Source organism: Fodinibius sp. Rm-B-1B1-1 (assembly GCF_038594945.1).
Taxonomy (GTDB): Bacteria; Bacteroidota; Rhodothermia; order Balneolales; family Balneolaceae; genus Fodinibius; species Fodinibius alkaliphilus.
This window is the reverse complement of record NZ_JBCFYD010000002.1, coordinates 1326446-1384116: the sequence shown is the minus strand read 5'-3', so window position 1 is coordinate 1384116 and position 57671 is coordinate 1326446. Positions and strand designations below refer to the sequence as shown.

The following is a 57671-nucleotide window of genomic DNA, read 5'->3' as shown; positions in this document are numbered from 1 at the left end:
GAACGCGGAGTTCCGCTTTCCACTGTTTGCAGCTATACTACCCGGACCTATTCCCATTTTGCCACTGTATAACCTAACAGGAGTCGCTTTCTGGGATGCCGGTATGGCTTGGGGACAGGATGTAGTCTTTGAATATCGTAATCAAGCTGGAAATCGTGACGAAGAGGTACTCAATGAGAGTGACCTTGATTTTCGGGTGAGTAAAAGAACACAACGTCAAGTTGATACAGGGAATGGCACATTTAATGTCCCGGCTAATGATGGTGATATCTTAATGGGAGCGGGATTTGGTCTGCGAACAATTTTGTTTGGATTTCCGCTTCGTTACGATGTAGGTTGGCCATACTATCGTGGCGGATTTGACAGCGATCCTATCCACTATATAACCATTGGCTTAGATTTTTAGAATGCTCATTTGTTAGATGGGATAAAAGGTCTCCGGCATGTAGGTGTTGGAGACTTTTTGTTTAGATATGTCGTTACTTTATGATTCGATCTACTTTCAATAGTCGATCAAAATGTCGGTCAGGATCATTAAAATAGATGAAGGTGAAATATATTTGTCGGCTTGATAAAAATCCTTGATCGAGGTTCAGATCATCAATCCGGTTGTTATCAACAATAACATATTTATAAGCATAAGAGCCCTGCTTGATGAGTGCGTTACCTTTCCATAACTGCTCCGTATTGTCATAATCCATTTTGTTTTGCTCATTAAGTATCCAGTTGTTGAAGTCTCCAACTACGTAGATATCCGATGAGTGAGGAATACTATCAACAGTCTCCAGTTGAAATTTGACTTGGGCATATTGGTTGTTGTGCCCATCACTCGGTCCCTTTTGAAATAAATCTGATCTTTCGAAACGTGGATTAAAATCGAGATTTTGCACATCTCTCCGTAAAGTGATTTTGGGTGGTATGGTGTCGGGTTGATATTCTATAATTTGCCGCCCATCTGCTGTAAAATCTTGAAGGTTAAGATGCTTGAATTCATAGTTTCCGATAAAAGCATTTTCGTCTTCGATATATCCCCTGAGTTCACCGGGGGTAATCGTATCAAGGGATTTTACAATTTTTGTTTGTCCCCAAAATTGATTGTGCGCAAACGACATTCCCAAATCAAATTGCGGATATTCTACAAAGCCAGGATAACGGTAGGTGCTAAATAGTTGGTTAAGAGGACGTCCATCACGTCGTTGGGTAAATTGCTGTTTAATCTCTGTTTTAATTGCCCCCTCATCTTCAGTGACAAAAAAGGGCATTGAAAATAGAAGCGTATTATCATCAGTAGAACGGACTTCCAGTAGAAAATTTCCACTTACTGCTGGACGCAGTTCATTATTAGGGAAAGAAAATTGCACATGATGATACGAAGGGCGTTGCCCGAAACTTGCTTGCGAAGATGTTATAGTTGTCTCAGAAAAACTGTCGAGATAGGTGTTAGGGCCAATGCTGCTTTGCTGCCAGTCCTGATCATAATGAACAACCGTGACTCGAAACTGACGATTTTGGCTTCCCAGATAATCAAAAGAAAGTTCCAGCTGTTGTTTTGAGTTCAACCGAATGATGGGGGCTTGTCCGGGTTGCCCTTTGGGATGTAGTTGAATGCTTTGGATGTCATTTGGAGATGCCTTCTGCTGGGGGAGGGAAAATGCTCCCTCAAGAGGTTTAGTTTGGGATGTTTTTTTATGATTCTGAGATGTATTGGAAGGGGCACAACCTCCCAAAATAATCCCCAAAATGATGAGTATAGATATCTTATTGCAGATATGATCCTTTAAAAACAAAGTGGGCCGGACCTTCGAGTTTAATATTACGGTATGTCTTATTGTTAACATCAAAAGCAAAGTGAACATTTAGGGTGCCTCCTTTTGTATCTACAGAGTATTTCCCTGCTGTCGAAGTATTGTTTTGCAGATGATGCCAGACAAGGGCCGAGGCAATGGCACCGGTGCCACAGGCCAGTGTTAAATCTTCAACACCACGCTCATACGTTTGAAGGTGAAGAGCAGTATCGTGGGCTCCATAGATAAAATTTACATTAGTCCCTTTTGGAGCAAAGTGTTTATGGTACCGCAAATGACGTCCCTGCTGAACAAGAGTTTTCTCCTCTTCTAACTCCTGCTTTTCTACGGGAAGAACCAAATGCTGAGTGCCGGTATGAATAGCGTATAATTGCTCGTCATCAAGCGTTAGCTCCTCAACCGACGCTTCCATAGGGAAGGCAACAGAAACGGTATCCTCAGCTAAAATATGAGCCTCATAAATGTTGTCATGTACATTAAAGGTATGCTTGTCAGCAAAGCCCAAGGACTGTGCAAATAATGCCATGCACCTTGCACCGTTGCCGCACATTCCGGCATCGCTGCCGTCGGGATTTCGGTAGAACATGGTATAGTCAACCTCTTTTCGCTCTGAGGGAAACAACGCCAGAATACCGTCTGATCCCACACCAAACCTTCGATCACAAATGTCGGGAGCCAGGGCAATAAGCTGATCTTTAGTATAGGTTTTTGAACGGTTATCGATAACCACAAAGTCGTTGCCAGCGGCCTGCATTTTTGTGAAGAATATGTCGTGTCCGGAATTATTCATCATTCAGAAAAAGCGGGTAAGTGTTTCCATGAATTATTTTTGCTGATAACGGGATCGCTGTCTCTCATCAAGTGAGAGAATCGGAGGGCCAAGACGGTAAAGATAAGCTTGGGCTGTACGTTTTGATACACCATAGGTTTACATTCGTTAACCTGTTCAATCATATCTTCAAGCCGGGCGTCCGCAAGCGTTTCGCAAAACTTCTTGATGACATCAATTTGATCGGCATTGGTAATGAGCTCTTTCTTTTGTGTTGACCGGTAAACAAGCAAGTCGCGGAGAAAGACCTCCATGACATTTAAAATCGCAATTTGTCCTTCAAGATTCTGCTCACTCTGCCAATCTTGTGCTGTTTCAGTAATATTAACCGCATCTTGCATATAAGCGTATCTCAGATATTCAATAATAGCTTCTCGCGTGCTTTTTAAGGTATCCACATCAAAAAAGCGCGTCATAGCATAATTGCCGCCCGAAACCCGCGCTAAATAGGAGGCTTCGTTTTCGGGCACATCGTCATGTTCGATTAATGCTCGTTTGATTTCGTCTGTTTTGAGTGGCGACAACTGAATGTGTTGGCATCGTGAAATAATTGTTGGTAACAGCGCCTCGGTATGATCAGTTGTAAGTAAAAAGATGAGATCTTCTGCGGGTTCTTCTAACAGTTTTAGAAAAGAGTTGGCAGCTTCTTTTTTCATGTTTTCAATGCCGGTCATTATAACAACCGTTTTTTGCCCTTCGTTAGGCTTATAGTAAGCCGTTGGACGAATTTCTTCCCGGAAGTAATCGATGGGATAAAAAGCGCGTTTATTTTTGGTGCTTTCTTCATTGGTCAGTGAGGGACGCAGGCTAAAATCAACAATTTCGTAGGGATCTTCACGCAGGAGTTCTAACCGTTCGCGCAGTTCTTCCACCGAAACATTGGTAGGTACCGGTAAAAATACGTGGATATCGGGATGGGTAAACCAGGTGGATTTTTTTGAAAATGCTTGACTACCGAGATTCGTAAGATGATCAACACCATTAATAAGCTCGGCAAAAGCAAGGGCAAAGGCCGTTTTACCAATGCCAGAAGGTCCCGAAAAGAGATAAGCATGACTTATGCGTCCCGAGTGGGTGATACGTTCGATTTGCTCACGCGCAAAAGATTGGCCTACGAGCCGTCGATCACCAAAGCTAAACGAAAGATCTTTATAGTCGATCATAATACATTATTCTTCAAAGATATAATCAAAAAGTAAAATTCCTGCAGTGATGGTTACACCTGCATACCCCACCAGTGCCCAAAAGTCGTTGAGGTAATTATCGGTAAAGCCATCAATTAAGGCTGCTTTTGTGGTTCGCACAAGAATCAGAATCAACGGAAAAAGCAATGGGATACTTAGTACCGAAAAGATAGCACCCTTACGGTCGGCCTGCGAAACAATAGCCCCCAGCATGGTAGATACCGCCGACAAGCCAGCTGTTCCAAAAAGCAAAACGAGCACAAAAGCTGTAGCATCTGCCAAAGGCATCCCCAGTAAAAAGATGTATAGAAAAAAGGTGACGATGTTTACCGATAAGGTAAAGAGAAAATTGTAGCACAGCTTGCCGAGGAAAACCTCCGAAGCGTTACAATGAAGTCGCAAAAGGTCAAAGGTTTTACGGTCGGTTTCCATTACAAAAGAACGCGAGAGACTTGAGAGTGCGGCAAAAAGTATCACAATCCAAACCAGTGCGCTTTTGGGGGTGGGAGCCAGCTGCTCGGCATTAAGGGCAAACAGGATGAGCAGCAGCGCGGCACTCACGAATGCCAAAACGGTATTTATGGCATATCTCGACCGGAGTTCGGTTTGTAAATCCTTGGCTAAAATTGTCGTTATTCCTTGTAAAAAATCCATCAGCAAAGTTTACAAAATTTGTTCCCAAGAATTAAACTGAAATTCCAAATACGAGTCGAAAAATTGATGCTGTAATTAAGTTGTAACAGATGAAAAACGATGAGTATATTTGAACTGCATATGAAATAACTAATTTAGATTTTTTCGCATGAATATTTTCAGCTTGTTGAACGAGAAAACGGTGTTGCCCAACTTAGAAGCCAAAGATAAAGCTGAGATATTGAACAGGATGATTTCTTCATTAGAACATTTAGTATCGGATGGAGAACTTGATGAAATTAGAGAGGCTGTTTTTGAGCGAGAACGAATAATGTCTACGGGCGTTGGAAAAGGATTGGCGATTCCACACGGTAAAGCATCAGGTATAAATCAAACATATGCGGCTTTTGCTATTCTGAAAGAACCCGTTGAATATGAAGCCATTGACAGTGAGCCAGTGAATATGGTTTTTCTCTTGGTGGGACCGCAGGCCAGTAATAGTTTACACATCAAAATGCTTAGCCGGATTTCTCGACTCATGAATAATACCGAATTTCGGGAGCGCCTGCGAGAGTGTTCTACGGCTGAAGAAATTATTGAACAGTTTAAAAAAGAAGAACACGTTACGCTAAACGGCTAATATGTTAAGTAATTAAATAAGGGTTATGCCTCAAAGGTTATCTACGTGGTTGAGCATAGGTGTATTTGTTGCGCTATTGCTATTAGGCGGCTCGGTCCGAGGGCAGCAAATAATTTATTCCCCTGAGGTTGTTAATACGATTGAAAACAGTCGCGCCAGCGATGCCTTTTGGTCGGTGATTGTTCGGGATACAACCGGGAAAGTTTTGGAGGGATATAATTTTGAAAAAATGGTTCGGCCCGCCTCGAACTTAAAGCTGTTAACTTCTGCTACCATTTTAGATGAGTTGGGCCCTAACTATCGTTTTCGTACCAAAATGTATGGGCTGGGGCAACAAAAAGGAGATACCTGGCATGGAGATATTGTGATTCGTGGGGTGGGAGATCCTTCGATTAGTGGACGTTTTTACAGGGAAGATCGTTTTCATGTTTTTGATAAGTTTTTTTCTGCGCTCTATGAGCGCGGTATCCGGAAAATTGAGGGTAACCTCATAGGTAATGATTCTTACTTTGATGAGCATCCTTATCCGAAAGGGTGGAGCTGGGAAGATCTCTCATTTTATTATGGCGTGGAAATAAATGCGCTATCATTTAATAATAATGCCGTTGATTTAACGGTCTATGCCAATGGAGAGGTCGGGGAAAAGCCGGAAATTGAGTGGTTCCCTTTTGATACTGAGTATGTGAACTTTGAAAACGACCAGGTGATAACCCCAGCGGATACGGAATATGATGAGTTTTATCGCCGTATTCCCGGCACCAATACTATCATGTTGGGTAGTAAGCTTCCAAAGGGATATGTGGAAAAAGAGTCGCTCTCTATTAAAGAGGCTTCGCTATTTTTTCTGGATACGTTTAAGAAGTATCTGGAAGACGGTTCTATTGAGCTTGACGGACGAATTATTGTTGATGAAAAATCACGAAACTGGGAGACTGAAAAGTACAAGGTATTACATGAGCATGTATCGGTATCGTTAGATTCGTTATTGGGTCAACTCAATAAAGAAAGTGATAACTTTTACGCTGAAATGTTGTTAAAAACAGCAGCTGCTGAGCATTTTAACACCGCTGGTAGCACTGAACTTGGGTTAACCCTGGTGAAAGATTTTGCTGATTCTATGCAGATGGATACCACGAAAGTTGAGATAGCCGATGCTTCGGGGATGTCATCTTCAACATTGCTGAAAATGGAAAATATTAGTCAATTATTGGTTGGGATGAGATCACATCCCCACTTTGATACGTATAAAAAAAGTTTGCCGGTTGCCGGAAAGGATGGGTCGCTGGAACATCGATTTCGGAATTCTCCTCTCCGAGAAAATGTCATCGGTAAAACAGGATATGTTTCCGGGGTGCGTAGCTTGAGTGGTTATATGAAAGGTATATCTGGCCAGCCGCTTGTTTTTTCGGTGGTTACAAATAACTACACGCAGAAAACTTCTTATATTGATTCTATTCACGAGCAAATTTTGGAAAATATTTACGTTAAGTATTAACCGCTGATGTCCGAAAAAAAACCTACAATTTTAATTACGGATGATGAACAGAGTATCCGTAATTCACTGCGCGATATTCTTGAGTTTGAGGATTATAACGTTCTTGAAGCTGAGAACGGGGAAAAGGTTTTTAGCATATTGAAGGATCATCGTATCGATTTGATGTTATTGGATATCAAGATGCGGGGTATGGACGGCATGGAAATATTGTCAAAGCTGAAAAGCGAGCAGTATCATTTTCCCGTGATTATGATTTCTGGGCATGGTAACATCGAAATTGCAGTGGAGGCTACGAAAAAAGGAGCGTTCGATTTTATTGAAAAGCCGCCGGATCTAAATAGACTGTTGGTGAGCGTTCGTAATGCGTTGGATCAGCATCGGTTAACGGAAGAAAACAAAAGCATTAAATCACGGCTACCTGATGTACCTGATATTATTGGAGAAAGTGATGCTATTAAAAAGATTAAGAAAACCATCGATAAGGTGGCGCAAACCAGTTCGCGGGTGATGATCACCGGTGAAAACGGAACAGGAAAAGAGCTGGTGGCACGCTGGGTTCACGAGAAAAGTGATCGCAGCAGTGGTACTTTTGTAGATGTAAACTGTGCAGCTATTCCTGCCGACCTGCTGGAAAGCGAGCTTTTTGGCCATGAAAAAGGATCGTTTACGGGGGCTACAAGTCAACGAATTGGGAAGTTTGAGCAAGCTGATGGAGGCACCCTCTTTTTGGATGAGGTGGGAGATATGAGTCCCGATGCCCAGGCAAAAGTGCTCCGTGCCCTTCAGGAAAATGCCATCGTTCGCGTAGGAGGTACCCAAAAGATTTCTGTAGATGTCCGTGTTGTATCAGCAACCAACAAAGATTTGCTGGAAGAAATTGAAACGGGTGGTTTTCGTGAGGATCTGTATCATCGGTTAAATGTGATTCCTATTCATGTACCCCCATTGCGAAAGCGGCGCGATGATATCCCGTTACTTGCCAAGGATTGGCTTGAACGATTGGCTCAAAAAGACATTATGTTTTCGGGAATCAGTTTTACTGATGAGGCCTTGGAAGAGCTTAAAAAACAAAACTGGTCGGGGAATGTTCGTGAGCTTCAAAATGGAATTGAGCGTTTGGGATTATTGGCTGAAGATTCCACTATCACCCAAGATGATGTGCAATCGCTGACACTTTCAGGTAAGAAGAAAGGAGATGCCATCGAAGAATTAGTTGATGACATGGATACGTTTCAGGGATTCAAAGAGTCGGCCGAACGAGTGTTTTTAATCCGTAAGCTGGAAGAAAATGACTGGAATATCTCACAAACGGCCCAAGCCATCGATATTCAGCGGAGTCATATGTATAACAAAATGAAAAAGTACAATATTGAACGTTGAAAATACGCAATACGAAATACGCATCAACTAAAGGTGCGTATCTCGTATTTCGTATGATTTAGACTGCTAATATTAGATATAAAAAGTACTTAGAATGTCAGCAAAGATTATAGACGGAAAAAAAGTTGCTCAGCTAACACGTGATGAGGTTCGCCAGGATGTAGAAGACTGGACAGAAGCGGGCCATCGTCCACCATTTCTACAGGTTGTTTTGGTGGGTAATAACCCTGCTTCAGATGTGTATGTGGGAGCGAAAACGCGAGCCTGTAAAGAGGTGGGGATCGAAACGGATACTATGCGGTTGCCGGATACGATTTCAGGCAAAGAGCTGAAAACTACTATAAATAAATTAAATGAAGATGATTCGGTAGATGGTATTTTGGTTCAGCTGCCACTTCCCAATCACCTGTCAGCGCACGATGTTATTGAATCTATTGATTTTCGTAAAGATGTAGATGGATTTCACCCGATGAATGTTGGCCGGTTAACGGTGGGACAACCCAGTTTTCGCTCGTGTACACCGGCAGGAATTCTCGAGTTATTAAAGCACTATAGCATCCCCACAAAAGGAAAACATGCCGTAGTAGTTGGAGCCAGCAATATTGTGGGGCGACCTATTTCTATTCTGTTGAACAAAGAGAGTGGTGAACAGGGTAAAACCACGACGACTGTTTGCCATAAGTATACAAAGGATCTTACCAAGCATACGATCGGGGCGGATATTTTAGTGGTTGCAGCTGGCCAGCCAGAGTTTATAAAAGGAGAGATGGTTAAAGAAGGAGTTGTGGTAATTGACGTGGGTATCAATCGGGTGGCTGATGAAACCAAAGATAAAGGTTACAGCTTGGTGGGAGATTGTGACTTTGAAAGTGTGAAAGAAAAAGCCAGCTGGATTACGCCCGTGCCTGGTGGTGTAGGGCCAATGACGGTTGCTATGTTGATGAAAAATACCCTGCTTGCTGCCAAGAAGTCGATTTATCCGGAATAAAAAAAGATCCATCCGAAGTTATTGTTGCCGGATGGATCCTTCTTGGGATATCAAACCAATTTGTTTAAAAGGGTATTGCTTTTAAAGACACTTCTTGGGGTTATCGGGATCTATGACACAGGCATCAGAGGTCAGGCTTCGACTAAACTGCAAGTCTCTGTCTAATTCCTCGAGAAATGTTTTGATCTCCTCAGGAGATGAGCAATGCTTGTGGCCATCACTCAGTATCGGCAAGTCATCAGTAGAGATATTTTCGGGTAGGGAATCGGAATTATATTCATCTATATCAACAACTTTGTGGGCTACGACCATCTCCTGTAGTTTGTTTTCTACCCAGTTTGTAAAAGTATCCGACTTTTGGTGATAAAGCGTAAACATAACTCGATGTTTTAGTGACGTCGAATTTTATAACGCCTCAAAGCTGATGGCCGTTCCGCCACCCGGAGCCATCCAGAGTTCAAGCGTAGTACCAGCTGTCACTTCCTGGGTCTTTATTTGATAATCGGTGGGATTATCCTGCCAGTGAGCATTTTCTCCATCATGATAGATGATAGCCTCGTATGTTTTGCCATCATCAAGGAAATCCAGGGAAACTTTCTTTGTACGTTCCTCTTCATCGGTAATAGCTCCTAAAAACCAGTTATCTGTTCTTTTTTCTTTCCGCGTAGTCACTACATAATCACCAATTTGAGCGTCCAGAATGTGTGAGGTATCCCAGTCTACAGGTACCTCATGAATAAACTGAAACATGGGATGAAATTCTCCATCATCAGTCAGGTAGTTTTCGGGAAGATCGGCCGCCATCTGCATGGGGCTGTAGAGCACAACATACAGTGCCAACTGGTTAGCTAAGGTCGACTTTACTTGTTCGTCATCTGAATATTCATCAAATGTGATATCAAAAATGCCGGGTGTGTAATCAATAGGCCCTCCCAGAACACGAGTAAATGGTAGAATAGTGGTATGCCCGGGAGGCATGCCTTCGCTCCAGGCATTATATTCCATACCACGAACGCCTTCACGGGTCATCATATTGGGATAGGTCCGTCGTAGCCCGGTTGCCTTGATAGGTTCGTGAGCATTGACGCCAATTTGGTACTTCGCTGCTTTTTCCACCACGTTACGATAATGGCGAACCATCCATTGTCCGTGGTGATATTCTCCCTTGGGGATTACGCCGCCGGCATAGCCTGTTTTCACGTGATGGATGCCCAGATCTTGATATAGTTGAAAAGCAGTATCAAGCCGGGTTTCGTAGTGGGCAGCTTGTCCCGATGTTTCGTGATGACCAACCAAGGCTACATTATTTTCTTGGGCGTAATCGGCTACTTCCTGCAGATCGAAATCAGGGTAGGGGGTAGTGAAATCGAAAAAGCCCAGCGAATCAGTTCCCCAGTATTCCCAGCCGGTATTCCAGCCCTCGATGAGCAGTCCACGGATTTCAGCCCGGTTATTGAAATCTATATAACGTTTAGCATTTTCGGTGGTAGCTCCATGGGCTGATCTTCCCGGATTGTCAAAAGATCCTTCTGCAGCTTCTTCCATACCCCAGGCTGATTTTTCGATATGCATTTCCCACCAAATTCCAGTGTACTTCATGGGTTCTATCCAGGAAGTATTTTTAAGTTTATTGGGGTTGTTTAGATTTTGAAGGATGAATGACTCAGCCAGATCACCAGCGCTTTTGCTAACTTGAATAGTACGCCAGGGCGTATTAAAAGGGGCTTTAGTTTTGACTTTCGTGCCATCAGCCCAGGGTACGAGTTCACTTTTTAACTTTAAATCTCCAGTTACACCAAGGGTCATACCCGCATAGTCGGTGAGATTTGCTTCGTGGAAACTAAGGTAAACCCCATCAGCCGTTTTCATGGTGAGGGGAGTATTAGCTGCGTTAAAGTTATCAATCTGGCGATCCACACGTTCATTTTCACTGGCGAATTCAGAGGCATCAATCGCGCTTACTTTTGACTGCTTGTAATTGTATTCGTAGCTATCGTAGTCGGCGGGAATCCACCAGCTGGTGTGGTCGCCGGTAAGGGCAAACTCAGTTTTTTCATCCATAATGAACAAGCTATCGCCCATAGATTCTTGTTCGGGAACTTCATAGCGGAACCCGATCCCATCATCAAAAACTCGAAATCGTACATTGATAGTACGGTTGGTATTGCCTGTTTCTTCAAGTGAGATCAGCAACTCATTATACTGATTCCGGACTTCCTCTTGCTCGCCCCACACCGGCTGCCACGTTTCATCAAACGACCGGCTTTCAATATTTGTGATCCGTAGGCTGTCATTTAACGGGAGTGCATCTCTGAATTCAAATCCCAGGCCAGAAGTGTCAATAATTTGGGCCCCCTCGTATTGTGCGGCGTATTGTGGGGTTCCCGAATCTGATAGCGAGAATGTCACCAAAAGATTTCCATTAGGGGAAGAGACGGTTGACAGGTCTTCCATATTACAGGCCATGAATAAAAATAAGCTAATAATTGTGAATGAAAGCGCTTTCAAATATTGCATAAGTAAGTTATTGGTGTACTAAATTATTGGCGGCTCTTAAAATTCATGGTTTTAGATTAAAAAACAACTGACTTATGAAAGGTCATGCAGTGCTTCCTCGAGGTATTGAAATCTTCTCAAAAGTGGGGTGACATAACGGTGTCACTGTTAGTTATTAGGTTTGAACTGAACATCAACTAAACAAAAGAATTCACCATGAATACTGCGATAAAAACAACGAATAAACGTCTGGATACCAATTTAGAGCCTGTTCTTCGAAAAGTCCTCAAAGAGGCTGAAAAAGAGCACCGTGAACTCCAGGATATGTTTAAGCTGATGGGATGGGGGGATATTCCTGATGCGCTGAAGATGGAAATCAAAGATGATGTGTCAGCAATGGTTGATGAATTAAAAGGGCAATATTCCAGCTGCGATCCTCATGTAGAACGTCGTCGTCAGCGCGTGGTTCATTGGGTCGAAAGTTATCGTGATGGCATTTGCTCGCTAGATACCGCTATTGAAGCACTGCATATAAAGTCGTTGTGAAATTTTAGGAGAGGCGCTTGGCTGCAAGCGGATGTGAGTGACCTTACTTAGCATTTTTTTAAGAAATTCTGTTAAGCAGGTCGCTCACATTTTTTTTATCTTTGCCCAAACCGGAACCACAATACTTGCAGACCTTTTCTACAATGGAAAATTCCTCTCCTTTTGACCGCATTTCACGACAAGGGTTAACCTATGATGATTTACTTTTGGTACCTGCCCACTCAGAGGTTGTACCCCGTAATGTGGATACCAGTGTGCAACTTACCCCAGAATTAACACTTAATGTGCCCATAATTAGTGCGGCTATGGATACTGTTTCGGAGTATCGATTGGCTATTGCTTTGGCACGCGAAGGTGGTATTGCGATGCTACACAAAAATATGTCGATTGCCGATCAGGCTGATCAGGTTCGCATGGTGAAGCGTAGTGAGAGTGGTATGATTGTAGATCCGGTGACGCTGGGGAAAGACGAAACCGTGCGTAAAGCACGTGGTTTGATGAAAAAGCACAAGATTGGCGGCATTCCCATTGTAAAAGACGATAACACGCTGATTGGTATTGTGACCAATCGTGATCTGCGTTTTGAGCACTATGTGGATAAGAAACTCAGTACAATTATGACGACTGAGAATCTTATTACGGCGCGAGAGGGAACGACGCTGGATGAGGCCGAAAAGCTGTTGCAACAGCACAAGGTCGAGAAACTGCCCATTGTTGATGATGATATGAAGCTGGTGGGACTGATTACCTTCAAGGATATCGAGAAGAAGATGAATTTCCCCAACGCTTGCAAAGATGATATGGGGCGTTTGCGTGTGGGTGCGGCTGTAGGGGTGACAGCGGATACCCTTGACCGCGTAGAAGCATTGGTAAATTCCGGAGTTGATGTTATTACCATTGATACGGCTCACGGCCATTCGCAAGGAGTGTTAGAAATGGTGAAAGAGGTGAAGAGCACTTATCCCGACTTGAATCTTATCGCGGGTAATATCGCTACGAAATCAGCGGCTGAGGCTCTTGTTGATGCGGGGGCCGATATTCTCAAGGTTGGAGTTGGTCCGGGTTCTATCTGTACCACGCGCGTAGTTACGGGGGTTGGAGTTCCGCAGATGAGTGCGGTGATGGAAGTCGCCGAATATGCGCACGAAGCTGGAGTAAGTGTTATTGCTGATGGTGGAATTAAACAGACTGGCGATATTCCTAAAGCCCTGGCCGGTGGGGCACATGCGGTGATGATGGGATCAATGTTTGCTGGTGTGGATGAGGCACCCGGTGAAACGGTAATTTATGAATCCCGGAAATATAAGTCATACCGCGGAATGGGAAGCTTGGGAGCGATGGAGCAAGGCTCTAAGGATCGTTATTTCCAGGATGTAGAGGATAATATCAATAAGCTTGTTCCTGAAGGTATTGAAGGACGCGTGCCGTATAAGGGATATTTAAGCGAAGTAGTGCATCAGATGGCTGGCGGATTGCGTGCTGCGATGGGTTATTGCGGAGCGCCGGATATCTCATCACTACAGAAGGCTGAATTTGTCCAAATTTCGGCGGCGGCTTATAAAGAAAGTCATCCGCATACTGTACAAATAACCAAAGAAGCTCCAAATTATTCAGTGAGCTAAGAAGTTTTTACGAAAGTACTGAGTTATCACTTACGGGCATTAACTAAAATGCTGACCCCTACAACTAAGAATATCAGGTGAGGGAGGGTGGCGGCTAACATGGGAGAGATAGTCCCTTGGCCGCCAAAAGGTTCAATAACTTTCATCATCACCAGGTAGAGGAAGCTGACAGCCAGTCCGGCTGCGATATAAAAGCCTTTGCCACCTTTTCGTCGTACTGAGGCAAGTGCAAAGCCTACAATAGAGACGATGATTATAGAGAAGGGATAGGCATAGCGTCCGTAAAGCTGCACCTTTGGGAGCTCAACGCCGCCAGCACCGCTGCGTTCAATGGCTGCAATATAGTTTTGCGCTTCGGGATAGGTAAGTTGATAGATATCAGAAGTTTTTCGGGTTAGATCACGGGGATAAATATTTAGTGTTGTGTCCATCGAGTCGATATGAACTTCTTTGTATCCCATCTCATTAAACGTTTGCTTCGTAACGTTTTCAAACTTCCAATGCTCTTGTTCTTTTTGCCAAATCATGCGTTGTATGAAAAGCTTTTCAGAGATGCTGTCACCCTCAAATTTTACTACGTCTACACGGTATCCTGTTTGTTTACTGGTATTGAAATAATTGATTTTAAAGATGGAATTTTCTGATTCCTGACGAAAAATACGATTCGTATCTACTTTGTCTGATTTTCCACTAAGATATTCCTGTTCGAAAGCAATACGGGTTTCATTGGTATTAGGAATTACAAATGCATCCAAATAACTCATCGTAGCGGTCATCAAAAAAGCAAAGGCCAGGTAGGGTGCCATAAGGCGATAAAGGCTGATACCAGCTGCTTTTAGGGCCGTAATTTCGAGCCGTTCAGCCATTTGTCCTGTTAAATAGAGGCAGGCAATAAATACAGCGACAGGAATAATCAACCGTATAATTTCGGGGATATAATTGAGATAGTAGACACCAAATACTTGAACAAAGGTGGCACCTTTGTCGGTAAAATCTTCGCTGTTTTCAGAGAAGTCGATGACGATAAAAATGAAGATCAGTACCGCCATCACAAAGAGGGTGATGGTTAGCATTCTAAAAAATATGTAGCGATCAATCTTTTTAGTCACTGCTGTTCCAAAGCTTTGAAAGTTGAAAAGGGGTGCTAATGCTGATGACCAATATGAGGCCTACCAAGCCAAGCACAATATCAGATATCCACATACCGGTAAAGGGAGAAATAAACAGACGATCGGCCATTTTTTCGCCTTGGATTATGGAAATCCAGTAGAATGTTAAAAAGACGGTACCGATGAGGGCTGCATATCCAAGATTCCCCTTTTTAGTATACATGCCTATAGGGGCACCCAGCAGCACGAAAACAATACATGCTATGGGTATAGAAAACTTTTTATGGATTTCAACGAGGTACTGCGCAATTTTTTCAAGTCGCCACTGAGTGTCTTGCGTAATATCTTCGACGAATGATTTATAATTGCGCAGCTTCATTAAAGCTATATCGTGTAATCGTTGCTGCTCATTTTTTGATTGAAGATGTTGCAGTGCTAAATAGGTACTGTAATAGGGGATGTCTGTGGTATCAACACGATTTCGGTTGAGATGCGGTTCCCTTTTTTTACCAGTATTTTGATTGCTAAGTGTGGGATAAATATAGCGGTTATTCTCAATAATCTGCTCTCTTTGGTTTTCAATCTGATTACGCAAAGAGTCAACAACACTGCTCATCGCTTGGATATTCATGGTCCGGTCGTTGCGGGAGCGGTCGGCCGGATTAGAGCGAGAAAATGCCAGATCAGATAAATCAAAACTAATGCGATAGCGGTCAAATTTCGTTTCTTCGAAGACATCAATAAGTTTTCCCTTTTGACGTCGGTCAAGTTTTCGGAGTACTGATCCGTTATTGAGAAAAAGGGTAAGAGTTTGGCCATCCTGTTCACTTTCGAGCCGTCCGTTTTGGGCTTTTATATAGGCTTCTTTTCGGTCACGGGTAGGATGTTGATAAATAGTGACGTTATGCAGGGAATCAGACTCATTGGTAATTTTTTTGACTAAGAATGTATAATTGTCGATCCCCTCATAAAATTCATTTTCCTTGAGATCAAAGCCTGGTTTTTTAAGTCGGATATCAATGAAAAGTGATCGCGCACGTTGATTAGCATCTGGCAAGATGTCATTTGAAAACCACATCAGAAAAATGGAAAGCAAAACGGCCGATACCAGTACTGGGCTAATAATTTGGATAGGATTTACACCCGCTGCCCGCAAAGCGGTTAGTTCGTTTAGCTCTGTTATTTTCCCAAAAGCCATCAAAGAGGCCACTAACACAGCCATGGGGACTGCAAGCACTACCATTGAGGCTAAGTTGGTCACAATAAGTTCTAAAATCACCCCCAGGGGCAGTCCTTTACCGATCAGCATATCGATATAGAGAATGAGAAACTGCATCAGCAGCAAAAACATGAGGGTGCAAAAACAAAATACGAAGGGCCCTACATGCCGCTTAAGAATATCTAATTGTAATTTATTGGGAAGTAATCGCATATTGTTTATTTGTTGATCAGCCTAAAATTAGGCCTATATGGGTTCTTTACAAAATGGATATTTATTATGAGGACAAACCCAGAGTTTATACTTTTATGAAAAGTGGGAATCTATTATAATGCTGCGGAGCGTAAGGGAAATAATCATTTCAAAAAAAGGAGCTGTATATAGCATATTGCTACTATAGTTAGTTGATAGATGTAATACATTAATTTATTCTGCAACGGTTTCGTGCAGCTCAAACTATCCAATTTTTGTACGTTTTTTTTATTTATTTGTCTGCCCATTATTTTGGCAGTCCCTGAGTATGGTATGGCCCAAATTCAAGCCGATTCGGTTGGCAGAACGGAGTCCCGACCGGATACATTAGCCAAAGTATATCCGTTGCCTGCTGTCTCGTACCCATTTCTCAATATGCCGCCCAAGCTTTTTTATATCCCACTTCAGCAAGAGCAGACCTATGTGCAGCGCGATTCGTTGGGCACCTATAGCAGTCAGCGGTTTTTGTATGAGATGCCAGTGGCTTCAAGTTATGTAATGGATTTTGAGGAATATGCTGAAGAGTCGAAGCGCCGTCATTTGAAAAACAATTGGCAGCTTTTGATCCAAGAACAAGAGTCTCGAAGTCAGCAGCGTGAGGGGTTGCTTGACTTTAACTTGGATATCCCGGGGGGAGAAGAATCAGCCTTTACAACGATTTTTGGGAAACCGGAAGTGAATCTCCGGATCAACGGAACAGCTAACATGAACGTAGGGGCATCGATACAGACAACCGAAAATCCTGAAATTCCCGAGGATCAGCGCCGACAGATTGATCCTACTTTTGAGCAAAATCTGAAGCTGAATATTCAGGGGACTATTGGGGATAAACTGTCGATACAAACCGACTGGGATACTGAGCGCGATTTTGATTTTATGAACCGCCTTAGCATTGTGTATGATGGTTATGACGATGAGATTTTGCAGCGCCTGGAATTGGGGAATGTCTCAATGCAGACGGGCAATTCGCTGGTGCGTGGGGGGAGTGCGCTTTTTGGAATTAAATCGGTTGCACAGATTGGGTCATTGAAGTTGACGTCGGTCTTATCTCAACAAGAGGGTGACAACCAAACAGAAACAATTACGGGTGGAGCACAGGAGCGGGAAATTTCCATTCGTCCGGGAGATTATGAATCCGATCGGCACTTTTTTCTGGACTTCTTTACGCGACAGGAATTCGAGGATAATGTTTCTAATCCTCAGCAGCAGGGGCAGGCCTTACAGCTTACTGAGATAAATGTGTGGGTGCTACGTGAAGCTTCGCAATCGCAGGAAGGGGAACGACAGGCTATAGCCTTGGGCGAACTTGGGGTCGTGCAAAATCCGGACAGCACCTATTTGCCACCTGACGAAGAGCAGGACCGTTTTGATGAGGCTACTCTCGACCAGTATCGCGATCCGGCCGAGGGGGTTTCAGCCGGTAGTTTTGGCGTTAGTTCGTCTTCTTTTGTTGAGGGATATTTTGTTCCATTGCAAGAGGGGGCAGATTACCAATTGAACAGGAATCTCGGGTATTTGTCTATAAAACGGAATTTGGGATCGCGGCAGGCGTTAGCGGTATCATTCAAATATCGCAATCCCCAGACGGGGGGAACGATAAGCGTAGGAGATGTGAGTCAGGGTGGTAACGAACGCATTTATTTAAAACTATTGCGTCCTCAAACGGTGACAACAAGCAATATTTTGTGGGAACTGATGATGAAAAATGTATACTCGCTGGGGGCCAATAATTTGACGCAAGATGGATTGGATTTGGATATAAAGTATACCGAGCAGAATGTACCGAGTAGCTCATTACCCCAACGCGACGCTATTTTATTGCAGGATTTGGGACTTGATCGTGTTGACCAGCAAGGGGCGCTCAACCCTGACAATAAAATCGATTTTAGCACTTCGGTATTGGAACCTTCAACAGGGACAATCATCTTTCCGTATTTGGAACCCTTCGGGGATCGCATTCAAACGCTGCTTTCCGAAACCGGGCTTGATCAAACGAGGATTAATGATCTTACGTTTGATGAGCTTTACGATGAGAAAAAGGTAAATGCCAATCAAAGTTCAAAGAATAGTTTTTATAGAATTGAGGGTACCTCAAAGGGGAGTATTTCATCGAGTTATTCACTTGGATATTCGTTGGTGGAAGGATCAGTTAAGGTTTTTGCTAACGGTCGGGAACTGCAGGAGGGGACTGATTATGCTGTGGATTATTCGATCGGGAGTATTACGATTTTAAATGAGCAGTATCTGCGCCAGGGACAGGAGATCAAAATTGAATATGAAAACAATCAGCTCACTCAAATTGGGAAAAAGAGTTTTACAGGACTTAGGGCAGAGTACGAGTTTACTGATAATATTACGTTGGGCAGCACTTATTTTAATTTGAAAGAGCGTCCACTGCAAGATAAAATTCGTATTGGCGATGAACCGGTGAACAATTCCGTTGTTGGGGTCGATGCCAATGCCTATTTCGATGCGCCTTGGCTAACGCGTCTTATTGATCAGGTGCCCTTACTGCAAACCAAGGAAAATTCAAATTTTTCGTTGAGCGGTGAATTTGCTCATCTGCGTCCCGATGTATCGCAGACCAGTGCAGTAAATGATGCCATTGAACAGAATCGTCTCTTTGAGGACGAGCGAAATGGGTTGTCGTTTATTGATGATTTTGAGGGTTCGGATATTGGACTCAGTTTTATGAACCCATCACGCTGGAATTTAGCGGCTGCACCGGCTGCCGTACCGGGTTACGGGCCTGATGAGGTGTTTTTTGAAGATAATCCGCCTGAAAATCCCTCAACTAATATTGCCGATAAAATTGCCCGCTCTGATTTGCGAGGTACTTTTGCCTGGTATGCTATCCCTCAAAATATTGATCAAATTTTGGGTGGCGTTAACTTTACGCCCGAAACGGAACAGGTGAAAGTTACGGATGTATTTCCCAATCGCGATGTGTTGACTGAGGAGAATTTTATCAACACGCTGGATGTCCATTTTGATCCTACCCAGCGCGGGCCGTATAACTATAATGAAAATCTCCGAACGTTGCTCGAAGATGAGCCCGAGCGTACCTGGAGTGGGATGACGACAACACTCCCTTCTGGGCAAGAAGATTTGACGCAAAATAATATTGAGTTTCTTGAATTTTGGGTGCAGTCGGTATTACCAAATGGTCGTACTCCTACAGCGCAAGACCTACAAGATTATGACGGCAAAATGTATATCGATATTGGTGTTGTTTCGGAAGATGTAGTACCAAACTTCAAAACCAATACTGAGGATGGGTTGGTTCGTCGGCCGCAGGATTTGCAGGAAGATAATATTAGTGGTCAGTCACGGTCATATATTCCATCCCCACTGCCTTCACCAGAGGGACAGTTTGCAAATGATACGCGAGAGCTATCGGATGTGGGACTGGATGGTGCGCCTAACGAAGGGGGGATCGATAATAAGAATGAGCAGAACTTATTCTCTGAATTTATTGATGCGATGGCCTCAGCCTATGGTGCAGGGACTGAAAATTATCGGGACATTGTCGATGATCCATCGAATGATGATTATGTGTATTACGGTGAGAGCGAGGTAGCGGGCCAAGAGCTTCAGGAACGGTTTTCTCGGATGTATGGTTACCACGATGGGAATACTCCTCCCAATGAGGGTGATAAGCAGGCGGTAACGAACAAGCCCGATACCGAGGGCTTGATTACGCCTTCCATCGTTGAGCAAAATAACGCTTACTTTCAGTACGAAATTGATTGGAACCCTGCCGACTTTTCTGATCTCGAACCCGGTTCTGAGGGGACTTTTATTGTGGATAAAGTGGACGGCCCTAATCAGCAGGACCGCTGGTATCAAGTTCGTTTACCTCTTAAGGAATGGGTGCGCAAGGTAGGTGGAATCGAAAACTTTCAGAATGTTTCATACATCAGGGTATGGCTTTCTGGTTATGAGAAGCCATTTACACTTCGTTTTGCAACTTTTGAGTTAGTAGGAAGTCAGTGGCGTCCGGCCGAAAATGTAGACCAAGAGCAGGGGACTACACAGGGAGAGTTTAATATTTCGTCGGTTAATATTGAAGAAAACAGCCAGCGTAGTCCTATTCCATATCGTCAGCCAGAGGGTGCTATTCGTGCGGTCAATCGCGATCGTCAGCGCCAAACTATTGCCAATGAGCAATCCATTGTGATGAATATTGAAAACCTGGGACCGGGTGAGCTCAAGATGATGAAGCGGGTATATCCCGGTGGATTAAATATGATCAACTATTCCAACGTGCGTATGTTTATCCACGGTGAAGGATATGATAACCGTGGTGATGCGGAGTTGGTGGTGCGCTTTGGTACTGATCTCACGAACAATTATTACGAGTATCGTCAGCCTCTTTCGCCTTCCGATCCCAATTATCCATACAGCACAAAGCAACTGAGTGAGATGAGTGAAGCCGAGCGGGAAATGGAAGCTGAGCAGGTGTGGCTGTACGAAGAAAACAGTATGAATATTTTGCTGCGTGCTTTTAATGAGCTCAAGCAGTTACGTGATCAGCAGGGTGTAGATGGCAATACTGTTTTTGAGCGCGGCGATTTGTTGCAGGATGCGCCCTCTGGAGCTGTTATCGGGATCAAGGGGAATCCTTCTCTTGATCGGGTGGGTGAAATAGGGATGGGAATTCAAAATCCTTTTGACCCACAAAATCCCGATGAGGGAGGCATTTCTTCATTGAATGGACAGTTTTGGTTTAATGAGCTTCGGGTATCGGGATTTGATAATAAATCGGGCTGGGCAGCGAATGCAAAGGCCGAGGTGAAAATGGCAGATTTTGCTACTTTTAATGCCAACTTTAATCGCGAAACGGATGGTTTTGGGGCACTAAATTCGCGATTGGGACAGCGTCGAATGTCGAATGTAGAGGCATATGATCTTAACTCAACGGTGAATATGCACAAGTTTATTCCCGATCGGTTTGGGTGGAATATTCCTGTGTCGTTGTCAACTCGTCGTTCATTGTCAACGCCACGATATCTGCCAAACCAAGGTGATGTTCGTTTGTCCGAGTTTGAGAATGCGGTAAATGCCCGTGATGATATCACTGAATCCCAAAAACAACAGATTATCGACCAGCGTATCCGCGAAAGTCAGACATTTACCGAAAGTTATTCTATTAACTTATCTAATTTATCAAAATCCAGATCTGAGTGGAATTTAGCCGAATATACGCTGGATAAAACGACGATCAATTATGTATATAATCTTACCGAGCGTAGAAATCCCCAATACCTACAGCAAGATAATTGGAATTACAGTGGCTCGGTACGATACAACTATAATTTTACTGAAACCAAAATATTTCGCCCCTTCGGATTTTTGGGGGATGTTCCTCTGTTGCATCCGTTAGCAGGTGTTCGGTTAGGATATACGCCGGCCTCGATTAATGCTTCAGCGGGAATTGATCGTGAATATGATGAGCAGCTGCGTAGGACGACCAATATGGATCGGGATAATTCTTTGCAACAGTCGCACAGCTTTACCTATGATACGGAGTTTGGCTTTGGATATAATCTGACGCCGGCTGTAAAAACTACATTTCGGTCGCGTACGGTATTTGATTTATCCAGAGCGGGCATATCCCCATCTGATCCGGGGGATCCGATGGCTGATTCCACGCGATATGATGTGCGGCCGTCTTTTGATGTACTCAATGATGTTGTTTTTGATACGCTTTCTTCGCGGCGTAGCAACTACCAGGAATCATATACGGCCGGCTGGCAGCCTCGATTAAACAAGGTTAGTGCCTTGAGCTGGGTGAATTATTCGGCAAACTATAGTGGGGGTTATCAGTGGCGAAATAGTCCGCGAGGATCGGATTTAGGAGCCAATGTATCCAACAACTTTTCGCTGAGCCAAACGCTCGATTTCAATATTAGTAATCTGTTGAGTGGTATGGAGTGGTATCGTCAAATGCAGAGTGATGCCGGCAATAGCAGAAGCACTTCGGCCGATACGATGGATAGTGAGCTGGGGATCGACTTTGCTGCTATTGGCAAGAAAGCTGCCAGAGCGGTATTGAGTATCCAGTCGTTAGATTTTTCCTTTAATATTTCACAAAGCTCACTACAGAGTGGATATGCAGGCACATCACCCTTGTATGATATGTTTGGACGAAGCAGTGGAGAGTATTCACCGCCGTTTTCGTATCGCACAGGACTGGCCAACGAAATAGGCTTAGACCGATTAATTGATAACCCCAGCGAGACGTCGTCTTTGCAACTGCCTTCAAATAAAAATCTCACGGATGATCTTACGGTACGATCACGCCTACAACCTTTTAATAATTTGAGTGTTGATCTATCTTGGAATTCCAAGTGGAATGAAAGTACTTCAAGCACTATCACTATTGATCCCAATCAAAACCAAAGTAGCGTACAATCTCAAAATGGATCTATTTCATCAAGTATCTGGGCATTTGGCAGGGGCTACGAAGCGTTTTTCAAGAAGCAATTAAGCACTGCTTTTGATGATATTCGAAACACGACGACGATTACGGATTCGACCGGTAATGCTGATGGTCGAACGGTTCTGGGGCGTACAGCTTTGCAAGAAGACTTCCGGCAGTCATATTTGGCTTTGAACCAGGGAGCCATTGGTGATCGAAATTTTACCCCCTTTCCGCTGCCGGGCTGGCGGATTACGTGGACAGGTTTGGAACAATTTATTCCTTATTTAGGCAACTTTATATCTCGTGCCTCGATTTCTCATAATTATAGTGGGACTTACCGCTTGGGATGGATTTTTAATGAAGATCAAAGTTTTTCTGATATCTCGTTGGGTGCGTATTCAGTAACCAATCAGCGGCCGGAATATGAGCCGAACAGTATTAATATTGAGAAACGGTTTAGTCCGCTTGTAGGGCTAAATTTGACCTGGGAATCTAACTTGCGGACGAATGTGCAATATGAGCAGAGTAAGGTAACGAGCTTAGCACTATCAAACTCCACGGTGATTGAGCGGTATTCAAAGGGTTTGAAACTGACCTTTGCCTACACTATCCGCAATTTCAAGATTCCATTCTTTAAGCGTCTTGATAATGCTGTAGATATCACCTTGAATGGCAGCTATATCGAAGATGAAGAGAAAAAATTTGAGCTCGATTCTGACCTGGCTGAAGCATTGTCAGCCGGCCCGGATGATATTGTCAAAGATCCTGACCGAGCCCAGTTTTCGGGTACCACAACGGGTGGACAGGCACGTATCAATGGTTCAGCGGTAGTGGGCTACCAGTTTTCGCAGATGATTCAGGCCAACTTTGAGTATAATTACAATAAATTGTTGCCCAAAACATCTGGAGTATATGGGCGTACCGACCACGATATCCGGTTTAATATTGTGGTGTCTATTCGTTCGAATTAGATAATTTAATCATCTAAAAATCTTGCGTAAGGAATACCGATTCCAATTGCTGAAATAATTATCATCAAGTAGGGAAGCCAATCTCCCAACCGAACATACCAGGTTTGAGATGTAAGGACGGGCACTTTATAATTAAAGGCGGTGGTTTTCCAGTAAGGTGTTTCTACTTTAACAGATCCATCCGGCGCGATAATGCCCGAGATACCGTTGTTGGCACTGCGGACGATCCAGCGGTCAAATTCAATGGCACGTAGTCGTGCATAGGCAAAATGTTGTGAGTGTCCGCTGGTATTGCCCCACCACCCGTCGTTGGTGATAATAGTGAGATAGCCCGCCCCGTTGCGCACATAGTTTAGAATCCAGTTCGGGAATACCGAATCGTAACAAATAAGGGCCGGAGTTTGTGTTCCATTAACGGAAAATTGGTTCGCAAGATATCCCTTGCCGTAGCCTTGGATTTGATTCCAGTCGACCCATCCAAAAACATCTATGGCATTTAAAAAGTGAACAAATGGAATGCGCTCAACGATGGGCACCAAATTGTGTTTACGGTATGCTTGCATCTGTCTATTGGGATAAAAGCCGAGAGCGGCATTGAAGGCTAAGTAGGGTCCGCGCTGATCAGCATGTGGCAAAGCAGGAATCTCATCCTCATAAAATTCAAAAAAGGTGGCACCAGTAATGAGAGTAGTTTGCTGTTTTTGGACGTAGTTTGTTAATTGATTTTTAGCCTGGTCTGATGCTGGTCGATAGCCATCGATATTTAAAACTTGATTCTGTACCGCATTTTCTGGCCAAACGATGAGATTTGTCTTATCAGTAATTACCGAATCGGTAAGTGATAAGAGATGGCTGTTGGCTTGCCGTGCTGATGGAAATCCACCGTTGGACTCATAGGAATCAAAGTTGGGTTGGACGACAACTACCTCATGTGTTTCTTTAGATTCTGTAGCCTTACCCAAAGCCGAGATGAGTATTGACCACAGTGGGAATATCAATAGTACTGCAATGGCGACAAATCTTGTGGATTGCTTCGGCTTTTTTAGGTATTGATGACACAATGCCGTAGCAAAGATTACCCAGAAAGAGATTCCCCAATATCCTGTAACTGAAATATATTGTACCAGTTGTGGCATGTTTGCCCAGGCATTACCTACGGCAAGCCAAGGCCAGGCCAGATCCCAGAGATGATGCAGGTATTCATAACTGAGCCAGAAAGCAGTTTGGAAGAGGGCAATAAGCCATGGGCTCAACTTCGTTCGCTGTACTTTGTACTGCAGCATAATGGGGATGGTCATTACGGCCGCATTTGCCAAAATGGCCGCTACGCCGCCTGCTACAGTGGCCATGACCAGCCAATAGGTGGTGATAATATTCCATATGAGGAATGCGGGATAGACCTTATAGGCCGCTTCCCGTGCAGAATCAGATAGATCAACGATGCGAAAAATGAGTAAAAAGGCTATAAAAATAAGAAAAGGCAGGGGTACGGGTGGGTAGCTTAATCCCAATAGAAGTCCTGCTGTTACAGATAATAGCCAACTGTTATCCCAAGATTGTCTGAGGATTGTTTTCATTCGCTGTAGTCTTTTGGGCCAATAATTACGACGATTTCTCCTTTGATGTCATCTCGTAGTTGAAAGGTGTCATAGACTGATTTAATAGTGCCGCGAACAGTCTCCTCGAACTTTTTAGTGAGTTCTCGGCAGACTGCTATCATACGCTGGTCACCCATATATTCTCGTAGCTCTTGCAAGAGTTTTATTAGCCGGTGAGGGCTTTCATACAGTACAATGCTGCGTTCTTCATCCACCAGTTGTTTGAGCTGTTTTTGCCGTCCTTTCTTTTGGGGCAGGAATCCTTCGAACACATATTTATCGCAGGGTAGTCCGCTGGCAACCAATGCAGTAGTAGCGGCATCGGGACCAGGAATGACCGAAACCGAATGTCCGGCTTGGTGAGCAGCACGCACAGCCAGAAAGCCCGGATCAGAAATACCCGGCATGCCAGCGTCAGAAATGACGGCTACGTTTTGCCGGGCATCTAAAATATTGAGTAGATGCTCTACTTTTTGATGCTCGTTATGTGCATGAAAGGCAAAAGTGTTAGCATTGATTCCAAACTTATTGAGCAGCACACCTGACGTGCGCGTATCTTCGCAGGCGATATAAGATACTGATTTGAGCGTGTTGATAGCTCGCTGCGAGATATCCTCCAAGTTGCCAATGGGGGTGGCTACAATATAAAGGGTGCTCAACGGTTGAAAGATTTGAAAGTTTACGGTTTAAAATCCGAATGAAAGTAACAAAAACTTATAAACTATTTCGACTGTTTCTGGATGGATATAGGGCTGAATTTTGGGCGTAAAAAGGCTATACTTAGCTGCATTGCAAAGTGAATGATTATGACAGGTTTTGCTGTTGTTTGGGATTTCACAGGCACTATCAAAAATTTACTAAGTAAAAATTATTATGGCAGATTTTAATCCTTCAGGTATTAATCACATTACGATTCGCGTGAATGACATAGAGCGAGCCGAGGAGTTTTATGGTGATGTTTTGGGATTTGAGCTCGTTCGTAAAATGGGTAAAAGTATGGCCGTTTATAAAGTTGGGGAAGAGGATACCATTGTGCTGGTTGAAGCCGAAACCAGCTACGATCCTGAATCGCGTGACTACAGGGTAGATCACTTTGGATTTTATCTTGATTCAGAAGAAGAGGTTGACGAAATGGCTGAATATTTCCGTGAACATGAAGTATCAATATTGAGTGGTCCGGCCAATCGCAAACGGGGTCGTTTTGTATTCATTTCTGATCCGGATGGGAATATGCTGGAGTTTTTCTACGAAGAAGATGACGAATAATTTTGGTAGAAGGCCGTTATAGTTTTATCAAAAAAAGATGACACTCTGAATCTTTCAGTTTGTCAGCAGAAGGAACTTCCGTAACTTTGTCATTAGATAAGGGTGTGAATAGGCATGGCATATTATTTGCATAATTGCATCCTGAATGAATCAAAAGAATTTAATCGATAATTTAGTTTTACATGAGCGAATCAAAAGAAAAGGTAACTGAAGAACAAACAGCCGAGGAGCAGCAACAGAATGAACAATCGGCTGAACAAGAGAATAAGACCGAGGAGCTGTACGCTCAGTATGAGGATTATGAAGCGGATGAACTTCGTGATTTATTAGTAGCACGCGATCAGGAAGTACAGGCATTAGAGCAAGAGTTGGCTGAAGCGAAGGATAGCCATTTACGAAAGGCAGCAGAGCTTGAAAACTATCGAAAGCGTGTTCAACGCGAGCGTTCGCAGGTATATGAGACAGCCAAAGCCAATGCGTTGGAAGACTTTCTGGAAATTAATGATGATCTACAACGCACGCTTAAAGCAGCCGAAGATCTCGATGTAAATGATACGCTGATGGACGGCGTGAATCTTGTGGCCAGTAAATTTAAAGAGGTACTTAACAAATATGGTGTTGAGCGTATCGATGAGGAGGGAGTTCCTTTTAATGTAGATCTGCATGATGCGATGATGCGTCAGAAGCCGGAAGATGATAGCATTGGTAGTGATATGGTGCTCAATGTTGTGGAAAGTGGCTACCGCATGGGCGATCGCACTATCCGACATGCAAAGGTAATTGTAAGCGAATAAAATTTTTAAAGGTTAGGTTAGTATTTAATTCATGTCTAAACGAGACTACTACGAAGTACTCGGCGTCAGTAAAGATGCATCCGAAAGTGAAATTAAAAAGGCCTATCGCAAGAAGGCCATGAAGTTTCATCCGGATCGAAACTCTGATGACCCGAAAGCGGAAAAGAAGTTCAAAGAAGCTTCGGAAGCTTATGAAGTATTAAGTGATGATCAAAAACGTCAACGATACGACCAGTTTGGTCACCGGGGTGTTAATGGTAATGGCGGATTTGGCGGTGGTGCTGGATTCGAAGATATCGGTTTCGAAGATATTTTTAGTCGTTTCAGCGATATTTTTGGCGGTGATTTTGCTGGAGGGCGCGGCCGGTCACGTGGACGTCGCTCTTCGGGTCAGCCCGGTTCAGATATGAAGCTCCGTATTGAACTGTCGTTGGAAGAGATTGCTTTTGGAACGGAGAAAAAGCTGAAGGTTAAGAAGTATATCAAATGTGACGAATGTAACGGAACTGGTGCTGAGACAGAAGAGGATTTCGAAATGTGTGGCACATGTAGCGGTACTGGTGAAGTGCGGCAGGTTCGTAAAACCATGCTTGGACAAATGGTGAATGTACAACCGTGTCCCGAGTGTAATGGGGAAGGACGTAAAATTCGCAATAAATGCTCAAAATGCCAGGGAGAAGGACGTTATCGCGGTGAGGAAACAGTGAAGGTAAATGTGCCTTCTGGGGTATCAGAAGGAAATTATATTACGCTCCGTAGTAAAGGAAATGCTGGTGTTCGCGGTGGCGAATCTGGTGCTTTGGTTGTACTAATTGAGGAAAAAGAGCACGAACACTTTGAACGCGATGGCAACGATATTTATTACGATCTGGTACTTAGTGTGCCCGATGCCATTCTCGGTACCGAGGTAAAAGTGCCTACGCTAAAAGGTAAAGCCAAAATAAAGATTGAAGAAGGTACCCAACCTGGTCGATTGCTGCGTATGAAAGAGAAGGGCATCCATGGATTGAATCGCTCCGGCATTGGGGATCAATTTGTGCGGGTGAATGTATATATTCCCGAAGATCTTTCTGATGAGGAACGTGATCATATTCAGGCATTGCGTGGGCAAGAACATTTTAAAGCCTCAAATAAAGAAGACGACGGTAAGGGATTCTTTTCTAAGATTAAAGATGTGTTTACGTAGCAAGCGTTGAGATAAAAATTTTGGAAGATCCTAATTGTATATTGTTATCTGGTCACACTGCTCTGCGGTGTGACCTTTTTTATTTTTGATCGTGAGCAGGAGATTTTTTGCTCATCCACTCGTCAAAAACTTTTGCAAAACGTTCGGGAGATTCTGGGTCCATGTTGAAGTAGAGGGAAGGCTCAATAAGTTCAAGCTCCATGAGTGCAAAAGAGTTGTCAGCAGTGCGGACATAATCGGCGCGGGTATATAGTGGTTCTGGCTGAATCATATTGCGCATCTCACGAGCGGTTTCTAAGAGATCATTTTCGGGCTCAACTAATGTTAGCCTGCCACCGTGTTCCTCCTGCACGCGAAAGTCGTTGGTTTTGGGTGTTTTCAGAATAGTGTGGCTATAGGTATTCCCAAAAAAGAAGACCGAAAATTCGCCTTCTGCTGTAATATTATCCATAAAAGGCTGGACTAAAAAAGGTCGATCGTCAAAGACTGTTTCTAAATCTTTGATAAATGCCGGATAACTTTCCTGGTGGATACGAAATGTATTTTCGGCGCCGGCGCTAATGGTGGGTTTTATGACAATTTCTTTGGATTTGAGATCCGTAAAAACAGCGGGAAATAAATTGTCTTCGAATTTATCGTACCAGAGACTCGAAACTATTTTAACACCTTGTTTTTGCAGGTCACGGAGATAGGTTTTGTCAATATTCCATTCGACGATTTCGAGCGGATTTTCGAGCACCGCATTGGAGGCTTCGATTTCTTTTAGAACGTCTATAAAAGCTTGTGGGTCGTCTTGGTAATCCCATGGACTACGGATAATTACGGCTTCGTAGTTATCCCAGTTAACTTCATTGTTGCGCCAGGATATTTCTTTAGCCTGCCATCCTAATTGTTCAAGGGGATCAAAAAGAAGGTGGTCATAGACTTCGAAATCGTCGTAATTATCCATCGACAGAAAAGCACAGCGTTTCATATATCAAATAAAAGAAATGATTGGGTTGTATTGTTTTGAGGAATCTCTAAAATAGGATTTCGAAACTGTAGCCCCAAGAGAATTTTATACGTGTAGAATACAAGTTAGTCTTTTTCAGCTTTTATGAGGAAGAACTTCCAATAGCGCCAATTCCACTGCTTGGACGTTTTAATCATGAAATTACTTTTTATTAAGAGTTCTTTCATCTCAGTAAAAGAACGAGTGTCAATAAATTCCGAGCTTGTCCAGTCTAAAAGTTGATTGACAAACTTAAAAAGCCCTTTTCGATTCCAGTCCAAAATATAAAGCTGTCCATCGGATTTAAGTATGTTATAAAAGTGATCTAATACTTGTTGTTGATCCCGGTAAAAGTGGAAAGCATTAAGGCAAACTATTTTGTCGAAATAGTTTTTGGGATAGGATAGTTGCTGGACTTTCTCGTTGTTAAATTCTACTCCGGGATGAGACTGAAAGCGTTGACGAGCAATATTGAGCATGTTATCAGACGGATCATTAACAACAAACTGGGTAAAAGGCAGATCTTGGGCGATCATTTTTTGGAGCAGGAGTCCCGTACCACCACTGGCATCCAAAATGATATCTTCTGGCGTTGTTTCAAGATGTTCTAAAAGTTTGTGATGCGTATGTTCAAGATATTTCACCCATCGTTGCTCATATTTTTCAGCTCTCTGATTGTATCGCTTTATCGTTGTTTCAGACAAAATAATATTATTTTCTGATGAGTCGGGATGAGTTTAAAAGGATACCCACATCGGGTAGTGATTGCGCGGCGGCCGCTAAAACAGGAGGAAGGATCCCAAAAGCCGCGAGCGAAAGTCCCGCAATATTATAAACGGTGGTAAATCCGAAGTTCCACTTAATAATCTGCATAGTTTTGTTAGCGGATGAGAATAATTCAGGAACCAAGTTCCAGTCATCACGCATCAGGGTAATATCAGCTGTTTCTATGGCTACGTCGGTGCCAGTGGTTCCCATGGCAATGCCTACATCCGCTTGTGCAAGAGCTGGTGCATCGTTGATGCCATCACCAACCATCACCACGGTATGTCCGTCAGATTGGTATTTCTTTACGATATCAATCTTATTTTCGGGAAGCAGCTCAGCTTGAAAATCGATTTTTAGTCGATTCGCCAGGTGACGGGCAGTTTCTGTATTATCTCCCGTTAAAAGTTCTACGGACGAAAATGAGTGCCCCTTGCGAAGCATTTGTAAAGCATTGTTAACCTCCGAACGCTCCGCATCACGTACGGCCAACAAGCCGACAGGAGTGCCGTTTTTTTGCACAATAACGGCCGTTTTACCTTCAGCCTTAATGCTATTAAGATTTGGGAGAATGTCTTGGTTATCGTTTTCAATCAGACGTTCGTTACCAACGGTAATGGTTTCATTGTCGAATGAAGCCCGAACACCACTGGCTGTTATCTCTTCAAAGTTATCGGGATTTTTAAGGGATAAAAACTGGTTTTGGGCAGCTTCAACAATTGCTTTTCCAATGGGGTGATCTGAGTATTGCTCCGCGCTGGCCGCCATAATGAGCAGCTCGCCTTCCGAAATGCCGTTTAGAGGAATGATATCTGAAACTTCGGGGCGGCCGAAGGTTAGGGTCCCCGTTTTATCGATTAGTAACACATCGGCCCGTGCCAGTGCCTCAATATATTTTCCACCTTTGATGAGCACGCCGCGCTTAGCATTAGATCCCACGGAAGCCAGCAGGGCCACGGGTGTTGCCAGGGCAAAGGCGCAGGCACAGGCCACGACCATTACGGCTACGGTTGCCATCAAGTTGCCGGATAAAATGTAAGTGAGAATTGCAATGGAAGTTACTACTGGCAGATACCAGGCCGAAAATTGGTCGGCGTAGCGCTGGACTGCTCCTTTGTGGGCTTCGGCATGCTCGACCATGCTGATGATTTTTCCAAAGGTGGTATCCTTACCGATAGCCTCAGCTTGTAGTGTTAAAAATCCCCCTTGGGCAATAGTAGATGCAAAAACCTTGGAGCCTTCCGCTTTTTCCACTGGCATCGACTCACCAGTAATGGGCGATTCATCAATAGTTGCGTGTCCGTCCAGCACTTTTCCGTCGACAGGCACTTTGCCACCGGGACGTACAAGAATTCGATCTCCTTTCTGTACCTCATTAATAGGGATTTCCTTTTCGGTTCCATCTTCTTGCAGCACAACGGCCGTTTGAGGTGCCAATTTTGTTAATGATCGCAGCGAGTCGCGAGCTTTCTCAGTAGTGTAGTTTTCGATATAATCTCCGGTACGCATAAAAAACACTACGATACCCGCCGTCACCCATTCGCCGGCTGCCAGGGCGGTCAGCGATCCCAGTGCCATGAGTGCGTGTGGCGTAACGAGTCCCTTTTTAGCAGCTACCACAACCTGTTTGAATACGGGATAACCCATAAACAGGACGAGCAGTGCGCCCACCCAGAAGGGAATCCACTGCGTAAGCGTTTGGAAAAGTCCCAGCCATTCACCGGCAATAACGATCAGTAATATAGCCCCGAAAACGAGTCCAAATAATCGAAAAGACTTTTGGGCTTTTTCTTGTAGGGATGTTTTCCCGTTTGTAGGTTGATCCTCCGATGCATCCGGAATATGATAGCCGATATCCTCAACGGCCTTTTTAATGACATCCAGATTGGGGGTCGTTTGGGTGCGAATGTGAGCTTTTTCGGCAGATAGCAATACCTCGGCCGACTCGACCTCATCCAGCTTTTCGAGTGCGCTTTTTACGTTTTGGGCACAGCCCGAGCAGTCCATGCCTTTAACTGTGAGTTCAATTTCTTTTTTACTCATGATCTTAGTTTATACTTACTGATTTATCGCTTCATATCGGGTACATTCGTAAACGCCTTTGGCAACCTCCGAGAGTAGTTGTTCCGATTCTTGAAGAATGGTATGAACCCGTGAATCACTGAGTCGGTAGTAGTTAAAACGCCCATCACGTTCTTTTCGTACCAAATCGCAGTCGGCTAAGCAACGCAGATGATTCGATACATTGGGTTGTGAAAGTCCGGTAATATCTACCAAATCACTCACGCTTTGTTTACCATCACGTAGTGCTTCTATAATGCTTAAACGAGAAGGATCAGAAAACCCCCGGAACAGTTTTGCTTTAATTCTGATTGATTCTTCGTCGATATTGCGTTGTTGATCTGCCATGTTCTATATTTATATCATTATATGATGATATAAAATACGAATTGTTTTTATGCGGATAAAGGTAATTGTTTAATAACAAAAAAGCCTCGGAGGGTAATCCGAGGCTTTATGTCATTTAGTTGGAAAAGGGATGTTTTACCGTCGACTGCCGGCCTGTTCTTTGGGGCGTGCTTTATTCACCTTCACGGTGCGGCCGTTAATTTCTGTTCCATCCAGTTCGTCGATAGCGGCTTGCGCCTCATCATTATTTGTCATTTCTACAAAACCAAATCCTTTTGATCGGCCACTTTCGCGATCTTTGATAACTTTGGCAGAAGTTACATTACCAAATTCTTCGAAAACTTCCATTAATTCTTGATCTGAAACCTTATACGAAAGGTTTCCTACATAAATATTCATGCTATTAAGTCGATTTATTTTAGTTGATACCGGTAGGAAATGCAGCACATTTTTCCATCCCGCAACAGCATATTACGACGATTTTTAATAGCAAAAAATTAAATTTTTAATAGGATTGAATATACTTCTTGTACAGCTCTGTTATTGATTGGGAGGGATTCAATCAAAACGTTTATCGAGCAAGTGCTTATGACTCCACCTTTGATTTTTTAGTACCAGCTTGTTCTTTCTGGCGCTGTTTACAGGCTTTTTTATCTTGGCAGGTACCGAAAAAGTGGAGGGAGTGTCCAGAGATATCAAATTTGTGGATTTTCTCCATCATCGTTTTGATCTCCTGAATACGTGGATCACAAAATTCTAACACTTTACCACATTTTTTGCAGATGATGTGGTCGTGTTGTTGGTAGGCGTAAGCACGTTCGTAGTAGTACTGGTTTTCGCCAAATTGTTGTCGTTGTACCAATCCACATTCCACCAAAAGATCAAGGGTGTTATATACTGTTGCCCGTGATACGCGAGTGCCACCTTCTTTCATATTGAAGAAGATATCATCGGCATCAAAATGTCCGTCGGCCCGGTATATTTCTTCCAAAACCATGAACCGTTCGGGCGTTTGCCGTTGGTTATGTTCTTTCAGATAGGAGCTAAAAATCTCCTTTACTAAATCGATAGTTTCTTCACTTGCCGGATGAGCCATAAAAAATCAGACCAAATTTTTCTTTTAATATAAGGAATTGGGCTTCCTAAAAAAATTCATTCACTGCAGTATTCTAATGTACATAAGCGCAAATATTTGGCAGGGTGCTGAATTTTCAATTCAGAATGTTATATTCGAGCTGTATAAATAGTTTGTGATCAGAGTCTTGTAAACAGCAATTAATTTACCATTTATGCCCACAGTTGTAGCTTTTGAAACCTTGACTGACCTGTTCCTTAATCTATCCAAAAAATATAAGGGCACGGACAAAACGGCTTTTGCTCGAAAACCCAAAACGGATGAGCCTTACGAAACAATTACTTGGGATCAGGTTGATGAAGATGCACACACGCTGGCAGCATATATGATTAAGCATGGCATTGAGGCTGGAGACCGGGTAGCCATTCTTAGCGAGAATCGCTATGAGTGGGCTGTGGTAGACTTGGCAATTCAGCTAATTGGAGCGGTTAATGTATCGTTGTATACCTCGCTGCCGCCGAAGCAGTGCGAATATATTCTGAAAAATTCTGAGGCGGAGATGTTCTTTGTGTCAACGGGCATTCAGCTCAAAAAGGCGCGTGAAGTGTTTGATAATTGCCCGGATTTGAACCGGATTATTGCTTTCGACGAACCCAATATATCCAGTTATTTGGATGATGCGTATGTCTCCCTTTTTAAAAAAGTGATGAGCGAAGGGATTAAGGAGCTGCCCAAACAGGAAGAGGAAATTGATCGTCGCAGTAAAGCGATCGAGCCCGAAGATCTGGCAACCCTAATTTATACTTCAGGAACGACTGGCAAGCCGAAGGGAGCTATGCTTACTCACCGTAATATTGTGAGTAATATTAAGGCCGCCCACCAACGTATTGATATTAATGAAGATGATCGGTGTTTGTCGTTTTTGCCGCTTTGTCACTCTTTTGAGCGTACAGCGGGCTACTATGCGATGCTGGCCGGTGGCGCTGAGATCTATTATGCCGAGAGTGTGGATACGGTGGCTAAAAATATGACCGAGGCACACCCGACAATTATTATGAGTGTGCCTCGGCTGTTTGAAAAGATTTATAACCTTGTTTCGAAAAGTGTGGAGGAAGGCAGTGCTATTAAACAGAAGATTTTTGGCTGGGCACAGAAGGTTGGTCGAAAGTATGCCGATGGTCAGCGTGGATTGGTGTCGATGCAGAAGAAACTGGCCGATAAACTGGTGTTTGATAAGCTGAAAGAGCGTACCGGTGGACGTATTCGGTTTTTTGTATCTGGTGGTGCAGCGCTGCCGGCCGAGATTGGTAATTTCTTTATGGGGGCCGGCCTGCATATTATTGAGGGATATGGACTTACAGAAACATCGCCGGTTATGTGTTGTAATACCTATGGTGATGAGCAGATGGGCACCGTCGGAAAGGTACTGCCAGGCGTTACAGTTGCCATTCAACGATTGGAAGACAGTAAGATTATTGCTGAGCTGAGTGGTGAAGATTATCCTACTGATCACAGTTCAGAACAGGGAGAAATTTTATGTAAGGGGCCCAATGTGATGAAGGGCTATTGGAAGAATGATGAGGCTACCCGTGAAATGATTGATGATGATGACTATCTGCATACGGGTGATGTGGGTAAGTTTGTGGATGGAAAGTTACAGATTACCGATCGCATTAAGCACATGATTGTTAACGCCGGTGGAAAAAATATTTATCCCGGGCCTATCGAAGACCTGTTTAAAACAAGCAAATGGATTGATCAGCTGGTAGTTGTCGGGGAACGTCAACCATATATGGCAGCTCTTATTGTACCTGATTTTGAAGCATTAGAAGCATATGCCAAAGAAGAGGGCATTGAATATGATTCTCTTGAGGATCTGATCCAAAAAGAAGAGATACAGAATATTTATGGTAAAGAAGTACGAAGTACATCGAATGAGCTGGCATCACACGAGAAAATTCGTGACTTCCGTATCGTACCCAATGAATTTACGGTAGAGACCGGAGAGTTGACGCCGACCTTAAAAATTAAGCGCCGTATCGTTGAGGATAAATACGGCTATCTGATTGACGATATTTTTTCAAATTAGATCGACGAATAATCTAATTTTGAAATGGCAAGTGTTGGAGACACTCTTCAACACTGTTGCCTGTTTTTAGTAAGGTGCGGTTTTCTTCGGTAATAAATTTCTGTCCGACAGCTTCATTGATAAACTCAATGAGTTTGTCATAATAGCCGTCAATATTATAAATAATAACAGTTTTCTTATGGATACCCAGTTGTAGCCAGGTGATGGCTTCCATCAGCTCTTCGAAGGTTCCAAATCCGCCGGGTAGGGCAATAAAAGCATTCGAAAGCTCAGCCATCATCGCCTTACGCTCGTGCATAGTATCTGTGATATGTAGGGCAGTAAGGTTTTCATGGGCGACCTCCAAATCATACAAATGCTGGGGGATTACACCGTGAACCTGCCCTCCGCGTGACAAGGTAGCGTTGGCAATTTCATTCATTAACCCTACCGAACCGCCACCATAAACTAAGCCAATGTTATTGGATGCCAACGCGTGGCCTAATGCTTTGGTTTGGGGGATGAAGGTGGAGTTTTTGCCCGTTTTAGATCCACAATAAACGCAAACTCTATGTTGTGAACTCATGCCTTAACGGGACCCATCATGCGTTTAACAACAACTTCCAATTTTTTGATAAAGTAATCGATTTCTTCTGCGGTATTTTGTTTACCCAGGCTTACACGGATACTTGAATTTGCTGTTTGGGTATCTAATCCAATGCCTTCGAGTACGTGAGAAGGTTCCATGGCGCCCGATGTACAGGCCGATCCGTTGGATATGCAAATTCCTTCTACATCAAGATTGAGTAGTAGCATTTCACCGTCAAGGCCATCCCCGTTGGGATCGAGGAACGAGATATTAATAATATGTGGTACGCCGTTCTCGGTATCACCGTTAATTTGATAACGATTGCCAAACGTTTCATCAAGTCCATTGATAAGTCGCTTGCGAAGCTTGATAAAATGGGTACGGTGGTCGTCCATTTCTTGCTGAGAAAGTTCCAGCGCTTTTGCCAATCCAATAATGCCGGGCACATTTAGCGTTCCACCACGTCGACGTCGTTCTTGCGATCCACCGTGCATCCAAGGTAGCCAGGGTGTAGCATGGCGCATATACAACACGCCAATGCCTTTTGGACCATAAATTTTATGTCCGCTAATGCTCAGAAAATCGAGTCCGAGCTCTTCCACATCCACCGGAATTTTACCAACGCTCTGAACCGTATCAGAATGGAAGGGAATATTATGTTCTTTACAAACCTCGCTGATTTCTTTGAGTGGATTGATAGACCCAATTTCATTATTGACATGCATCAGCGAAACCATGGCGGTGTTTTCAGTGATGGCCTCTTCAACCTGTTTGGCTGTGATAATTCCTTCTGATGTTGGCTCCACGTATACTGGTTTGGCACCATTTCTTTTTAAGGCTTCTGCTGTATGAAGTACGGCGTGGTGTTCAAGAGGAGAGGTGATGACTTCAGTTTTTCCAGTAGCATTAACAACCCCTTTAATTGCGCAGTTATCACTTTCTGTTCCGCCACTGGTAAAGATAATTTCAGCCGGTTCAGCACCGATTATTTCAGCAATGGTTTCCCTTGCTTCTTCAACAGCTACTTTAGCGTTATTGCCCAATCCGTGGGGAGAGTTAGCATTTCCATAGTGTTCGGTAAAGTAGGGGGTCATTGCATCAAGCACGCGCTCATCTACTGGTGTAGTAGCGGCATGATCGAAATAAACGGTATCCATATCACTGATTTTCGTTAACGATTAAAACAGTTCAAAGATATTTAAAAATAAGGTGGAAAAACAGAAACGATAGATGGATAAATAGGGTAATGGGATATTGTTTAACGTTGATCAGCTTTTATTTGTGCACCTTCCCACAATAATCTGATCAGTTAGGTTACAGATCATCTAAATTAGTTTGGACACTTTTCGATGAACTGGTAAATTCAGCTACAAAATTATTAATTAGCTCAAAACTATAGCTACTTATGGATAAGATGACGCTCGAGGATGTAGAAGTTAAAGGCAAAAGGGTACTGATGCGCGTAGATTTTAATGTACCGATTGAAGATGGTAAAATTGGTGATGATAATCGCATTGTTCAGGCGCTGCCGTCAATCAATTATGTGATAGAAAACGGTGGAAAACTTATCCTTATGAGTCATCTCGGACGTCCCGGTGGAGAAGTCGATTCATCCTTGAGTTTGAAGCCCGTAGCAGAGCATTTGCAAACACTGGTAGACTCCACGGTACATTTTGCAGAGGATTGTATTGGAGAAACGGCAACTTCTGTAATTGGTCAGGCCGAGAGCGGTGAAATTGTGCTGCTCGAAAATGTGCGTTTCCACAAGGGAGAGAAAGCCAATGATGAAGGGTTCTGTAAGCAGTTGGCTAAGCACGGTGACCTGTTTTGTAATGATGCGTTTGGGAGCAGCCACAGAGCGCACTCATCGGTTGCGGGGGTCACACGTTTTCTTCAGCCGGCGGTATCGGGATATCTGCTGGAAAAAGAGATTAAGTATTTAAATGACTCCATAAATAATCCTGAACAGCCATTTGTGGCCATTTTGGGCGGAGCTAAAGTTTCTGATAAAATTGGTGTTATCGAAAATTTGTTGGATAAGGTCGATAGCATTCTCATTGGTGGTGGTATGACCTACACTTTTTATAAAGCCAAGGGACTATCAATTGGGGATTCCCTGGTGGAAGAGGAAAAAGTTGATCTGGCCAAGGAACTACTGGGAAAAGCCGAGGAGAAGGGGATTAATGTTGTATTGCCTGTGGATTCGATAGCTGCTAAAGAGTTTAATAATGATGCTGAGCACAAAGTTGTAGGAGAAGACGGCATCGAAGATGGTTGGATGGGCGTTGATATTGGTCCGCAGACCTGTCTCTCGTTTGGGAATATCATCAAGAATGCCAAAACTGTAGTTTGGAATGGTCCGATGGGTGTTTTTGAGATGCCAAACTATGCCGAGGGTACGAATGCCGTGGCGGAAGCGCTTGCAGAAGCCACTAAGTTGGGAGCAACATCAATTATTGGGGGCGGTGATTCTGCATCAGCGATTAAACAGGCTGGACTCGAAGATGCCGTTTCTCATGTTTCTACTGGTGGCGGGGCCAGCTTGATGTTCTTAGAAGGCAAAGATCTGCCGGGCGTTGTGGCTCTGACGGATAAATAAAAGTTAGGTTGTATAAAATAGTCAAACTCTCTAAAAAATATCTTTCGAATGAAGATTTATTTTTCTGGCTCAATCAGAGGAGGAAGACAAGATGCCAAACTGTATAAACAGCTTATCGAAGAAATAAAAAATTACGGAGATGTTTTGACTGAACATGTTGGCTCTTCAGATATCAGCCATGAACTATCAGATAGTAAAATCCATGAGCAGGATATGAAATGGCTTAATGAAGCTGATATTTTAATTGGGGAAGTAACAACCCCTTCTCATGGAGTTGGCTATGAAATTGGTCGAGCTGTAGCGTTGGATAAAAAGGTTTTTTGTTTATATCGCCGGCAGAATAATAAATCTGTTTCAGCTATGATCAATGGTTCACCTTCTATCAACTGTTATAAATACTCTACAGTTAAAGAAGCTCAAAGTTTAATCAAGCAAATATTCAATGGATGTTAACCTATACCATCTAACCCGGGAGTGCCGGGTCTCGATTTTATTTATTTAAAAATGAATTCGAATTTTATCATACATCAACTAAACAAGCTCGAAGAATGGTTGAAGGTCAATAAATCTACATTTTATCTTTTCCCCTTAACAATTGTTGGGTATTTGTTTTTGTTTCTGATATTAATACTTAGCAATCTCTTGGCTATTATTCGTTGGCCTATTGCTTCAATAAAACGGAGACTTGTCAGTGAGAAAAATCATTCTCAGGCTCAAATTCTAAAAAATGTAGTCAATGAAGTTAATGCAAAAGAGTTAGAGCAAATTTTACAGAGTGAAGATTTGGTGCTGATAGACTTTTGGGCAGAATGGTGTGGGCCGTGTATTATGATGAATAAATCTTTAACAAGGTTGGCAGAATTAGACAATATGGATTGTACGATTGTTAAAATTGATACTATGAAGCATAAAGAAGTTGTCAACCAATATAATGTGAAAGGATTGCCAACGCTGTTACTGGTTAAAAATAATGACGAATTAAAGCGGTATGCAGGTGCCTTGTCTTATCAGGAATTGAAGGATTTTGTAGATTGTTGATTGTTGCATAAGCGGTTTTAACCGGTACATTTGGTGCATGGTTATTAGCGTTATTTATAAGGATGGGATGATATCCCGTCCTTTTTTTATTTATACTTCTTTATTAACCCGTCCCGAAATTTCAAATAGAGAGGTTCTTCATGTCGCATCCCGAAAACAAAGTGCTTACCGATGATTATAACGCCAGCTATAACTTTTATAAATCTGATCTCATTCTTCGTGATTACGTCAGCCGATATTTTTCTGAGCAGGCGAAGCAATTTTTGGATGGGAAATTAAATCAGCTGGGAAAACAAGCGGCCATTGAGATGGACGAACGTTCGCAGAAGGCTGATAAAAATGGACCAGTCCTCAAAAAACGTAACAAGTTTGGTGAGAATATCGACGAGATTGAATTTCATCCGGCTTATTGGGAATTGATGGATATCGCAGCCCAATCAAAGATGTTCTATTTGAAATACCATCCTGAGAAAAGGGAAGAATTTTTAGGGAGTCGACATCAAATGGGATTTGCGTTGGGCCAGTTGTATGCAATGAGCGAATTGGGGCAATATTGTCCACATTGCATGACCGATGGTGCAGCGTTGTTGATTGAGAAATTTGGGGATGAAGAAGATAAAAAGCGTTTGTTGCCAATGCTGGGAGCAGAAACAGGGGATAGGCTTTTCTCGGGCGCGATGTTTTTGACTGAGAAATCCGGTGGTTCGGATGTAGGGGCAAACTTGTGTACAGCTGAGCGGATGGATGGGAAACACTATCGATTGAATGGCGAAAAGTGGTTTTGTAGCAACGTTAATGCCGATGTCATTATGGTGTTGGCTCGTACGGGTCCGGTTGAAAAAGGTACGCGCGGACTTTCGCTTTTCTTAGTTGAAAAAGAGTTGCCGAATGGCGAGCGAAATCCGATGAACATTATTCGCTTGAAGGATAAGTTGGGAGTGCGGTCGATGGCTACTGGCGAAGTCCATTTACAGGATACAGTTGGCAAGCGGCTGGGAGAAGAAGGGACGGGATTCAAGGTTATGGCACAGATGATTAACATATCTCGAAATTACAATTCTGTGGCGGCATTGGCGGGACATCGTCGAGCTATTATTGAGGCGTGGCAGTATTTGAGTCACCGGAAAACGTTTGGGAAACGAGCGGTGGAACATGCACTGATCAGAGAGAAGCTACTGGAGTTGGGATCAACCTATTTGGCCGATTTTGTACTGGTCTGGCGTGGTTTGCAAGCGATGGATGCCGCTGAATCAGGGGATGAAAGGGAACAGCATCTGTTACGAATGATTACACCTATGGCCAAATGGTGGTCGGCTGAGAATGCGGTCTATGGGGTACGCGAATGCATGGAGCTTATGGGTGGCAATGGCTATATCGAGGATTTTGTAATGCCGAAGCTGTTGCGCGATGTAAATGTGTTGCCAATTTGGGAAGGTTCAGGGAATATTATTGTACTGGATATGCTTCGTGCAACAGAAAAGTCTCAGGGACTGGAAATTATTTTTGAAATGATTGAACAAGCGGCTGATAAATCTTCAAAATATGGAGGACTTTTAGCAGAGAAATTGACTGAGACAAAAATGGTCTGGAAAGATATTTGTGAGTTAAATAACCAGGATCACAGGGAGGCTACGGCCAAGCCGTTATTCAGCCAATTAATTAAACTTTTCCAGATGGCGTTATTAATTGAAGAAAAAAAGCTGGGGAATAGTGACCGATATGAGATTGCCCTTAATTATTTAGTAGATGATTTTGACGAGACGTTACGTCCGCAGAATTCGCTGGAAGTTGATCAAATTAAAACGCTTATCGGCTGGGAGTATTAACCAGCACTGGCTGACGCACCGCCACCTGCAGCGCTTGCTGAGGCGCCTGCCCCACCCGAGGTTCCCGGTGCTGATGCGGCTCCAGTGGCACTGAGCGTCGAAAAGGTGTTGGCTACGGCTGCCGGAGAGGTCGTATTTGTGTTGAACACCATCCATGCAATGACAGGCATGGTGTCGGTATGTGAGGTGAAAATTTTTTCAATCTTATCTTTTCCAAGTCCAAATGCCAGAGCGTAAATAAAGTGTTTATCCAGTTTATCGGATGAAATGTGATGCTCTTCGGCATTCTTTAGTCCCTTTTTATAATTGTTCCATTGGTGTTTGATTTCCTCTCCTTTTTGGGTAGGTCTGATGATTATCAATGAAAGTATCGCTAAAACAAATGTTGTAATTAATGCCCCAAACCAGCTAAACACAAATGATGGAGATAGCGCAGAAAAAATGTCGGTGCCGATATAGAATATAAGTCCTACAACAATAGAAAACAGCAACAACTGGATGCCCAAATTCCAGTATGCACCGTTATAGCTTGTTAGGTCAATCCAATTTTGGTTGAAGCAATATGTTTTAAATTTGTTCTTCCATTTAGAGAACCAACCCGAAACCTCGGAGTTACTGCCTTTAAAAATTTTGTGCAATTGTTGAATATCCTCGTCAAGACGTTTTTCTATAAATTGGATAGTATCTTGTTCCCAATCCAGCAAGTCGTCCTGCAAAGATTGTCCGGTGCGTTCGACGAGAAAAGTTGGGTCATCATCTTCAAGCATTCCTTCTTTGGGTTTTCTTTCCCGGATTTTGAAATATCCCCGGCGGGCCAGATCAAGTACGGTAGATATCAAATGAACGCTTACAATATGTCGTCCATTTAAAAGCCATCCAACAGCAGCAGGACGCTCACGACTTGGTGTGACAATTGTTTCGGTCGACGATAGGTGAGAGGTCGAGTATCGCTTGCCATACTTTTGATACAAAACGTAGAAGATGATAAGAGCTAATAAGAGGATTACATAGTTTATCACTTCGCCTGTTTGATCCCAATACTGTTTCCTTTCATTGCGTTCAGCTATCTTTTGATCGTAGGCCAGCTCTTCGCTGCGTACTTGGCTTAGAGTAAAATCGGGAACGGTAATTTCTGGATTGGTTAATATTGAGGTAGGAAACAAAGCTCGCACCTTAGCAAAATCGTTGTCGTCGATACTTTTACCACTAATTTTTACGCGCCCCTGTTCTTTTTGAAGATCCATTCGTCCGAGCGGCCGACGGGTCCACCCGAACAAGGAATCTGAAGGAACCGCCTCTGGATAATTGATCGAGATATTCAGCTTTTTTGTTGATTTATCTCGTTCATCAGAAAGATAATTCCAGAAAAATTGGGACCATTTTGGCCCAATGGTCAGGGCGCCCTCAAGCGTGTACGAAACTGTAAAAGTACGTCGTTCGTCTTCCGCAATGAAGTGCCATTTTAAACGGATATACTCATCGGATTCAGAGACACTAAACGTACCCTTTTCTTCATTGTTTTTGTTGAGATATACTGTTCCGTTTTCTGAAACTTTGATATTCCGAATTCCTGTAAATCCTTGTTTCGGCAATTGGTATTGGGCCCAAGAAAACGAACCATCAAAGTCATACGTAAGGTGTTCGGTGATGAGGACAGTACCGTCTTTATTTATGCTAACCTCAATATGAATTTCAGGAATTTCGTACGACTTTGCAGATGGTTCGGTTAATCCTACAGTGAACAATAGTGCACTTAACAAAAATGTTCGTAACCACATGGTTTTTAATAGTTTATTGAACCTCCATTAGAGTGCATAAATCCCATTTTTGTCAGGATGATAAATATGTATACTACTCTTTAATAACGCGGAATCCGGTATAACGAATTGACGTTTGTGGAGTTTCACTGCGTTCATCCACATAGCTGACTGCCGAGTAGCCGTAGGTATTATTCTGGGTTGATCCACTGTGCCATTCAGCAGCGTTACCTCCCAGATCGTACACTTCAGCTTCGCCGACTTTTACCGCCTTGTAGGATCCTACTTCTTTGAGCATACTATGGTCAAGCTCATCAAGCTTTTTGCGAAATTCGGCGACATCATCGTAAGTAATATCATAGCCGGCCCAATAATTGAGCGTGTTTTCTGAAGTGGCTACTTTGCGAGCCTGTTTGTTTAGACTTTCGGCCTCCTCGGCATTGGGCAAGCGGTATTTTTCATTGGTCTGGTTATTGAGCCATTGGATGTATTGTTCAGCGTTTTCTTTGCTGATACCCGTGACTGGGTAGTTGGCGCGGACATCGGCATAGGAATAGTTGTCATCAAACGCAGCATACTGGGCATTGGTGACTTCAAATCGGCCGATAGCCGTAGAATCCTTTTTCATAGATACTGTTTCCGGGATAAGAACCCCATCTTTCATCACGCCAAATAGTCCAGTATCGGTTTGGGCTTTGTCTTTAGTGAGCAGATCAGCAATAGGGCTTTCTTTTTTGAATGCTTCGTTTTCTTTTTTGTAAGTCCCAAACAGGTATTTATCAAACCAGCGTATTTCTTCTTTCATTTTGCGTGTTTGATGAGTGATCTTTTGGAGTCCGTGCGGTTGACCGGGGAACCACAGAAACCGTACCGGGGCCTGATCGATTTGCTGCAGCGCCCGGTAGTATTCCCAACCCTGATCACGCGGTACGGCACGGTCTTCGCTACCGTGGAAAATAATTGTTGGAGTCTTTATCTTTTCCATCTCAAAGAGGGGTGATTTCTGTACGTAAGTCTCGTTAAAAATTTTACCATTGGTATCATCCCAAGGGGCACCACCAAAGTAGCTTTGATCAAAAGAGACACCGAACGAGCACGTTCCGTAATCGGAGGTCCAGTTGACATCCCCGGCGCCAGGTGCCGCAACCTTAAACATGTCGGGATGTTTGACTGTAAGCATTGTGGTAATAATAGCCCCGTTTGACCATCCCTTAACACCCATAGAGTCCGGATCAACCTTGCCTTGATCAACAAGCATTTCTACGCCGCTAACGACATCGGGGAGCTCATATTCGTAATAATGCCCCTTGATTGATTCCACAAACTCCTGCCCGTGATTGCCTGAGCCGTGATAATTTGGTTGTAGCACAAAGGCTCCTTTCTGAGCCATGATGTTGTTGAAATCGGTCCATGATTCATTCCACTGATCTAAATCCACCCCTGATGGGCCTCCATGAATTGTTACGACCAGTGGATACTTTTTGCCTTCTTCATAGTCGTGTGGATAGTAGAGAATGCCGTTGACTTCCTCATCCATTGCGCCTGTCCAACGCACCACTTCAGTCTTAGCTTTCTTCTTTTTATCGAGGTATTCATTAAGTTTAATGACTTCATTGCCTTCAGGGATTTCTACAGATCGTCGTTTCTCATTGAGTTCCGCCAGGCGATACTGCGGAGGTAGGGAAGCGGTAGAATAGACATATACCAGTTTTCTATGATCTTCTCCAACGGCAGTAACGGTAACGTGTTCGTCCATATCTCCGGCATCGACCGATTTTTTTCGCCAATTGGTACCATTCTTTTCCAAGTAGGCCAGCTTGCGAGTGGGACCGTTGGCCAGACTCACCATCACATCATTGCCAAAGACATCAAAACCGCCGCCAAGTCCCCATTCCCAATCGATAGGTACATCGGAAACGCTATTATTTTTAACCGAATAGTAATGCAGCACGCTTTTACCAGCTCCGTTCCACTCCGGGTCGGATGAAATTACTGAAACAAAATAGAATCCATTACCATCTGCTGTAAACTCAAAATTACCCGGGGTTTGGTATCCACTTTTTAGAATCTGCTGTTTTGTTCCATCTTCAAGATTCCATAAATAGTAGTTAGGTTTGGGGTTGGCATCTGCAGCATATGAAGGAGACATGATATGAGAAGTCACCATCCATTGACCATCCTCAGAAACTTCATATTCTCCAACGGGATATTCATTATCAGTAAGACGTTGTATGTCCTTTTCCTGTAAATCGAACGAATAAATACGGCTGGCTTTAAAATGAGCGGTATCCTCAACAACAACCGTGTTGTCCTTCATTTCCTCATATTTTTGCTCATAAAGTGTCTTTCCTTCGTTGGATTCGAATGCCAGATTCTGTTTGCCCATCCATTGTATATTGGAAATACCAGTCTCAAATTCGTGCACTTCATACGGTTCGCCGCCCAGCGTACTCATGGCCCAGAGTTTTTTGCCTTCATCACGGGATGATAGGAAATAGATTGTTTCTCCATCTGTTGAAAAGAGCGGGCTATAATCCGATTCATTGCCACGGGTTAACTGAACAGTTTTATAGTCTCCATTTTCCCGTTTATCCAAATGCGTTAGATAAAGATCACTTTGGGAGGCATCTTTTTCCTTATCTGGTTGTGATTTTACCCACACCATAGCATTTCCATCGGGAGAAAAAGTAAGCGAAGATGCTCGTGCCTGGTTGATAACATCTTCGACAGTCCATTCATTAGTTTGTGCTGCTACGTTATGGACAGATAATAGCAGAAAGCCAATACATAGCAATGAGTGCAGAAATTTCATATCAAGTTGGTTAGTTTATTAAAGTTGATACCAGACGAACAATAGAAACACCTTGAACAGATAAATAAATAAAGTAGAAATGGCAATGGGAATTAAAACTTTTTACCTATTTATTAATAGGTAAGAGCATAAAGCCAAAATTTTCTGTAAGGATTTCCTCCGAAATATATCTTACCTTTAGAACGAAATAATAAAAATAAACGAGGAAAACATTATGAGTTCACTCAATAAAGCAATGATTATTGGCCGATTGGGGCAAGATCCGGATGTGCGTTATACACAGTCCAATACGGCCGTAGCTAATATGTCGATCGCCACCTCAGAGCGTTATAAGGATAACATGGGCGAATGGAAGGAGAATACCGAATGGCACCGTGTTGTAGCATGGGGACGTTTGGCAGAAATTTGCCAGGAATATCTTAAGAAAGGGTCCCAGGTTTATATCGAAGGACCTATTCAGACACGCAAGTGGGAAGATAAAGAAGGGCAAACGCGCTATACTACCGAGATTAAAGCATTGACTATGACGATGCTTGACAGTAAAGGTGAAGGCGGCGGAGATGTACCTCCCAAGCCCGATAACTCTCAGCCGGTATCGAGCAATGTCGACTTAAATGAGGACTTTGACGATATCGATGACGACTTGCCATTTTAATGGTATCCGTTCTATAATTCATTTACATTTCAAAGCGGTAGGGGCAGCCCTTACCGCTTTTACTTTTCTTGCACCGAAGGCTTACAGTCAATAGCTTTAAGGTAACCCAAACTCAATAATAAGTAGTTGGACGACCCGAGTAGTTTACTATTTCTTTTCGATGTTCTTTCCCGACAGGGAGAATCCATTCTCATTGAACCAACCTTAGATCCTGTCTCAATTACGATACAGGTTGTAATCATTATTTTGGGATTACTGTTTTCGGCACTCTTTTCGGGGTCTGAAGTCGCTTTCTTTTCGGTTATCAATCAGCAGGATTTACTTGCTGACCGAGACGTGGAGGGTACTAAAGATCGCCAGATTGCAAAGATGCTTGAGAAGCCCCGGCGCTTGTTAGCAACTATCCTTATTTGCAATACGTTTGCTAATATTATAGCCTCGGTATTGGCAGCTGTAGTGACAGGAAATATAGTTGCATATTTTGGACTTCCTGAGTTGTGGATCTATACGGTAGAAGTGGTTGTATTAACATTTATGATCCTTATTCTAAGTGAGATTACTCCAAAGGTTATGGCAATTAACAATCCCGTAAAAAGTGCCCGTCGGGTAAGTGGGTTTATTTATGGGTTGTTTTTGTTGCTCAAGCCACTGTCAAGCCTTATTGCCAACAGCACGCTGAGTCTTGAGGAACGACTGCCAAAACCGAATAGCAAAATGACCTCAGAAGATATTATGACTATGGCTGAGGTAAGCGAGCAGGAGGGATCGATCAAAAGTGATGAGCGCGAAATTATCGAAAATGTAATTGAGTTTGGCAGTACGACCGTGCGCGAAATTATGACTTCACGCGTCAATATTGTGGCGATTTCTATCGAAAGTTCGCTCAACGAAGTGTTACAGCTTATCCGTGAGAAAGGATTATCAAGGATGCCGATCTACGAAAATGATCTGGATAATATTGTAGGTGTGATACACTCGAAAGATGTGCTACCTTACATTAATGCTGATGTTGAGCGCACGACCATCAACTGGCGGACTATTGCGCGAAAGGCACTATTTATTCCATCTACAAAGAAAGTGGATGATTTGCTTCGCGACTTCCAGCAGGAGAAAACCCATATTGCTATCGTTGTAGATGAATACGGCGGTACTGAAGGGCTCATTACGCTTGATGATATCCTGGAAGAGATTGTCGGAGAAATTTCTGATGAGTATGATGAGACGGAAGAAAATCTCTATACCAAGTTCAAAAGCGGGGTCTATATTTTTGATGCTAAAGTTGACCTGGATGATATGGAGGAGATTTTGGATATCGATATCACTACCGGAGATGATGAATATGAAACCTTGGGGGGACTCGTCTATCATCTTACTGAACGCATTCCCAATGTGGGAGAACGCGTGTATTATAAAAACATGGAGCTTACGATCCATTCGATCAAGAATAACCGGGTAAAGAAGCTCCGTGTTAAAGTTCAGGATCGTCCCAAATCTTCACAAGAACATACCCCAAAGTAATTTTTTCTTAATGTCTGTACCATTTGAATCACTCGTTCGTAATGATGTTGATTTAGCTCCGTATAATACGCTCGGTATTTCTGCTCGAGCCCGATATTTTGCTTCTGTTGGTACGGAAAAGCAGTTGAAGGAAATTTTGAGGCATCCCAAAACCGATGGACTTAAAATAATGGTGTTGGGCGGGGGCAGTAATGTACTTTTTGCGGATGATTTTGACGGACTGGTACTACATGTTGAGATTGAAGGAAGGGAAGTTATTGAGGAGACGGATGAGCATATTTGGTTGAAAGTGGGGGCCGGAGAAAACTGGCACGAGACGGTCCGCTATTGTGTGGAAAAGGGATGGGGCGGAATCGAAAACCTCTCCCTTATTCCTGGTACGGTGGGGGCGGCTCCCATTCAAAATATTGGTGCCTATGGCGTTGAGCTTCAGGATGTTTTTGAGTGGTTAGAAGCAGTTGATATTGAAGGACGGGAAGTCCGCCGGTATGAAAAGGAGCACTGTGAGTTCGGTTACCGAGACAGTATTTTTAAAGGAGAGTTAAAAGGGATTGTTATTGTGACGACTGTGGTACTGAAGTTGTCTAAAAAGCCCGAGCTAAATACGTCGTATGGGGCTATACAATCAGAAATTGAACGCCGGAAAATTTCTAACCCCACAATTCGTGACATTAGCGATATTGTGATTGATATCAGAAATAGTAAGCTGCCGAATCCCGAAATACTGGGCAATGCCGGAAGTTTTTTTAAAAATCCGGTAGTAAGTGATGAAGTGTATCAACAGATAAAAGAAGAATATTCCCAAGCACCTGGCTACGATATGGGAAATCAGAAAATGAAAGTGCCTGCCGGCTGGTTGATTGAGGAGGCCGGCTGGAAAGGAGAGGTCGTAGGAAATGCAGGTACATATAAACAGCAAGCGTTGGTCATTGTTAACCACGGCGGCGCTACTGGTCGTGAAATTCTTGAACTTGCGGATCGCATTAAGAAAGCAGTAGAAGAAAAATTTGGTATTCTGCTAATACCCGAAGTAAATATTATTGGGAACGATGGCCAGCTTTAACGATTGGTCGACATATTTTACCCGGCATCTGTTTGGCGCAGGTCTTGAGTGTCCAATTAAGCTTTATTATTACGCGCAAGGATATCCCCAAAACCAACAGTCGCGACCGTTTATTGAGCATGCTATTTATAATAAGCGGTTGCTTACGGCTTTAGCGCGATCGGTCTTTTCGGATGCCCATTTTGTTAACGGCCAAAAGGTGTCGGAGGCGGCTTCTGAAACCGACCAATTGTTAAATGAACAGAGTGCCGTTCTTTTTGATGCGGTTTTTGAGCATCAAAATATGATGGCTCGTTTGCCCATTGTAGAAAAGTCGGAGAATGAGCTGACCTTATACTATGTGCGTACCAAGGCATTCGATTCCCGGAAGAATCGGTTGTTGAATTCAGAAGGCAATCTCAAAAGCAAGTGGGAGAAATATCTTCTCGATTTTGCCTACCAGGTGTTTGTAGCGCGCCATAATTATCCTAATGCTAATCTCCGCGCGGTATTAGTAATGCCGGAAAAATCGGGTCAGTCGTATATGGATGATTTACCCCATTTGTTGCAGCCGTTTGATGATGGAAGAGACGGTTGGGAGAAAGTTGATGAATCAAACCAAGAGCTGCTGGCAAAACTTGATGTTACCAATATTGTCGAAAGATTATTGGATGATTCATCGTATGCGGAAAACTATTTGCCGAAGTCAAATCTTGAAGACACGCTAACTTTTTTCAGAGATCTGTATTTCAATAAAACAAAGGCGGATTCCGGTGTGGGCATAAAATGTAAAAGGTGTGAGTTCCGCATTGAACATGAACGGCTGGAGGCCGGTACGAAAAGTGGGTTCAATGAGTGTTGGGAAGCGATAACAGGTAGAAATAATGCATCCCAGAATCATATTTTTGATTTAATTGGTCCGGGAACGAATACGCGGTTGTCAAATAAAAATTATTGGCAAACTGATATTTCTACAGCGACCATATTTTCGCCAGAAAGTATTGTGAAGGGAAAGGGACGAATATCCCAAGAGATGCGCCAAGCTTTACAGATTTATAAATCGCAACAAAAAGAGGTGCCCGAAGAGATTGTTCGTCCGGCTCTTTTTAAGGAGTTGAATCGATGGCAGTTCCCCCTTCATTTTTTGGATTTTGAGGCTGGAAATTATGCGGTTCCTGTACGTCGTAGTTGCAGGCCGTACCATTTGGTAGTGTTTCAGTTTTCTTGTCATACGCTGTTTAGTGACGGACGATGGCGCCATTACGAATGGATCGACGATTTTAAAAGTGGATATCCTAATTATGAATTAATTCGTCAGCTACAGGAGGTGCCTTATATCGAAGAGGGGACGATTGTGCAATACTCAAACTTTGAACGGCATGCCCTAAAGACTATTCGAGGTGAACTTACCGAAGACTTTTCCGAGGTTTCCGACGCTGGGGATCTCATCTTCTGGCTTGAGAAAATTATTAATCGTCATGACTCCTCGCACCATCAGCCGCCCTATATTGCTGATCTGAGCCGGCTCGTAAAAAAATTCTATTACAATCGAGAGATGGAAAATTCTCTGAGTATTAAAGATGTGCTAAGTTCAGTAATGAGTCACAGTCCCTATTTGAAGAATATTTATACGAAGCCTTATAGTAGTTCAAATTTTGATAACATGATCTGGTGGCAGGCTGATGGGAAGGGAGGGGCCCAAAACCCATACTCAATATTGACGGAAAGCGGGGATTCATCGATCCGTCGTGGTACGCAGGCGATGGTCGTATATGGCAAACTTATTGCCCGCGATTATTGTGCTGATGAGCTTGCAACTTATCAAAAAGCGCTGCTAAAATACTGTGAGTTGGATACCTTGGCTATGATGATGATTTATCAGCATTGGCAGGAACTGATGAAATAGCCAAAAAATTTCTGGGATGAAACTTTTTGGAAATGATTATATTTAAACCTATTAGAAGGATTTTTAAAAACGTTTATCTGGATTCTAAAAACATATATTCATGAAGAAATCATTATATCGAAATTTTTGTCTTGTTCTGATTATTTCAGTAGTTGCTTCTGCTTGTACGGTTCAAAAAAGTCCCATTACCGGTTCTAAACGAGCGTATGGGTATAGTTGGGAACAGGAGGTGCAGATTGGGAAAGAGTCTGATCAACAAATTCAGCAGCAATATGGTGTGTACAACGATGATGAGGTACAACAGTATGTAGAACGCATTGGCCAGGAGGTGTTGGAAGTCAGCCATATGCGTCGCGAAGACACCGATCCCAAATACCGAGAAACGGAGTTCTATTTTAGAGTACTTAATAGTCCGGTAGTAAATGCTTTTGCACTGCCCGGCGGGTATGTTTATGTGACCCGTGGGTTGTTGGCCCATCTGAAGAATGAGGCGCAATTGGCTGTGGTATTGGGACACGAGATCGCCCACGTCGCTGCCCGACATGCATCACAACGTGCTTTTGAGCAACAAATAGGTCAACTTGCCTTACTTGGCGGTGCCGTGGCTGGTGAAGAGCTATTAGGCGTGCCGGGGCAAAGTGTGTTGCAACTTGGGAGCCAGGCTGCGCAATTTATGTTTTTGAGTTACGGTCGCGATGATGAGCGTGAATCTGACCAGCTGGGCGTAGAATATGCCGCGATGAAAAATTACGAAGCCGCCGATGGGGCTGGTTTTTTTGTAGCCCTGGAGCGTATTTCTGATCAATCCGGACAAAGTATTCCCACATGGCAATCCTCACATCCAGACCCTTCCGAACGCGCTGACAGGATCCCAGAACTTGCTAATCAGTGGGCTGAGAAGGGGTATCAGCAAAATATTGAAAATGCCGATGCGTATATGAATATAATTGATGGTATAATATTCGGAGATAATCCGCGTGAAGGTTTTTCAGAAGAAGGAGTATTTTATCATCCAGACTTGAAATTCCAGTTCGACTATCCCGATAATTGGAAAATTGTCAATCAGCCTACACTGGTTGCAGCAGTAAATGAAGAGCAGGATGCAATTTCGCTGATGGAAATTGATGGGGAAGCTGATTCGCCTGAGAGTTCCGTTATGAATTATGTGAGTCAGGATGGTTTTACTGTGCAGTCTCAACAATCTACCCGGCAAAATGGATTGGATGGTTATCAGGCGCTGGCAACGGCTAAAACAGAAGATGGAACTACATATCGTTTTTTGGTTTACGCGGTAATGTATGATGGCAATATCTATCGGTTTACCAATTATAGTTTGGCCGAAAAGTTTGATGGGTACCGCGACAATTTTGAGCAAACAAGCTATTCATTTGCAGCGCTTACCGATCAGGATAAGTTGAACCGTGAGCCTGTACGTTTGCAAACACAAAAAGTAGATCAGTCGAACGCTCTGTCATCATTTGTGGGTAATTTACCGATGGATATAACGGTTGAAGATGTGGCTATCATCAATCAGGTTGAGGCAGATGCTACGGTAGAACAGGGTAGTTGGATTAAGATACCCCGCCGGTAATTTGCATATTGGAAGGAATATCGTTTGTCATTTATTACTCCTTATTTTGGTTAAAAAATCCAATATCTTTGGGCGAACTTTCTATTTAATCACAGCCCAAATTTATTAGCAATGATTGAGCGATATTCCCGAAAGGAGATGGCCGACATCTGGTCACTGGAAAACCAATTTCAGGCTTGGCTGGAGGTCGAGTTGGCCGCCTGTAATGCTTGGAGCAAACTGGGTAAGATCCCAAAAGAAGATGTTGAGAAGCTCTATGAAAAGGCATCGTTTGATGTAGATCGGATTAAGGAAATTGAAAAACAGACGCGTCACGATGTAGTGGCCTTTACGCGATCGGTTTCGGAATCGCTTGGCGAAGAAAAAAAGTGGGTTCACTACGGACTTACCTCTACTGATGTAGTTGATACAGCCAATGGTTACCGCCTGAAGCAGGCCAATGAGATCCTGCGAAAAGATATTCAGCATATCATTGATGTGTTGGCAGAGAAGGCGAAAAAGCACAAGTACACCGTGATGATGGGGCGGACGCACGGGGTGCATGCCGAGCCTACAACCTTCGGACTCAAATGTGCGCTTTGGTATGCCGAGATGAAGCGAAACCAGGAACGGTTTGAGAAGGTGGCTAAGAATGTTGAGTTCGGAAAGATGAGCGGATCAGTGGGCACTTTTGCTAATATTCCGCCGGAAGTTGAAGCTTCTGTTTGTGAGGAATTGGGACTTTCTCCGGCTCCAATTTCAACCCAAACGCTACAGCGCGACCGTCATGCTGACTACATTTCAACATTGGCATTGATTGGATCAACTATGGAAAAGATGGCTGTGGAAATTCGCCATCTTCAGCGAAGTGAGGTGCGGGAGGCCGAAGAATTTTTCCGTAAGGGACAGAAGGGATCTTCTTCAATGCCACATAAGCGAAATCCCGTGAGTTCAGAGAACATTTCGGGTTGTTCCCGCGTACTTCGCGGTTATATGATGTCGGCCTACGAGAATATCCCGCTGTGGCACGAACGCGATATTTCTCATTCGTCTGTGGAACGTGTTATCCTGCCTGATGCCACGATTTTGCTGGATTATATGCTCAATCGTTTTTCTGGGGTAGTCGAAAAATTGACCATTTTCGAAGACAACATGCACGATAATATTTATAAGACCTTTGGGTTGACGTTCTCCCAACGCGTGCTCCACAAGCTTATTGATACGGGGATGTCTCGCGAGAAAGCTTACGATACGGTACAACCGCTGGCCATGAAGGCTTGGGAAGAAAAGACCATGTTCCGTGATCTGGTCGAGGCTGATAAAACGGTACAGGAAAACCTTACCGATGAAGAAATCGAAGAAGCTTTTGATTTGGATCACCATACCCGCAATGTAGATCGCATTTTTGAGCGCGTTGGGTTAGAATAATACACTGGTTGAACGGATTTAACAGATGATCACGGGTCAAAACTTTGTGGTCATTTTCAGAAATAGTGTTATCGGTGTTTAATAATTAAAACTTAATATGGAGAATTGGTCAGAATTTATTTTTTCTGAGGAGCTTCCCTTTGCAGAGAAAGCCAAACAGGTTTTCGAATACCAGTTTGAAAATAATTTGGTGTATCAGCGGTATTGTAAAGCATTGGAAACCGTTAAAAGCTCGTGTCATTCCGACCTTGCCTCGGAGTCTGTATCAAAAAATGTAAAGGAAAAGATTTTGAACCGAGTTCAGGATGACATTACTTCTTATCCTTTACTACCCATCAAAGTGTTTAAAGATGCTGCGGTAACTACGCATTCCGGACAGGAATCGGGGCTTGTATTCAAAAGCAGTGGCACTTCGGAAATGCAGCGAAGTATCCACCGAGTGCATGATCCAGAGCTTTATGATCAGTCATTGTTAAAGGGATTTCGTCATTTTTACAAGCTTGATAATACTGTGATCTGGGGCTATACACCGGGGTATTCTGAAAACCCGCATTCCTCGCTGATTTATATGATTCAGAAGCTCATTGATCAGGATAATAGTGGGCTGAGTCGGTTTTTGCCACTGGATAAGCCCTTGAACCCCGGCGCGGTGAAAGAAGTCAAGCGTCAGGGTAAGCAGCTTATTCTGTTTGGCGCTGCTTTTGGATTATTGGATTTATTAGAGATGGAAAAAGTAGAATTGCCATCCAATAGTATTATTATTGAAACCGGGGGAATGAAAACGCATCGTCGAGAAGTTTCTCGCAGTGAATTGCATAGCCGCTTAGCTAACGGTTTTGGATTGGATGGTAGTCGCATTCATTCGGAATACGGCATGGCTGAGTTATTAAGTCAGGCTTATACAACTGGAGGAAAGTGGTTTCAGACGGTGCCTTGGATGCAGGTAACGATTCGCAATCCCAATAATCCAGCCGAGATTTTACCGCCGTACAAGGAGGGACTGATTGGAGTAATTGATCTGGCCAATGTGCATAGCTGTTCTTTTTTATTGACGGGCGACAAAGGAGTGATGGATAAAAAGGGTCGCTTCCAGGTATTGGGGCGATGGAATCCCAAAGATTTGCGTGGCTGCAATTTTTTAATCGATGAAGATTAAATAATTAAATAGAACTCTAAACCCTGCGGGTCTCTCAAGGGTTTTCATATTTTACTTTATCAATATCTGTTAGATCCGCAGGGTTTTAGCTGAATAATTTTTATGACAAATACCCAAAAAAGAATAAATGCGTTGTTTGAAGCCACCAAAAATTGGCTTCACGATGACAATCAATATTTAGCTGATGCCATCGACCGAACGGTGCGGGAAGGTTATTTCAGTTTTGAGGATGTCAATTATGCTATTGATGTTATTAGAAAGAGTATCAGTGAGTCAGTCATAGAAAAGTGGGTTAAGCGCGCGGAATTAGATGATGAGCATAATGCATCTCGAAAAAATGTATTGTGCCTGCACGCAGGAAATCTGCCGCTGGTGGGATTTCAGGATGCGTTTGCAACACTGTTAAGTGGCGCCCGCTATACTGGAAAGATTTCACGAAAAGATCCGTATTTGCTCCCTACATTTTTGAATGAGGTTAAGAAAACAGGGCAGTGGTCAGATATGGATGTACAGTGGACGCACCGATTAGGTGATTTTGAGGGCATGCCGCACGATGCAGTTGTTTTTGCCGGATCGGAGTCTTCGGTACCGGAGGTAAGAGATGCGATAGATAAGTTTGAGTTGGCTCATGAAGGTACCCAATTTTTGATTCGCACAGCCCATTTTTCAATGGCTTATCTGGACCAAAAAGACAACAAAACACTACGGGAGTTAGCTGATGGAATATTGCGATATGGTGGGAAGGGATGCCGTTCAGTTGCAGTGGTTGTTTCTCCCTTTTTGATAGATGATGTAAAGGAGGGGCTTACTGATCAGATAAAAAATTTTTGGCTCGAAAATCCCCAGCACGAACTACCGCCTGCCAAGCTTAAACAGCAGTATGCGTACAACGAGGCTATCGAACGTCCGCAGTTGTGGCTAAAATACTTTTTGTTGCAGGAGGGCGGTTTTGAACTTGATCAGGATTTTGTCTGCTACTGGGTGCAGGGAGGTAAGTCTAAGGTGGCTGAGTTGTCCCAACGGTATGAGTCACAATTGCAGAGCATATATGTAACAGATTCCCAAACGGAGGTACCCGATTTGAAGCAGGAAATTGAGTTATTAACTCATGTGCAGCAACCAGCCCTTTTTTGGAAACCCGATGGGGTAGATCTGTTGGAATGGTTAATTGATTAGGTATTTTATATCAGCTTTTTGAGTTGTGTAACTACTCGTTGGGCACTTTCTACCGCTCCATCCATATATCCCGGGAAAGAGGGGGCCGTTTCAGATCCTGATATAAATAGTCGGTGATCCCAATACGATTGTTGAAATACCTTGTGGCCATTATGTTGGTGAGGGATGATGGGGTCGTCATATTCGGTGTAGGTAAGGGGCTTGTTTTTCCATACGGTCTCCCGATAGGAAATGTAGCTGTCGGTTTTATCCCCATAAAATCGGCGGAGCTGGTCGAGAACTAACTGCTTTCGCTTCTCTTGTGATACCGAATGGTAAGCTGTATTCATAAATCCTTTTAGTGCATATCTGGATTGTTGCTCATCGGAATGGTCGTACATCTCGTTGACGGGGCCCACATTACTGAAGATAGTGCCGCTGGAGTTGGAACCTTTCCAAAATGGACGCTCAAAAGTAAGGGCCACTTTAATGGAGTCAGCCATCCAGGTGTGTGTGCCTGCTGCGATATTTTGGAGTTTATCGGGTAGTGAAGGAGTAAACCTGATCGACTCGATTAGCAGCTTGGGCGGTAGAGTGCTAATAACAGCATCAGCATCAAAATTAGTATTATTGGTTTGTATTTGTAGTGAGTTTCCAATATCAGCAATAGATCTTACTCTCTCATTCAGTAGGATTTGGTTTTGGTCAAGCTGATTTGCTAAAGAATGTATCAAGTTATCTGATCCGCCATCGATACGATAGCTGGGCTCTTTATTAGGAGGCAGGTCTACAAGCTGTGGTGGTGAAACTGACATTGGCTCATAGAATCCCTTGTTGCCCATAAACTGTTGAGTAGTTCCAATATTTAATTG

Annotated in this window: 45 protein-coding genes (2 of these 45 running past the window's edge); 24 read left to right on the top strand and 21 right to left on the bottom strand. The window is 43.3% G+C overall.

All coding sequences use genetic code 11. The annotated features are described in order from the left end of the window. Window positions 1–406 carry the 3' end of a peptidase MA family metallohydrolase gene (locus AAFH98_RS13320; RefSeq protein WP_342523245.1) on the top strand. Its footprint begins 2945 nt before the window's first position, so only the last 406 of its 3351 coding nucleotides appear in the window; its start codon lies off the left edge, out of view; the stop codon is at window positions 404–406. 73 nt (window positions 407–479) lie between these two features. On the opposite strand, the gene AAFH98_RS13315 is transcribed toward AAFH98_RS13320, so the two are convergent. Genes AAFH98_RS13315 through AAFH98_RS13300 form a run of 4 tightly spaced genes read right to left on the bottom strand, consistent with a single transcriptional unit; the run spans window position 480 to window position 4472 of the window. Next, window positions 480–1787 carry a type IX secretion system plug protein gene (locus AAFH98_RS13315; RefSeq protein WP_342523243.1) on the bottom strand — a complete coding sequence of 436 codons (1308 nt, stop codon included), beginning with the start codon at window positions 1785–1787 and terminating at the stop codon, window positions 480–482. Beyond that, window positions 1759–2598 carry a diaminopimelate epimerase gene (gene dapF, locus AAFH98_RS13310; RefSeq protein ID WP_342523241.1) on the bottom strand — a complete coding sequence of 280 codons (840 nt, stop codon included), beginning with the start codon at window positions 2596–2598 and terminating at the stop codon, window positions 1759–1761. The genes AAFH98_RS13315 and dapF overlap by 29 nt, the downstream gene beginning before the upstream one ends. After that, on the bottom strand, window positions 2595–3797 hold the full coding sequence (locus tag AAFH98_RS13305) for a DNA polymerase III subunit (RefSeq protein WP_342523240.1): 1203 nt from the start codon (window positions 3795–3797) through the stop codon (window positions 2595–2597). The genes dapF and AAFH98_RS13305 overlap by 4 nt, the downstream gene beginning before the upstream one ends. 6 nt (window positions 3798–3803) lie before the next feature. Next, the gene (locus tag AAFH98_RS13300) at window positions 3804–4472 is read right to left on the bottom strand and encodes a heme exporter protein CcmB (RefSeq protein WP_342523238.1); all 669 of its coding nucleotides are present in this window, start codon (window positions 4470–4472) and stop codon (window positions 3804–3806) included. A gap of 148 nt (window positions 4473–4620) precedes the next feature. Here AAFH98_RS13300 and AAFH98_RS13295 point away from each other — a divergent pair, with 148 nt between their 5' ends. From AAFH98_RS13295 to folD, 4 genes are all read left to right on the top strand, one after another. Then, window positions 4621–5091 carry a PTS sugar transporter subunit IIA gene (locus AAFH98_RS13295; RefSeq protein ID WP_342523236.1) on the top strand — a complete coding sequence of 157 codons (471 nt, stop codon included), beginning with the start codon at window positions 4621–4623 and terminating at the stop codon, window positions 5089–5091. Window positions 5092–5116: 25 nt separating this feature from the next. Continuing rightward, window positions 5117–6586, top strand: a complete 1470-nt coding sequence (dacB, locus tag AAFH98_RS13290) for a D-alanyl-D-alanine carboxypeptidase/D-alanyl-D-alanine endopeptidase (RefSeq protein WP_342523234.1) — start codon at window positions 5117–5119, stop codon at window positions 6584–6586. Window positions 6587–6592: 6 nt separating this feature from the next. Then, on the top strand, window positions 6593–7966 hold the full coding sequence (locus AAFH98_RS13285; RefSeq protein WP_342523232.1) for a sigma-54-dependent transcriptional regulator: 1374 nt from the start codon (window positions 6593–6595) through the stop codon (window positions 7964–7966). A gap of 94 nt (window positions 7967–8060) precedes the next feature. Beyond that, window positions 8061–8954 (top strand): bifunctional methylenetetrahydrofolate dehydrogenase/methenyltetrahydrofolate cyclohydrolase FolD, encoded by an 894-nt coding sequence (gene folD, locus AAFH98_RS13280; protein WP_342523231.1) that lies wholly within the window; start codon window positions 8061–8063, stop codon window positions 8952–8954. Window positions 8955–9035: 81 nt separating this feature from the next. On the opposite strand, the gene AAFH98_RS13275 is transcribed toward folD, so the two are convergent. Together AAFH98_RS13275 and AAFH98_RS13270 are read right to left on the bottom strand one after the other, a co-directional pair. Beyond that, window positions 9036–9332, bottom strand: a complete 297-nt coding sequence (locus AAFH98_RS13275; RefSeq protein WP_342523230.1) for a hypothetical protein — start codon at window positions 9330–9332, stop codon at window positions 9036–9038. A 27-nt stretch (window positions 9333–9359) separates the two neighbouring features. Continuing rightward, entirely contained in the window at window positions 9360–11408 is a 2049-nt protein-coding gene (locus AAFH98_RS13270) for a glycoside hydrolase family 97 protein (protein WP_342523229.1), read from the bottom strand. A gap of 258 nt (window positions 11409–11666) precedes the next feature. Here AAFH98_RS13270 and AAFH98_RS13265 point away from each other — a divergent pair, with 258 nt between their 5' ends. Both AAFH98_RS13265 and guaB read left to right on the top strand, forming a co-directional pair. Beyond that, window positions 11667–11996 carry a hypothetical protein gene (locus AAFH98_RS13265; RefSeq protein ID WP_342523228.1) on the top strand — a complete coding sequence of 110 codons (330 nt, stop codon included), beginning with the start codon at window positions 11667–11669 and terminating at the stop codon, window positions 11994–11996. Window positions 11997–12139: 143 nt separating this feature from the next. Then, on the top strand, window positions 12140–13618 hold the full coding sequence (guaB, locus tag AAFH98_RS13260) for an IMP dehydrogenase (protein ID WP_342523227.1): 1479 nt from the start codon (window positions 12140–12142) through the stop codon (window positions 13616–13618). Window positions 13619–13644: 26 nt separating this feature from the next. Here guaB and AAFH98_RS13255 read toward each other — a convergent pair whose 3' ends face one another. Both AAFH98_RS13255 and AAFH98_RS13250 read right to left on the bottom strand, forming a co-directional pair. Continuing rightward, window positions 13645–14727 (bottom strand): LptF/LptG family permease, encoded by a 1083-nt coding sequence (locus tag AAFH98_RS13255; protein WP_342523226.1) that lies wholly within the window; start codon window positions 14725–14727, stop codon window positions 13645–13647. Beyond that, the gene (locus AAFH98_RS13250) at window positions 14720–16159 is read right to left on the bottom strand and encodes an LptF/LptG family permease (RefSeq protein WP_342523225.1); all 1440 of its coding nucleotides are present in this window, start codon (window positions 16157–16159) and stop codon (window positions 14720–14722) included. Before AAFH98_RS13250 ends, AAFH98_RS13255 begins: the two co-directional genes overlap by 8 nt. Before the next feature lie 312 nt (window positions 16160–16471). Here AAFH98_RS13250 and sov point away from each other — a divergent pair, with 312 nt between their 5' ends. After that, window positions 16472–23596, top strand: coding sequence for a T9SS outer membrane translocon Sov/SprA (sov, locus tag AAFH98_RS13245; RefSeq protein ID WP_342523224.1), 7125 nt, complete (start codon window positions 16472–16474; stop codon window positions 23594–23596). Between the two features lie 5 nt (window positions 23597–23601). On the opposite strand, the gene lnt is transcribed toward sov, so the two are convergent. Both lnt and rsmI read right to left on the bottom strand, forming a co-directional pair. Continuing rightward, on the bottom strand, window positions 23602–25173 hold the full coding sequence (gene lnt, locus AAFH98_RS13240) for an apolipoprotein N-acyltransferase (protein ID WP_342523223.1): 1572 nt from the start codon (window positions 25171–25173) through the stop codon (window positions 23602–23604). Further along, the gene (rsmI, locus tag AAFH98_RS13235) at window positions 25170–25853 is read right to left on the bottom strand and encodes a 16S rRNA (cytidine(1402)-2'-O)-methyltransferase (RefSeq protein ID WP_342523221.1); all 684 of its coding nucleotides are present in this window, start codon (window positions 25851–25853) and stop codon (window positions 25170–25172) included. The genes lnt and rsmI overlap by 4 nt, the downstream gene beginning before the upstream one ends. A gap of 214 nt (window positions 25854–26067) precedes the next feature. On the opposite strand from rsmI, the gene AAFH98_RS13230 reads away from it, so the two are divergent. The 3 genes from AAFH98_RS13230 to dnaJ all read left to right on the top strand — a co-directional run bounded on the left by AAFH98_RS13230 (window position 26068) and on the right by dnaJ (window position 28440). Further along, window positions 26068–26460 carry a VOC family protein gene (locus AAFH98_RS13230; protein ID WP_342523219.1) on the top strand — a complete coding sequence of 131 codons (393 nt, stop codon included), beginning with the start codon at window positions 26068–26070 and terminating at the stop codon, window positions 26458–26460. 182 nt (window positions 26461–26642) lie between these two features. Further along, window positions 26643–27254 carry a nucleotide exchange factor GrpE gene (locus AAFH98_RS13225; RefSeq protein WP_342523217.1) on the top strand — a complete coding sequence of 204 codons (612 nt, stop codon included), beginning with the start codon at window positions 26643–26645 and terminating at the stop codon, window positions 27252–27254. Between the two features lie 31 nt (window positions 27255–27285). Next, window positions 27286–28440: a molecular chaperone DnaJ gene (dnaJ, locus tag AAFH98_RS13220; protein ID WP_342523216.1), complete on the top strand. Its 1155-nt coding sequence runs from the start codon at window positions 27286–27288 to the stop codon at window positions 28438–28440. A 79-nt stretch (window positions 28441–28519) separates the two neighbouring features. Here the strand turns inward: dnaJ and AAFH98_RS13215 are convergent, their stop codons facing one another. The 6 genes from AAFH98_RS13215 to AAFH98_RS13190 form a co-directional block, all read right to left on the bottom strand. Continuing rightward, complete coding sequence (locus AAFH98_RS13215; protein WP_342523214.1) at window positions 28520–29413, bottom strand: ATP-grasp domain-containing protein; 894 nt, start codon at window positions 29411–29413, stop codon at window positions 28520–28522. A gap of 104 nt (window positions 29414–29517) precedes the next feature. Continuing rightward, the gene (locus AAFH98_RS13210; RefSeq protein ID WP_342523213.1) at window positions 29518–30135 is read right to left on the bottom strand and encodes a class I SAM-dependent methyltransferase; all 618 of its coding nucleotides are present in this window, start codon (window positions 30133–30135) and stop codon (window positions 29518–29520) included. 7 nt (window positions 30136–30142) lie between these two features. Further along, window positions 30143–32239: a heavy metal translocating P-type ATPase gene (locus tag AAFH98_RS13205; protein WP_342523211.1), complete on the bottom strand. Its 2097-nt coding sequence runs from the start codon at window positions 32237–32239 to the stop codon at window positions 30143–30145. A 15-nt stretch (window positions 32240–32254) separates the two neighbouring features. Beyond that, on the bottom strand, window positions 32255–32605 hold the full coding sequence (locus tag AAFH98_RS13200) for an ArsR/SmtB family transcription factor (RefSeq protein ID WP_342523210.1): 351 nt from the start codon (window positions 32603–32605) through the stop codon (window positions 32255–32257). 135 nt (window positions 32606–32740) lie between these two features. Continuing rightward, a complete protein-coding gene (locus AAFH98_RS13195) occupies window positions 32741–33004 on the bottom strand; it encodes an RNA recognition motif domain-containing protein (protein WP_342523209.1) in 264 nt (87 codons plus the stop codon). Between the two features lie 187 nt (window positions 33005–33191). After that, window positions 33192–33701 carry a Fur family transcriptional regulator gene (locus AAFH98_RS13190; RefSeq protein ID WP_342523207.1) on the bottom strand — a complete coding sequence of 170 codons (510 nt, stop codon included), beginning with the start codon at window positions 33699–33701 and terminating at the stop codon, window positions 33192–33194. Between the two features lie 193 nt (window positions 33702–33894). On the opposite strand from AAFH98_RS13190, the gene AAFH98_RS13185 reads away from it, so the two are divergent. Beyond that, window positions 33895–35769, top strand: a complete 1875-nt coding sequence (locus AAFH98_RS13185) for an AMP-dependent synthetase/ligase (RefSeq protein ID WP_342523206.1) — start codon at window positions 33895–33897, stop codon at window positions 35767–35769. Between the two features lie 13 nt (window positions 35770–35782). Here AAFH98_RS13185 and AAFH98_RS13180 read toward each other — a convergent pair whose 3' ends face one another. Both AAFH98_RS13180 and AAFH98_RS13175 read right to left on the bottom strand, forming a co-directional pair. Then, window positions 35783–36334, bottom strand: a complete 552-nt coding sequence (locus AAFH98_RS13180; protein ID WP_342523205.1) for an LOG family protein — start codon at window positions 36332–36334, stop codon at window positions 35783–35785. Then, window positions 36331–37494 carry a cysteine desulfurase family protein gene (locus tag AAFH98_RS13175; protein WP_342523204.1) on the bottom strand — a complete coding sequence of 388 codons (1164 nt, stop codon included), beginning with the start codon at window positions 37492–37494 and terminating at the stop codon, window positions 36331–36333. The genes AAFH98_RS13180 and AAFH98_RS13175 overlap by 4 nt, the downstream gene beginning before the upstream one ends. A gap of 248 nt (window positions 37495–37742) precedes the next feature. On the opposite strand from AAFH98_RS13175, the gene AAFH98_RS13170 reads away from it, so the two are divergent. The 4 genes from AAFH98_RS13170 (at window position 37743) to AAFH98_RS13155 (ending at window position 41800) form a co-directional block, all read left to right on the top strand. Next, complete coding sequence (locus tag AAFH98_RS13170) at window positions 37743–38936, top strand: phosphoglycerate kinase (RefSeq protein WP_342523203.1); 1194 nt, start codon at window positions 37743–37745, stop codon at window positions 38934–38936. Between the two features lie 48 nt (window positions 38937–38984). Continuing rightward, window positions 38985–39389, top strand: coding sequence for a nucleoside 2-deoxyribosyltransferase (locus AAFH98_RS13165; protein ID WP_342523202.1), 405 nt, complete (start codon window positions 38985–38987; stop codon window positions 39387–39389). A gap of 189 nt (window positions 39390–39578) precedes the next feature. After that, complete coding sequence (locus AAFH98_RS13160; RefSeq protein ID WP_342523201.1) at window positions 39579–39974, top strand: thioredoxin family protein; 396 nt, start codon at window positions 39579–39581, stop codon at window positions 39972–39974. A 140-nt stretch (window positions 39975–40114) separates the two neighbouring features. Further along, the gene (locus AAFH98_RS13155) at window positions 40115–41800 is read left to right on the top strand and encodes an acyl-CoA dehydrogenase family protein (RefSeq protein WP_342523199.1); all 1686 of its coding nucleotides are present in this window, start codon (window positions 40115–40117) and stop codon (window positions 41798–41800) included. On the opposite strand, the gene AAFH98_RS13150 is transcribed toward AAFH98_RS13155, so the two are convergent. Together AAFH98_RS13150 and AAFH98_RS13145 are read right to left on the bottom strand one after the other, a co-directional pair. Beyond that, window positions 41797–43578 carry a DUF2207 domain-containing protein gene (locus tag AAFH98_RS13150; protein ID WP_342523198.1) on the bottom strand — a complete coding sequence of 594 codons (1782 nt, stop codon included), beginning with the start codon at window positions 43576–43578 and terminating at the stop codon, window positions 41797–41799. The genes AAFH98_RS13155 and AAFH98_RS13150 overlap by 4 nt on opposite strands. Window positions 43579–43651: 73 nt before the next feature. Beyond that, window positions 43652–46369 carry a S9 family peptidase gene (locus AAFH98_RS13145; protein WP_342523197.1) on the bottom strand — a complete coding sequence of 906 codons (2718 nt, stop codon included), beginning with the start codon at window positions 46367–46369 and terminating at the stop codon, window positions 43652–43654. A gap of 214 nt (window positions 46370–46583) precedes the next feature. Between AAFH98_RS13145 and AAFH98_RS13140 the strand changes: the two genes are divergently transcribed. The 8 genes from AAFH98_RS13140 (at window position 46584) to AAFH98_RS13105 (ending at window position 56820) form a co-directional block, all read left to right on the top strand. Further along, a complete protein-coding gene (locus AAFH98_RS13140; RefSeq protein ID WP_342523196.1) occupies window positions 46584–47024 on the top strand; it encodes a single-stranded DNA-binding protein in 441 nt (146 codons plus the stop codon). A 126-nt stretch (window positions 47025–47150) separates the two neighbouring features. Then, window positions 47151–48542, top strand: a complete 1392-nt coding sequence (locus AAFH98_RS13135) for a hemolysin family protein (protein WP_342523195.1) — start codon at window positions 47151–47153, stop codon at window positions 48540–48542. Between the two features lie 10 nt (window positions 48543–48552). Continuing rightward, the gene (murB, locus tag AAFH98_RS13130; RefSeq protein WP_342523194.1) at window positions 48553–49605 is read left to right on the top strand and encodes a UDP-N-acetylmuramate dehydrogenase; all 1053 of its coding nucleotides are present in this window, start codon (window positions 48553–48555) and stop codon (window positions 49603–49605) included. Beyond that, window positions 49592–51490, top strand: a complete 1899-nt coding sequence (locus AAFH98_RS13125) for a DUF2779 domain-containing protein (protein WP_342523193.1) — start codon at window positions 49592–49594, stop codon at window positions 51488–51490. Before murB ends, AAFH98_RS13125 begins: the two co-directional genes overlap by 14 nt. Before the next feature lie 100 nt (window positions 51491–51590). Beyond that, complete coding sequence (locus tag AAFH98_RS13120) at window positions 51591–53081, top strand: M48 family metalloprotease (protein WP_342523192.1); 1491 nt, start codon at window positions 51591–51593, stop codon at window positions 53079–53081. Between the two features lie 111 nt (window positions 53082–53192). Beyond that, a complete protein-coding gene (purB, locus tag AAFH98_RS13115) occupies window positions 53193–54488 on the top strand; it encodes an adenylosuccinate lyase (RefSeq protein WP_342523191.1) in 1296 nt (431 codons plus the stop codon). A gap of 97 nt (window positions 54489–54585) precedes the next feature. Continuing rightward, window positions 54586–55644, top strand: coding sequence for a LuxE/PaaK family acyltransferase (locus tag AAFH98_RS13110; RefSeq protein WP_342523190.1), 1059 nt, complete (start codon window positions 54586–54588; stop codon window positions 55642–55644). 102 nt (window positions 55645–55746) lie between these two features. After that, entirely contained in the window at window positions 55747–56820 is a 1074-nt protein-coding gene (locus AAFH98_RS13105; RefSeq protein ID WP_342523189.1) for an acyl-CoA reductase, read from the top strand. Between the two features lie 5 nt (window positions 56821–56825). On the opposite strand, the gene AAFH98_RS13100 is transcribed toward AAFH98_RS13105, so the two are convergent. Next, a protein-coding gene (locus AAFH98_RS13100; RefSeq protein WP_342523188.1) for a flavin monoamine oxidase family protein crosses the window boundary here: on the bottom strand, window positions 56826–57671 show its 3' portion. 210 nt of this gene lie beyond the right edge of the window; the window shows 846 of its 1056 coding nt (coding positions 211–1056); its start codon lies off the right edge, out of view — the gene reads right to left on this strand; the stop codon is at window positions 56826–56828.

Excerpts from the sequence above, each read along its gene's own strand:
- AAFH98_RS13165 (WP_342523202.1), top strand. The coding sequence starts at position 38,985 with ATGAAGATTTATTTTTCTGGCTCAATCAGAGGAGGAAGACAAGATGCC.
- AAFH98_RS13125 (WP_342523193.1), top strand. The coding sequence starts at position 49,592 with ATGGCCAGCTTTAACGATTGGTCGACATATTTTACCCGGCATCTGTTT.
- AAFH98_RS13150 (WP_342523198.1), bottom strand. The coding sequence starts at position 43,578 with ATGTGGTTACGAACATTTTTGTTAAGTGCACTATTGTTCACTGTAGGA.
- murB (WP_342523194.1), top strand. The coding sequence starts at position 48,553 with ATGTCTGTACCATTTGAATCACTCGTTCGTAATGATGTTGATTTAGCT.
- AAFH98_RS13120 (WP_342523192.1), top strand. The coding sequence starts at position 51,591 with ATGAAGAAATCATTATATCGAAATTTTTGTCTTGTTCTGATTATTTCA.
- AAFH98_RS13275 (WP_342523230.1), bottom strand. The coding sequence starts at position 9,332 with ATGTTTACGCTTTATCACCAAAAGTCGGATACTTTTACAAACTGGGTA.
- AAFH98_RS13155 (WP_342523199.1), top strand. The coding sequence starts at position 40,115 with ATGTCGCATCCCGAAAACAAAGTGCTTACCGATGATTATAACGCCAGC.
- AAFH98_RS13250 (WP_342523225.1), bottom strand. The coding sequence starts at position 16,159 with ATGCGATTACTTCCCAATAAATTACAATTAGATATTCTTAAGCGGCAT.
- AAFH98_RS13305 (WP_342523240.1), bottom strand. The coding sequence starts at position 3,797 with ATGATCGACTATAAAGATCTTTCGTTTAGCTTTGGTGATCGACGGCTC.
- AAFH98_RS13190 (WP_342523207.1), bottom strand. The coding sequence starts at position 33,701 with ATGGCTCATCCGGCAAGTGAAGAAACTATCGATTTAGTAAAGGAGATT.
- AAFH98_RS13300 (WP_342523238.1), bottom strand. The coding sequence starts at position 4,472 with ATGGATTTTTTACAAGGAATAACGACAATTTTAGCCAAGGATTTACAA.
- folD (WP_342523231.1), top strand. The coding sequence starts at position 8,061 with ATGTCAGCAAAGATTATAGACGGAAAAAAAGTTGCTCAGCTAACACGT.
- AAFH98_RS13180 (WP_342523205.1), bottom strand. The coding sequence starts at position 36,334 with ATGAGTTCACAACATAGAGTTTGCGTTTATTGTGGATCTAAAACGGGC.
- AAFH98_RS13200 (WP_342523210.1), bottom strand. The coding sequence starts at position 32,605 with ATGGCAGATCAACAACGCAATATCGACGAAGAATCAATCAGAATTAAA.
- dnaJ (WP_342523216.1), top strand. The coding sequence starts at position 27,286 with ATGTCTAAACGAGACTACTACGAAGTACTCGGCGTCAGTAAAGATGCA.
- AAFH98_RS13265 (WP_342523228.1), top strand. The coding sequence starts at position 11,667 with ATGAATACTGCGATAAAAACAACGAATAAACGTCTGGATACCAATTTA.
- AAFH98_RS13270 (WP_342523229.1), bottom strand. The coding sequence starts at position 11,408 with ATGGAAGACCTGTCAACCGTCTCTTCCCCTAATGGAAATCTTTTGGTG.
- AAFH98_RS13185 (WP_342523206.1), top strand. The coding sequence starts at position 33,895 with ATGCCCACAGTTGTAGCTTTTGAAACCTTGACTGACCTGTTCCTTAAT.
- dapF (WP_342523241.1), bottom strand. The coding sequence starts at position 2,598 with ATGATGAATAATTCCGGACACGACATATTCTTCACAAAAATGCAGGCC.
- AAFH98_RS13285 (WP_342523232.1), top strand. The coding sequence starts at position 6,593 with ATGTCCGAAAAAAAACCTACAATTTTAATTACGGATGATGAACAGAGT.
- AAFH98_RS13175 (WP_342523204.1), bottom strand. The coding sequence starts at position 37,494 with ATGGATACCGTTTATTTCGATCATGCCGCTACTACACCAGTAGATGAG.
- AAFH98_RS13225 (WP_342523217.1), top strand. The coding sequence starts at position 26,643 with ATGAGCGAATCAAAAGAAAAGGTAACTGAAGAACAAACAGCCGAGGAG.
- AAFH98_RS13140 (WP_342523196.1), top strand. The coding sequence starts at position 46,584 with ATGAGTTCACTCAATAAAGCAATGATTATTGGCCGATTGGGGCAAGAT.
- AAFH98_RS13110 (WP_342523190.1), top strand. The coding sequence starts at position 54,586 with ATGGAGAATTGGTCAGAATTTATTTTTTCTGAGGAGCTTCCCTTTGCA.
- AAFH98_RS13215 (WP_342523214.1), bottom strand. The coding sequence starts at position 29,413 with ATGAAACGCTGTGCTTTTCTGTCGATGGATAATTACGACGATTTCGAA.
- AAFH98_RS13195 (WP_342523209.1), bottom strand. The coding sequence starts at position 33,004 with ATGAATATTTATGTAGGAAACCTTTCGTATAAGGTTTCAGATCAAGAA.
- AAFH98_RS13170 (WP_342523203.1), top strand. The coding sequence starts at position 37,743 with ATGGATAAGATGACGCTCGAGGATGTAGAAGTTAAAGGCAAAAGGGTA.
- AAFH98_RS13230 (WP_342523219.1), top strand. The coding sequence starts at position 26,068 with ATGGCAGATTTTAATCCTTCAGGTATTAATCACATTACGATTCGCGTG.
- lnt (WP_342523223.1), bottom strand. The coding sequence starts at position 25,173 with ATGAAAACAATCCTCAGACAATCTTGGGATAACAGTTGGCTATTATCT.
- AAFH98_RS13205 (WP_342523211.1), bottom strand. The coding sequence starts at position 32,239 with ATGAGTAAAAAAGAAATTGAACTCACAGTTAAAGGCATGGACTGCTCG.
- AAFH98_RS13105 (WP_342523189.1), top strand. The coding sequence starts at position 55,747 with ATGACAAATACCCAAAAAAGAATAAATGCGTTGTTTGAAGCCACCAAA.
- dacB (WP_342523234.1), top strand. The coding sequence starts at position 5,117 with ATGCCTCAAAGGTTATCTACGTGGTTGAGCATAGGTGTATTTGTTGCG.
- guaB (WP_342523227.1), top strand. The coding sequence starts at position 12,140 with ATGGAAAATTCCTCTCCTTTTGACCGCATTTCACGACAAGGGTTAACC.
- AAFH98_RS13295 (WP_342523236.1), top strand. The coding sequence starts at position 4,621 with ATGAATATTTTCAGCTTGTTGAACGAGAAAACGGTGTTGCCCAACTTA.
- sov (WP_342523224.1), top strand. The coding sequence starts at position 16,472 with ATGGCCCAAATTCAAGCCGATTCGGTTGGCAGAACGGAGTCCCGACCG.
- purB (WP_342523191.1), top strand. The coding sequence starts at position 53,193 with ATGATTGAGCGATATTCCCGAAAGGAGATGGCCGACATCTGGTCACTG.
- AAFH98_RS13145 (WP_342523197.1), bottom strand. The coding sequence starts at position 46,369 with ATGAAATTTCTGCACTCATTGCTATGTATTGGCTTTCTGCTATTATCT.